At 67.1% G+C, this 54,089-nt stretch carries 61 protein-coding genes (2 of these 61 only partly in view); 32 read left to right on the top strand and 29 right to left on the bottom strand.

All coding sequences use genetic code 11. The features are described 5' to 3' along the window. The 5 genes from leuB to VGN82_RS23260 form a co-directional block, all read right to left on the bottom strand. On the bottom strand, positions 1-441 hold the beginning of the coding sequence (gene leuB / locus VGN82_RS23280) for a 3-isopropylmalate dehydrogenase (RefSeq protein ID WP_327529458.1). 669 nt of this gene lie to the left of the window's left edge; only the first 441 of its 1,110 coding nucleotides appear in the window; the start codon lies at positions 439-441; its stop codon lies off the left edge, out of view. Between the two features lie 484 nt (positions 442-925). After that, the gene (locus tag VGN82_RS23275; protein ID WP_327529936.1) at positions 926-1,489 is read right to left on the bottom strand and encodes an ABC transporter substrate-binding protein; all 564 of its coding nucleotides are present in this window, start codon (positions 1,487-1,489) and stop codon (positions 926-928) included. Positions 1,490-1,504: 15 nt separating this feature from the next. Then, positions 1,505-1,654: a hypothetical protein gene (locus VGN82_RS23270; protein WP_327529457.1), complete on the bottom strand. Its 150-nt coding sequence runs from the start codon at positions 1,652-1,654 to the stop codon at positions 1,505-1,507. A gap of 11 nt (positions 1,655-1,665) precedes the next feature. Beyond that, entirely contained in the window at positions 1,666-2,058 is a 393-nt protein-coding gene (locus VGN82_RS23265) for a RidA family protein (RefSeq protein WP_327529456.1), read from the bottom strand. 122 nt (positions 2,059-2,180) lie between these two features. Then, positions 2,181-3,365: a lytic murein transglycosylase gene (locus tag VGN82_RS23260; protein ID WP_327529455.1), complete on the bottom strand. Its 1,185-nt coding sequence runs from the start codon at positions 3,363-3,365 to the stop codon at positions 2,181-2,183. Positions 3,366-3,493: 128 nt separating this feature from the next. Here VGN82_RS23260 and VGN82_RS23255 point away from each other — a divergent pair, with 128 nt between their 5' ends. The 3 genes from VGN82_RS23255 to VGN82_RS23245 are packed head-to-tail and all read left to right on the top strand — an operon-like array spanning position 3,494 to position 4,962. Further along, positions 3,494-3,754: a SemiSWEET transporter gene (locus tag VGN82_RS23255; RefSeq protein WP_327529454.1), complete on the top strand. Its 261-nt coding sequence runs from the start codon at positions 3,494-3,496 to the stop codon at positions 3,752-3,754. A gap of 44 nt (positions 3,755-3,798) precedes the next feature. Beyond that, positions 3,799-4,155: a DMT family protein gene (locus VGN82_RS23250; protein WP_327529453.1), complete on the top strand. Its 357-nt coding sequence runs from the start codon at positions 3,799-3,801 to the stop codon at positions 4,153-4,155. A 36-nt stretch (positions 4,156-4,191) separates the two neighbouring features. Further along, positions 4,192-4,962, top strand: coding sequence for a class I SAM-dependent methyltransferase (locus VGN82_RS23245; protein ID WP_327529452.1), 771 nt, complete (start codon positions 4,192-4,194; stop codon positions 4,960-4,962). Between the two features lie 6 nt (positions 4,963-4,968). On the opposite strand, the gene VGN82_RS23240 is transcribed toward VGN82_RS23245, so the two are convergent. The 4 genes from VGN82_RS23240 to VGN82_RS23225 all read right to left on the bottom strand — a co-directional run bounded on the left by VGN82_RS23240 (position 4,969) and on the right by VGN82_RS23225 (position 8,885). Next, on the bottom strand, positions 4,969-6,090 hold the full coding sequence (locus VGN82_RS23240) for a PQQ-dependent sugar dehydrogenase (protein ID WP_327529451.1): 1,122 nt from the start codon (positions 6,088-6,090) through the stop codon (positions 4,969-4,971). 106 nt (positions 6,091-6,196) lie between these two features. Next, on the bottom strand, positions 6,197-7,165 hold the full coding sequence (locus VGN82_RS23235; protein WP_327529450.1) for a phosphatase PAP2 family protein: 969 nt from the start codon (positions 7,163-7,165) through the stop codon (positions 6,197-6,199). A gap of 152 nt (positions 7,166-7,317) precedes the next feature. Continuing rightward, positions 7,318-8,292, bottom strand: coding sequence for a Bug family tripartite tricarboxylate transporter substrate binding protein (locus VGN82_RS23230; protein ID WP_327529449.1), 975 nt, complete (start codon positions 8,290-8,292; stop codon positions 7,318-7,320). A 98-nt stretch (positions 8,293-8,390) separates the two neighbouring features. After that, positions 8,391-8,885 (bottom strand): YaiI/YqxD family protein, encoded by a 495-nt coding sequence (locus VGN82_RS23225; RefSeq protein ID WP_327529448.1) that lies wholly within the window; start codon positions 8,883-8,885, stop codon positions 8,391-8,393. A 130-nt stretch (positions 8,886-9,015) separates the two neighbouring features. Between VGN82_RS23225 and VGN82_RS23220 the strand changes: the two genes are divergently transcribed. The 6 genes from VGN82_RS23220 (at position 9,016) to VGN82_RS23195 (ending at position 12,227) form a co-directional block, all read left to right on the top strand. Next, complete coding sequence (locus tag VGN82_RS23220) at positions 9,016-9,216, top strand: hypothetical protein (RefSeq protein WP_327529447.1); 201 nt, start codon at positions 9,016-9,018, stop codon at positions 9,214-9,216. A 14-nt stretch (positions 9,217-9,230) separates the two neighbouring features. After that, positions 9,231-9,464, top strand: a complete 234-nt coding sequence (locus VGN82_RS23215) for a hypothetical protein (protein ID WP_327529446.1) — start codon at positions 9,231-9,233, stop codon at positions 9,462-9,464. A 1-nt stretch (position 9,465) separates the two neighbouring features. Next, positions 9,466-9,783, top strand: a complete 318-nt coding sequence (locus VGN82_RS23210) for a hypothetical protein (protein WP_327529445.1) — start codon at positions 9,466-9,468, stop codon at positions 9,781-9,783. A gap of 128 nt (positions 9,784-9,911) precedes the next feature. After that, positions 9,912-11,114, top strand: coding sequence for a pyridoxal phosphate-dependent aminotransferase (locus VGN82_RS23205; protein ID WP_327529444.1), 1,203 nt, complete (start codon positions 9,912-9,914; stop codon positions 11,112-11,114). Between the two features lie 52 nt (positions 11,115-11,166). Beyond that, on the top strand, positions 11,167-11,757 hold the full coding sequence (locus VGN82_RS23200) for a sugar O-acetyltransferase (RefSeq protein ID WP_327529443.1): 591 nt from the start codon (positions 11,167-11,169) through the stop codon (positions 11,755-11,757). Positions 11,758-11,816: 59 nt separating this feature from the next. Further along, positions 11,817-12,227: a rhodanese-like domain-containing protein gene (locus tag VGN82_RS23195; protein WP_327529442.1), complete on the top strand. Its 411-nt coding sequence runs from the start codon at positions 11,817-11,819 to the stop codon at positions 12,225-12,227. Here the strand turns inward: VGN82_RS23195 and trmD are convergent. From trmD to ffh, 6 genes are all read right to left on the bottom strand, one after another. Then, positions 12,218-12,907, bottom strand: coding sequence for a tRNA (guanosine(37)-N1)-methyltransferase TrmD (gene trmD, locus VGN82_RS23190; protein WP_327529441.1), 690 nt, complete (start codon positions 12,905-12,907; stop codon positions 12,218-12,220). The genes VGN82_RS23195 and trmD overlap by 10 nt on opposite strands. Further along, on the bottom strand, positions 12,904-13,581 hold the full coding sequence (locus tag VGN82_RS23185) for an HAD family hydrolase (RefSeq protein WP_327529440.1): 678 nt from the start codon (positions 13,579-13,581) through the stop codon (positions 12,904-12,906). Before VGN82_RS23185 ends, trmD begins: the two co-directional genes overlap by 4 nt. After that, complete coding sequence (gene rimM / locus VGN82_RS23180; RefSeq protein ID WP_327529439.1) at positions 13,571-14,098, bottom strand: ribosome maturation factor RimM; 528 nt, start codon at positions 14,096-14,098, stop codon at positions 13,571-13,573. Before rimM ends, VGN82_RS23185 begins: the two co-directional genes overlap by 11 nt. Before the next feature lie 99 nt (positions 14,099-14,197). Continuing rightward, positions 14,198-14,557, bottom strand: coding sequence for a 30S ribosomal protein S16 (gene rpsP / locus VGN82_RS23175; protein ID WP_327529438.1), 360 nt, complete (start codon positions 14,555-14,557; stop codon positions 14,198-14,200). 53 nt (positions 14,558-14,610) lie between these two features. After that, a complete protein-coding gene (locus tag VGN82_RS23170) occupies positions 14,611-14,874 on the bottom strand; it encodes a hypothetical protein (RefSeq protein WP_327529437.1) in 264 nt (87 codons plus the stop codon). Further along, positions 14,871-16,466, bottom strand: a complete 1,596-nt coding sequence (gene ffh, locus VGN82_RS23165; RefSeq protein WP_327529436.1) for a signal recognition particle protein — start codon at positions 16,464-16,466, stop codon at positions 14,871-14,873. Before ffh ends, VGN82_RS23170 begins: the two co-directional genes overlap by 4 nt. 306 nt (positions 16,467-16,772) lie before the next feature. Here ffh and VGN82_RS23160 point away from each other — a divergent pair, with 306 nt between their 5' ends. The 5 genes from VGN82_RS23160 (at position 16,773) to VGN82_RS23140 (ending at position 20,265) form a co-directional block, all read left to right on the top strand. Next, positions 16,773-17,201, top strand: a complete 429-nt coding sequence (locus VGN82_RS23160) for a hypothetical protein (protein ID WP_327529435.1) — start codon at positions 16,773-16,775, stop codon at positions 17,199-17,201. 69 nt (positions 17,202-17,270) lie between these two features. Then, the gene (locus VGN82_RS23155; protein ID WP_327529434.1) at positions 17,271-17,846 is read left to right on the top strand and encodes a CAP domain-containing protein; all 576 of its coding nucleotides are present in this window, start codon (positions 17,271-17,273) and stop codon (positions 17,844-17,846) included. A 69-nt stretch (positions 17,847-17,915) separates the two neighbouring features. Then, entirely contained in the window at positions 17,916-18,542 is a 627-nt protein-coding gene (locus VGN82_RS23150; protein WP_327529433.1) for a LysE family translocator, read from the top strand. 17 nt (positions 18,543-18,559) lie between these two features. Next, positions 18,560-19,159 (top strand): class I SAM-dependent methyltransferase, encoded by a 600-nt coding sequence (locus tag VGN82_RS23145; RefSeq protein WP_327529432.1) that lies wholly within the window; start codon positions 18,560-18,562, stop codon positions 19,157-19,159. 47 nt (positions 19,160-19,206) lie between these two features. Continuing rightward, on the top strand, positions 19,207-20,265 hold the full coding sequence (locus VGN82_RS23140) for an MBL fold metallo-hydrolase (RefSeq protein ID WP_327529935.1): 1,059 nt from the start codon (positions 19,207-19,209) through the stop codon (positions 20,263-20,265). 164 nt (positions 20,266-20,429) lie between these two features. Here VGN82_RS23140 and VGN82_RS23135 read toward each other — a convergent pair whose 3' ends face one another. Next, the gene (locus VGN82_RS23135; RefSeq protein WP_327529431.1) at positions 20,430-21,311 is read right to left on the bottom strand and encodes a GyrI-like domain-containing protein; all 882 of its coding nucleotides are present in this window, start codon (positions 21,309-21,311) and stop codon (positions 20,430-20,432) included. Positions 21,312-21,480: 169 nt separating this feature from the next. Between VGN82_RS23135 and dapF the strand changes: the two genes are divergently transcribed. Further along, positions 21,481-22,365 carry a diaminopimelate epimerase gene (gene dapF / locus VGN82_RS23130; RefSeq protein ID WP_327529430.1) on the top strand — a complete coding sequence of 295 codons (885 nt, stop codon included), beginning with the start codon at positions 21,481-21,483 and terminating at the stop codon, positions 22,363-22,365. After that, positions 22,365-23,654, top strand: a complete 1,290-nt coding sequence (gene mtaB / locus VGN82_RS23125) for a tRNA (N(6)-L-threonylcarbamoyladenosine(37)-C(2))-methylthiotransferase MtaB (RefSeq protein ID WP_327529429.1) — start codon at positions 22,365-22,367, stop codon at positions 23,652-23,654. The genes dapF and mtaB overlap by 1 nt, the downstream gene beginning before the upstream one ends. Before the next feature lie 4 nt (positions 23,655-23,658). On the opposite strand, the gene VGN82_RS23120 is transcribed toward mtaB, so the two are convergent. From VGN82_RS23120 to VGN82_RS23100, 5 genes are all read right to left on the bottom strand, one after another. Beyond that, positions 23,659-24,771, bottom strand: a complete 1,113-nt coding sequence (locus VGN82_RS23120) for a sulfite oxidase (RefSeq protein ID WP_327529428.1) — start codon at positions 24,769-24,771, stop codon at positions 23,659-23,661. A 126-nt stretch (positions 24,772-24,897) separates the two neighbouring features. Further along, positions 24,898-26,607, bottom strand: coding sequence for an AMP-binding protein (locus VGN82_RS23115; RefSeq protein ID WP_327529427.1), 1,710 nt, complete (start codon positions 26,605-26,607; stop codon positions 24,898-24,900). A gap of 223 nt (positions 26,608-26,830) precedes the next feature. Further along, positions 26,831-28,912 carry an elongation factor G gene (locus tag VGN82_RS23110; protein WP_327529426.1) on the bottom strand — a complete coding sequence of 694 codons (2,082 nt, stop codon included), beginning with the start codon at positions 28,910-28,912 and terminating at the stop codon, positions 26,831-26,833. Between the two features lie 279 nt (positions 28,913-29,191). Then, a complete protein-coding gene (locus VGN82_RS23105; RefSeq protein ID WP_327529425.1) occupies positions 29,192-29,821 on the bottom strand; it encodes a LysE family translocator in 630 nt (209 codons plus the stop codon). Between the two features lie 92 nt (positions 29,822-29,913). Next, the gene (locus VGN82_RS23100) at positions 29,914-32,838 is read right to left on the bottom strand and encodes an autotransporter outer membrane beta-barrel domain-containing protein (protein ID WP_327529424.1); all 2,925 of its coding nucleotides are present in this window, start codon (positions 32,836-32,838) and stop codon (positions 29,914-29,916) included. A 600-nt stretch (positions 32,839-33,438) separates the two neighbouring features. Between VGN82_RS23100 and VGN82_RS23095 the strand changes: the two genes are divergently transcribed. After that, positions 33,439-34,344, top strand: coding sequence for a cell wall hydrolase (locus VGN82_RS23095; protein WP_327529423.1), 906 nt, complete (start codon positions 33,439-33,441; stop codon positions 34,342-34,344). A gap of 109 nt (positions 34,345-34,453) precedes the next feature. Here VGN82_RS23095 and VGN82_RS23090 read toward each other — a convergent pair whose 3' ends face one another. Further along, positions 34,454-35,242: an SDR family NAD(P)-dependent oxidoreductase gene (locus VGN82_RS23090; protein WP_327529422.1), complete on the bottom strand. Its 789-nt coding sequence runs from the start codon at positions 35,240-35,242 to the stop codon at positions 34,454-34,456. A 206-nt stretch (positions 35,243-35,448) separates the two neighbouring features. On the opposite strand from VGN82_RS23090, the gene rplS reads away from it, so the two are divergent. The 9 genes from rplS (at position 35,449) to VGN82_RS23045 (ending at position 42,335) form a co-directional block, all read left to right on the top strand. Then, positions 35,449-35,844, top strand: coding sequence for a 50S ribosomal protein L19 (rplS, locus tag VGN82_RS23085; protein WP_327529421.1), 396 nt, complete (start codon positions 35,449-35,451; stop codon positions 35,842-35,844). Positions 35,845-36,029: 185 nt separating this feature from the next. Then, positions 36,030-36,479 (top strand): MarR family winged helix-turn-helix transcriptional regulator, encoded by a 450-nt coding sequence (locus VGN82_RS23080; RefSeq protein WP_327529420.1) that lies wholly within the window; start codon positions 36,030-36,032, stop codon positions 36,477-36,479. Then, positions 36,476-38,107, top strand: coding sequence for an efflux MFS transporter permease (locus VGN82_RS23075; RefSeq protein ID WP_327529419.1), 1,632 nt, complete (start codon positions 36,476-36,478; stop codon positions 38,105-38,107). The genes VGN82_RS23080 and VGN82_RS23075 overlap by 4 nt, the downstream gene beginning before the upstream one ends. Positions 38,108-38,122: 15 nt before the next feature. Next, positions 38,123-39,166, top strand: coding sequence for an HlyD family secretion protein (locus VGN82_RS23070; protein ID WP_327529418.1), 1,044 nt, complete (start codon positions 38,123-38,125; stop codon positions 39,164-39,166). A 112-nt stretch (positions 39,167-39,278) separates the two neighbouring features. Then, positions 39,279-39,449, top strand: coding sequence for a hypothetical protein (locus VGN82_RS23065; RefSeq protein ID WP_327529417.1), 171 nt, complete (start codon positions 39,279-39,281; stop codon positions 39,447-39,449). 109 nt (positions 39,450-39,558) lie between these two features. Next, complete coding sequence (leuC, locus tag VGN82_RS23060) at positions 39,559-40,977, top strand: 3-isopropylmalate dehydratase large subunit (RefSeq protein WP_327529416.1); 1,419 nt, start codon at positions 39,559-39,561, stop codon at positions 40,975-40,977. 24 nt (positions 40,978-41,001) lie between these two features. Beyond that, a complete protein-coding gene (locus tag VGN82_RS23055) occupies positions 41,002-41,247 on the top strand; it encodes a hypothetical protein (protein ID WP_327529415.1) in 246 nt (81 codons plus the stop codon). Between the two features lie 14 nt (positions 41,248-41,261). Then, complete coding sequence (locus VGN82_RS23050) at positions 41,262-41,702, top strand: metallopeptidase family protein (protein WP_327529414.1); 441 nt, start codon at positions 41,262-41,264, stop codon at positions 41,700-41,702. Further along, positions 41,703-42,335, top strand: a complete 633-nt coding sequence (locus VGN82_RS23045; protein ID WP_327529413.1) for a LysE family translocator — start codon at positions 41,703-41,705, stop codon at positions 42,333-42,335. Here VGN82_RS23045 and VGN82_RS23040 read toward each other — a convergent pair. After that, a complete protein-coding gene (locus VGN82_RS23040; protein ID WP_327529412.1) occupies positions 42,319-42,912 on the bottom strand; it encodes a hypothetical protein in 594 nt (197 codons plus the stop codon). The two genes, VGN82_RS23045 and VGN82_RS23040, sit on opposite strands and share 17 nt — an antisense overlap. Positions 42,913-43,034: 122 nt before the next feature. Between VGN82_RS23040 and VGN82_RS23035 the strand changes: the two genes are divergently transcribed. From VGN82_RS23035 to VGN82_RS23020, 4 genes are all read left to right on the top strand, one after another. Beyond that, the gene (locus VGN82_RS23035) at positions 43,035-43,379 is read left to right on the top strand and encodes a DUF6152 family protein (protein ID WP_327529411.1); all 345 of its coding nucleotides are present in this window, start codon (positions 43,035-43,037) and stop codon (positions 43,377-43,379) included. Between the two features lie 6 nt (positions 43,380-43,385). Beyond that, positions 43,386-43,862, top strand: coding sequence for a DUF6644 family protein (locus VGN82_RS23030; protein ID WP_327529410.1), 477 nt, complete (start codon positions 43,386-43,388; stop codon positions 43,860-43,862). Positions 43,863-43,960: 98 nt separating this feature from the next. Beyond that, complete coding sequence (gene leuD / locus VGN82_RS23025; RefSeq protein ID WP_327529409.1) at positions 43,961-44,563, top strand: 3-isopropylmalate dehydratase small subunit; 603 nt, start codon at positions 43,961-43,963, stop codon at positions 44,561-44,563. A gap of 30 nt (positions 44,564-44,593) precedes the next feature. Further along, a complete protein-coding gene (locus VGN82_RS23020; RefSeq protein ID WP_327529408.1) occupies positions 44,594-45,679 on the top strand; it encodes a tetratricopeptide repeat protein in 1,086 nt (361 codons plus the stop codon). Here the strand turns inward: VGN82_RS23020 and VGN82_RS23015 are convergent. The 3 genes from VGN82_RS23015 to VGN82_RS23005 all read right to left on the bottom strand — a co-directional run bounded on the left by VGN82_RS23015 (position 45,669) and on the right by VGN82_RS23005 (position 49,382). Beyond that, positions 45,669-46,916, bottom strand: coding sequence for a DUF1501 domain-containing protein (locus VGN82_RS23015; protein ID WP_327529407.1), 1,248 nt, complete (start codon positions 46,914-46,916; stop codon positions 45,669-45,671). The two genes, VGN82_RS23020 and VGN82_RS23015, sit on opposite strands and share 11 nt — an antisense overlap. A gap of 5 nt (positions 46,917-46,921) precedes the next feature. Beyond that, positions 46,922-48,388 (bottom strand): DUF1800 domain-containing protein, encoded by a 1,467-nt coding sequence (locus tag VGN82_RS23010; RefSeq protein WP_327529406.1) that lies wholly within the window; start codon positions 48,386-48,388, stop codon positions 46,922-46,924. Between the two features lie 199 nt (positions 48,389-48,587). Beyond that, entirely contained in the window at positions 48,588-49,382 is a 795-nt protein-coding gene (locus VGN82_RS23005) for a DUF4394 domain-containing protein (RefSeq protein WP_327529405.1), read from the bottom strand. A gap of 197 nt (positions 49,383-49,579) precedes the next feature. Between VGN82_RS23005 and VGN82_RS23000 the strand changes: the two genes are divergently transcribed. Next, positions 49,580-50,143, top strand: coding sequence for a sigma-70 family RNA polymerase sigma factor (locus tag VGN82_RS23000; RefSeq protein ID WP_327529404.1), 564 nt, complete (start codon positions 49,580-49,582; stop codon positions 50,141-50,143). Further along, positions 50,140-50,886, top strand: a complete 747-nt coding sequence (locus VGN82_RS22995; RefSeq protein WP_327529403.1) for an anti-sigma factor — start codon at positions 50,140-50,142, stop codon at positions 50,884-50,886. Before VGN82_RS23000 ends, VGN82_RS22995 begins: the two co-directional genes overlap by 4 nt. A 134-nt stretch (positions 50,887-51,020) precedes the next feature. On the opposite strand, the gene VGN82_RS22990 is transcribed toward VGN82_RS22995, so the two are convergent. From VGN82_RS22990 to VGN82_RS22980, 3 genes are all read right to left on the bottom strand, one after another. Beyond that, on the bottom strand, positions 51,021-52,112 hold the full coding sequence (locus VGN82_RS22990; RefSeq protein ID WP_327529402.1) for an ATP-dependent DNA helicase: 1,092 nt from the start codon (positions 52,110-52,112) through the stop codon (positions 51,021-51,023). Between the two features lie 96 nt (positions 52,113-52,208). Continuing rightward, entirely contained in the window at positions 52,209-53,885 is a 1,677-nt protein-coding gene (locus VGN82_RS22985; RefSeq protein WP_327529401.1) for a methyl-accepting chemotaxis protein, read from the bottom strand. A 149-nt stretch (positions 53,886-54,034) separates the two neighbouring features. Beyond that, positions 54,035-54,089, bottom strand: partial view of an RraA family protein gene (locus VGN82_RS22980; RefSeq protein WP_327529400.1) — the 3' end only. Its footprint extends 587 nt past the window's final position; 55 of the gene's 642 nt are visible here — the last part of the coding sequence; its start codon lies off the right edge, out of view; the stop codon is at positions 54,035-54,037.

Below are 54,089 nucleotides of genomic sequence, written 5' to 3'. Positions count from 1 at the left end.
CTTCGGCTCGCCAAAATAGACGCCACCGGTCAGCTCGCGCACGATCAGGATGTCGAGGCCCTCGACGACCTCCTGCTTCAGCGACGACGCCGAGGCCAGCGCCGGATAGCAGATCGCCGGACGCAGGTTCGCGAACAGGCCGAGTTCCTTGCGCAGGCGCAGCAGGCCGGCTTCCGGTCGGTGCTGATACGGAACATCGGCCCATTTCGGTCCGCCGACCGCGCCGAACAGCACAGCGTCGGCCTGCTGGGCGAGCTTCATGTCGCCTTCCGAGATCGCCTGCTTGTGGGCGTCATAGGCCGCGCCGCCGACGAGCCCCTTCTCGATTTCGAAGGAGGCCAGCCCCTGCTTGCCGAACCAGGAGACGATGGTCTCGACCTGGCTCATCACCTCGGGGCCGATGCCGTCGCCGGGAAGCATTAGGAGCTTGTGGGTCGCCATGGTCGTCGCCTCGCGAATTGTTCTTGGATCGATCCGGCCGTCACGGCCTTGCGCGGCTGATTACGGTCGGAAACGAGGCGAGGCAAGCACATCGCCGCAATCCAGCCCCGCTTGGGCGGCCTGCCAACGGTATTTGCGGGCTTCGTTGCCAAGGATCGCGACCTGTCAGAGCCGCGACGCACGATCGGAGGAACACGGGCTGACGCTACGCACGCCAGCCCGGCCAGGTCTTTCAGGCGGCCCTTTCAGCGCCTCAGGCCCTCTTTTCCATGTTCCAGAAGAACTGCACCGGCGAGAGCACCATGCCGGTCAGGCTCTTGCGGTAGGCCATCGGCTGTTGCACCAGCCGGGCCGGCACATAAGGTACGAACTCGAAGGCGCGACGTTCCAGGGACGCAGCAATCTCCTTCTGCTTGCCCGCGTCGGGCTCGCCGATCCACTGCTCGCGCAGGCTCTCGATCTGCGGATCGTCAGGCCAGCCAAACTAGGCCGTGCCGCCATTGGCGCGGATCAGGGGATGCAGCGCCGGGTAGAGCGTGTCGGCGCAGGACCACAGCGTAGGGAAACACGACCAGCCGCCCAGCTCCGCCAGGCCGCGATTGGCGCGTCGTCCGATGAAGCTCGCCCATTCGGTGGCGACGAGTTCGGCGTTCATGCCGAGCCTCTTGAACAGGTCCTCTGTGATGAGGCACTGCTGATACGCGATCGGCTGGTCGCCCGGCGCGAGCAGGATGATCTTCTCGCCCTTGTAGCCGGCCTCCTTGAGCATGGCCTTGGCCTTCTCGAGGTTGCCCTGCATCGCACCAGCGCCGCCGGTCCCCGTCGACATCGGCGCGCCCGGCGTGAAGAAGGTCTTGGCCTCCTTGTAGTAATCCTTGTTGCCGACCACGGCCTCCATGTAGTCGGTCTGGTTGATCGCCATCATCACCGCGCGCCGGATGGCGGGATTGTTGAAGGGCGGCTTCATCTGGTTGAAGCGCATCAGCAGGAACAGCCCGAGCGGCACGTTCTCGATCGCGATGACCTTGTTGCCCTTCAGCACAGGCAGCAGATCGGCGGGCGGCTACTCGTACCAGTCGACCTCGCCCTGCATCAGCGCACCGACCACCGCGGATGCCTCCGTGAGTGCAACCCATTCGATCCGGTCGATCTTGGCGACCTTGCGCGCGGCCGCGATCCTGCAATTGAGCAAGAGATATACCAGTTCGGTCAATCAGGGACGGGTCACGCCGTCCGGGTCAGCCGCGCCGTCACCTCGATCTCGACCTTCATTTCCGGCTTGAGCAGCCCGGAGACGACGTAGATCCCCGCAGCCGGGCGGATTTCGCCGAACACCTCGCCGCAGACCGTCAGCACCGGCTCGCAATAGCTCCGGTCGGTCACGAAATACTGCGCCCGCACGACGCCCGCCAGCGAGGAGCCTGCTTCCGCTAGCACGGCATCCAGAGTGCGGAAGATGTTGCGCGCCTGCATGGCAACATCCTCCGGCAGCGTCATGGTGACGTAGTCATAGCCGGTCGTGCCGGAGACGAAGACGAGATCGCCGTCGATCACCGCCCGCGAGTAGCCGAATGCCGTTTCGAATGGCGAGCCGGTTGAGATGAGGCGACGGTTCATGGAGATCCTCCGAGAAAAGGCGCAGTCCATTGCAGCGACTGCAGGGTACGAAGCCCCTGGTCGGAAGTGACGCCGTCCTTCGCCAGAAGCGGCAGAGGACGCCACCCGTTTTCTGGGGAGGTTCAGACCCGCCCGCTCTTGAGTGCCCGCAGCACCTTCTCGCCGGGCCTCCCGGTCTGCGGCATGCCGATCCGGGCCTCGACTTCCTTGATCGCAGCCCGCGTCAGCGATCCGACAGCACCGTCGGGCTCGCCGACATTGTAGCCCCGCGCGATCAACAGGCGCTGCAGCTCGCGGCGCTGCTCGCGGGAGAGCGGCAGGTCGTCCGTCGGCCAGTCGCCCTGGACACCGGGCCGCCCGCGCAGGCGGTCGGACAGGAGGGAGATGGCCAGCGCGTATGAATCAGCACCGTTGTAGCTGTAAGCCGCGTCGTAGTTCTTGAAGACCAGGAAGGCCGGACCGTTGCGCCCCGCCGGCATCAGCAACCCGGCATTGCCGGAGCCGGTCAGCGCCGAACCGTCGAACTTGACGATGCCGCGCCCTGCCCAGGACGAGACCGGCTGCTTGGGATTTCGCCCCGTCGGACCGGAATAGCCGTTCGGCACGCGGACCTCGTAGCCCCAGGTCGCGCCCGTCACCCAGCCGGCCTTGTCCATGAAGTTCGCCGTGGAATGCAGCGCATCGGGAATCGAGTCGACGAGATCGCGCCGCCCATCGCCATCGCCATCGACGGCGAGGCGAAGATAGGTCGAGGGGATGAACTGGGTATGGCCGAAGGCCCCGGCCCAGGAGCCGAACAGCCGTTCCGGCCGGACGTCGCCGCGCTGGATGATCTGCAGCGTCGCGATCAGCTCGCCCTTGAAGAAGGCGTTGCGGCGCGGCGCGAGGCAGGCCCCGGTCGACAGCGCCTGTACCAGCGGCATCTTGCCCCGCGCCTTGCCGAAATCGCTCTCGACACCCCAGACCGCCAGGATGGTGTGACGATCGACGCCGAAGCGCTGCTCGGCGGCCGCCAGCGTCGCGCCGTGTTGTCGAAGCATGGCACGGCCTTCCGCAACCTTCTCCTCGTCGACGAGCGTGCCGAGATAGTCCCAGATCGGAGTCTTGAACTCCGGCTGGTTGTTCATCGCCTCGATCACCTTCATGTCCGGCTCGACGCCGGCCATGGCGCGGTCAAAGGTTGCCGTCGACACGCCCTTGGCGGCGGCCTCCGAGCGCAGGCCCGACAGGCAGGACTGGAAATTGCCCTGCGCCGAAGCGGCCGAGGCAAGCAGGATGAGGGGAAAGGCCAATGTGGTTGCGCGCATGGTCTCCACCGAATCGCAGGAATGACGCGAAACTAGGGCGCCGCGGTTAAGGGAGGTTAACCATCGCGGATTTGCAGCGCTCAGCGCCGAATCCGACTAAGAGGATGAACCTCGCACTGGATTCGCCGATGTCGACAGCCTCGATCGAATTTCTCGGCTTCGCGGCCGCGGCACTGACCAGCCTGTCCTGGCTGCCGCAGGCCTGGCGCACCGTGCGCACCCGCGACACCCGCGCGATTTCGCTCTGGACCCAGTCGCTCTTCGCGCTCGGCACCGTGCTGTGGCTGACATATGGGCTTCAGATCGGTTCCTGGCCGGTCATCCTGGCGAATTCGCTGACGCTGGTCCTCGTCTCGATGATCGTGATGATGAAACTGCGCTTCGGCTGAGAACGGCCACCGCATTCCCTGCCATCGCTCGCGAAAGCCCCGGCATGCCCTCCATCACCGCCGCCCATGTCCTGCCGGTCCTGATGCTGATCGGCTCGAACGTCTTCATGACCTTCGCCTGGTACGGGCATCTCAGCTACAAGAGCAGCGCGATCCTGCTCGCGATCCTCGCGAGCTGGATGATCGCATTGCCGGAATACATGCTGGCCGTGCCTGGCAACCGCATCGGCGCGGCCGTCTATTCGACCGCCGAGCTGAAGACGATGCAGGAGGTCATCACCCTGACCGTCTTCGCGGGCTTCTCGGTGTTCTGGCTGAAGGAGGCCCTGACTTGGAACCACGCGATCGGCTTCGCCCTGATCGCGGCGGGCGCCTTCTTCATCTTCCAGGCGAAAGCCTGACAACCGCACGAGCAAGCGCAATTGGGGTCCGCACGGATGGACAGGCCAGCGAACATCCCCCCCTCCGGCCACCCGGCGGTCGAGACCTATCTTGCCGGCGGCTATGATGGCGTCGTCGGCATGTCCTCGCGCTTCGCCGCCGCGATCTGCGCAAGGCTGCTGCGGCTGCAGACGGAGGAAGGCGTGAAGGGCCCGATCGCCGAGATCGGCGCCTTCGAGGGCCGCTTCTTCATCACGCTCGCCCATGCGCTGGAGCCCGACGAGATCGCGCTGGCACTCGACATCTTCGAGTGGCCCGATCCGGGCGTCGAGCAGCGCTTCGAGGCCAACTGCGCCCGGCACGGAATCGGCCCCGAGCGGCGCCGGACGATCAAGGGCGATGCCGGCGCGATGGCCCCGAAGGACCTGCTCGCCCATGCGGCTGGCGCGCGGCTGCGCTTCATCCATATCGACGGAGAGCATTCGCGCACGGCGCTGTGGAAGGATCTGGCCCTCGCCACCGCCTGCCTCGCCGAAGGCGGGCTGATCGTCCTCGACGACATGCTCCACCCCGGCTATCCGACATTGATGGTCGCGGTGCAGGCCTATCTCGAGGCCAACCCCGAGATCGTTCCGCTCTGCGTCATTGACCGCGAGACCATCGTCGGCGCGACCAAGTTCGTGCTCTGCCAGCGCGCCTGGTTCGAGCGCTACCAGAGCCGGCTCCTGGAGATCTACAAGGACTGGATCTGGCCGCTCGGCGCCGATTTCGAGCCGCATTGGTGCCTGGTGCTGTCGCAGGACACGAGACTGGCCGAGATCATTTGACCGCCCCTACCGCGCCGGCCTGACCTGTAGCACCTTCCCGTCGGCCGCATCGCTCAGCAGGTAGAGGAATCCATCCGGCCCCTGCCGCACATCGCGGATGCGCTGGCCAAGATCGGCGAGGAGGCGCTCCTGCCCGGTGACGCTCTCCCCTTGCGTTGAGAGCCTGACCAGCATCTGGCCGGCGAGTGCGCCGACGAACAGCGAGTTCTTCCAGGCCGGCCAGACCGGCCCTGTGTAGAAGGCTGCGCCCGACGGTGCGATCGACGGGTCCCAATAGAACAGCGGCTGCTCCATGCCGGCCTTGGTCGTGCCCTCGCCGATCTTCGCGCCGGAATAGTCGATGCCGTAGGTGATGACCGGCCAGCCATAATTGCGCCCGGCCTTGGGTGTGTTGACCTCATCGCCGCCGCGCGCACCGTGCTCGGCGGTCCAGAGCTGGCCCGTCTCGGGATGGAGCGCAGCGCCCTGGACGTTGCGATGGCCGATCGACCAGATCTCGGGCTGCCAGCCTTGGATCTTCGGGTTATCGGCGGGCGCGCCGCCCTGCGGGCTGATCCGCATGACCTTGCCGATATGGTTGGCGGGGCTCTGCGCCTGCTCACGCTGGCTGTAGCGATCGCCCACCGTGACGAAGAGCGCACCGGAGCGGTCGAACACCAGCCGCGAACCGAAATGCATCGTGCTGTTGACCGTGGGCATCTGCTGGAAGATCACCTTCGTGCCTTCCAAAGCCGTGCCGCGCTCGTTCAGGCGGGCGCGAGCGACGCTGGTGCCGCTGCCACCGGCACGCGGCTCCGAGAAGGACAGGTAGATCGTCCGGTTCTGGGCGAAGCCGGGATCAATCACCACGTCGAGCAGCCCGCCCTGCCCACGCGCCGCGACATTGGGAACGCCCGCGATCGGCGCCGACAGCTTGCCATCCGCCCCGATCAGCCTGAGCCGCCCCGGTCGCTCCGTGACCAGCATGCGTCCGTCGGGCAGGAAGGCCAGTCCCCACGGGTTCTCGAGGCCGCTCGCCACCGTCTCGACGGCGAGATCGCCGGCGCTCGACGGAAAGCGCTGCTGGGCGACGGCCGGAGCCGCCGCAAGCGCGGCACAGAGCGACAGGATGGTGGTGGAAATCCGCATGGTCTGGCTGCTCCGGCAGATTAAGGGTGCACCGGAGATAGGCACGCATGCGAGCCGCACCAACCGAGGAAGCCGCGTCCCGCGGCCACGAAGGCGCCCAGCCGGGTCAGGTCTTGGCGAAAGCGGGCGCTTGGGCAGCAGGGCGCGGCTCGTAGCGTTCGGCCGTGCGCGGCGCCAGCACACGCCGGGCAAGGACATGAGCGAGCGCCGCGATCGCCAGCCCGGCGAGCACATCGATGAAGTAATGTCCGCCATCGATCGGCGTCGCCACGATCATCGCGGCGTTCAGCACGAAGAATGGCCAGCGCAGCAAGGGATGGCTCCAGGCAGCCAGGAGCATGATGAGCCCGAGCGCAGCGTGATAGGACGGGAAGGTGATGATCCCGTGCGTCTGTCTCGTGTCGAACACGAATGCTTCGCCCGAATGCAGCGCAAGCACATGGGGCAGGTGGACCAGCCCGGCGGCAGGACGAAGGTTAGGATAATCCGCCGGCGTGAGCTTGAGAAACTCGAAGATCGAGACCGCCGGCATCAGGCCCGACAGCACGACCGTCACGACCCCGGCCATGATCATCGCCAGGATCATGCTGCGCGCCGCCATGCCGCGCCCGCAGAAGCAGAGCAACAGCGTCAGGACGAGGCCCTGATGCATGTAGGTCTTGTAGGCGAAGGTAAGCGGCGGCGCGAGCCAGGCGTTGCGATCGAGCCAGCCCAGCATGGCCCGCCAGTCAAGCCCCAGCGCGAGGTCGAGCCGGTGGAAGGCTGCGTCCTGCATCGGGAAACCCAGCGTGACCACGAGATAGGAGGCCAGAGCCGTCGCGGGGGGGAACGCCAGGCTTTGGCCCATGCAGTCCAATGCGGCGGCGATTTTCGGATCGGAGCGCCGGCGGGCATAGTATCGGCCGGCTCCGGCGAGCGCGAGACCGACGGCGAACGGCGCGGTGAACGGCAGCGGTTCGATCGTCACATTCGTGAACGGCACCGCGAGCAGCACAACCGCAAGGAGGCCGAAGATCGTCCGCCACACGATCCGGGAGGCTCGCTCCGCCGCCCGCTCATCTGTCCCGCCCAGCATCGACCGCCGCTCTCCACTGCCACGGGCGCCACTGTCGCCGGCAGAGGTTTGCGTACGGTCAACGCGATTGGTTAAAGATCGCAGTATTTCGAAGGACGCCCGGCAGGTGGGCGTCCTTCTGCATCAAATCAGGATGCTTGCAGGCAGTGCCGTCACTCCGGCTTCACGCCCGCAGCCTTGATGATGTTTTCCCACACCGCGATTTCCTGGAGATGGTAAGGCCGGAACGCCACGGGATCGCGGAGCTTCATGGTGAAGCCGAGCTTCAGGATCGCATCGCGAACGGCCGGCTTGGCGAGTGAAGCCAGGATCGCCTTCGACAGCGTATCGAGCACCGGTGTGGGGGTCCCTGCCGGCGCGAAGAAGGCAGCCCAGGAATCGGCGTCGGCGTTGCTCACGCCCTGCTCGCGCAGCGTCGGGACATCCTTGGCATTCGGGTTGCGCTCGGGGCTTGCGATCGCAAGCGCGCGCAGGGTGCCGGCGTTGATCTGCTCAAGCACGCTCGGCAGCGTCGAGTTGGCGATGTCGATGCGCCCGCCAATGATCTCCTGCACCAGCGGCGCGGCGCCGCGGAACGGCACATGCGTCATCTTGATGCCGGTGCGCTGCATGAACAGCTCCATCGCGAGATGCGAGCCGGACCCGACGCCGGTCGAGCCGTAGTTGAGCTTGTCGGGATCGGCCTTGGCGAGCGCGATCAGCTCCTTGATGTCCTTGGCCGGCAGGTCGTTGCGCACCACGAAGGCGTGCTCGAAGGCGCCGACACCGGCGAGCGGCGCGAAATCCTTGACCGCGTCGTAGCCCGGCTCCTTCAGCAGGAACATGTTGTTCCCGTGCGTCTGGTTGTTGCCGAAGACGATCGTATGGCCATCGGCCGGGCCATGCGCGACGGCGCGCGTGCCGACGGCACCCGAGGCCCCGGCCCGGTTGTCGACCACGACGTTCTGGCCGATCGAACCCGACAGGTCCTGGGCGACGAAGCGTGCGATCGCGTCGGTCGGCCCGCCCGCCGGATAGGGCACGACGATGGTGATCGGCTTGCTCGGGAAGCTCTGCGCGCGCACGAGCGAAGGAGCGAAAACGGCGCCAGCCATCAGGCCGAGCGTGGAGCGGCGGGTCAACGACATGAGATTCCTCCCGGACGGCCCGATCTGTGACGGGCTTGCCGGGACCATTAAGGAGAAAGGCGTTCTCCGTAAAGCTCTTGGCGCAGCATGCCGATGCTTCAGCCGACGGTGAAACCCGCGCGCTTCAGGCGCTGGATCGCGAGATCGAGCGCCTGCAGGAAGGCCGAGCGGTCCTTCGGCGAAAAGGGCTTCGGCCCACCGCTCGCCGCGCCCATCGCGCGCAGGTCCTCCATCATGTCGCGTGTCGCCAGCGCCATGCCGATCGAGGCTTCCGTGAAGGGCTTCCCGGTTGGGCCGATGACTTCGGCGCCGGCCTTGATGCAGCGGTCTGCCAGCGGGATGTCTGAGGTCACGACGATCGCCCCGCGCGCGACCCGCTCGGCGATCCAGTCATCAGCCGCGTCGAACCCGCCAGAAACCACCACGCGCTCGATCCATGGCTCGCGCGGCAGCGCCATGTAGCTGTTGGCGACGACGAAGACGCGCAGGCGATGACGCTCGGCCACCTTGAAGACCTCGGCCTTCACCGGACAGGCGTCGGCATCGACATAGATCGTGATCGGCGGGCTCTTGTCGGTAGGTGCAGGTTCCATCGGTGCAGCCATGGCAGCGCCGAAGCAGCGGCGCAACACGCCTATACCGCCTTTATATCTTCGCATTGCGCCCGGAATGGCATTCCTACGCGGTCCAAACCTACATCACCTTCATCGATGGAGGTTCCCCATGACCATGCTTGTCGGCCCCGCCCAAAGCCGCGAATTGCGGCGCGCCCGGGCCGTCTACCGCACGATGCGGACGACGCGCAGCAGCACAACGAACGATGCCGACTCCCTGCTCGCGGAGCTGGCGATGCTCGCTGGCTTCCTGGCCATCGTAGCGGGCGTGCTTGCGTTGCGCGTCTGGCTGCACGTGCCAGGCCTCTGAGAGCACGGCTCGATATGGGCCAGCATCGCGCGCTTCGGACACGACTCGACTGCAAGAGCCATCTCTTCCTCGTCGGCCGCTCGCAAACTGGATTCTGGGTCGCTCGCGACCTCGAGGGGCTGTCGGAGGGCATCTTCCGCGACAAGAAGGCAGCCATCCGCTTCGCCCTCTTCGAGGGTGGCCATGCCAATGCCGTGATGCTGTCGCCTGACGGCGTCGAGCCGAGCTTTGGCCAAGGCCCACACTGACATGTCCCGCGACGACATGGCCGACCGTCAGGCACGGCGGCTGCACAGGGACCTCTCCGCCATTCTGTTCTCGGCGGCGGGGGCCCTGATCGACCAGTACCATTCGGTCGGAATCGGCGATCCCGCCGACATCGCGCGCCGGCTGAACCGACGGGGCTTCCCCTGTTTCGGCCGCGGCCGCTGGACCGCCGGCGCCGTCAAGGCCGTGCTGCGTCGCCAGACCCGCGAGGCCATGGCCGGCGAGGACGACGCGGACGCCTGCCCGGTGCCGGTCGTCTCGTCACGCACCTTCGCGTCTGAGCAGCGTCGGGCAAGCTGACTGCCGCTCCAATTCGCATTGCTTCTGGCAATGATCAATCACTCTGGCTTGCGATGGGCCGCCATGAGTCCTAAACCACGCGCGCGCCAGCCAGGCGCGAGCCCAGTCCGCTCCCGGAGAACAGTCCCATGGCCTTTCTTGCCGACGCCCTGAATCGCGTGAAGCCGTCTGCGACCATCACCATCACGCAGAAGGCGCGCGATCTGAAAGCGCAGGGTAAGGACGTGATCTCGCTCTCCGTCGGCGAGCCCGATTTCGACACGCCCGACAACATCAAGGAAGCGGCGATCGCCGCCATCCGTCGTGGCGAGACGAAGTACACGCCGGTCTCCGGCATCCCGCAGCTGCGCGAGGCGATCACGCGCAAGTTCAAGCGCGAGAACGGCCTCGACTACAAGCCGAGCCAGGTCATCGTCTCGACCGGCGGCAAGCACGTCATCTACAACGCCCTGCTCGCCACGCTGAATCCGGGCGACGAGGTTATCTGCGTCTCGCCCTACTGGGTCTCCTACCCCGAGATGGTGGCGCTTTGCGGCGGCACCGCGACCTTCGCCGAGACGAAGATCGAGAACGAGTTCAAGCTCCAGCCGGAGGAACTCGAGCGCGCCATCACGCCGAAGACCAAGTGGGTGATCCTGAACTCGCCCTCGAACCCGTCCGGCGCCGCCTATAGCCGCGCCGAGATGAAGAAGCTCACCGACGTCCTGATGCGCCACCCCCATGTCTGGGTGCTGACCGACGACATGTACGAGCATCTCGTCTATGGCGATTTCGAGTTCGTGACCCCGGCCCAGGTCGAGCCCGGCCTCTATGACCGGACGCTGACCATGAACGGCGTCTCGAAGTCCTACGCCATGACCGGCTGGCGCATCGGCTACGCGGCCGGCCCGCAGCACCTGATGAACGCCATGGACCTCGTCCAGGGCCAGCAGACCTCGGGTACCTCGGCGATCTCGCAATGGGCCGCAGTCGAGGCTCTTGACGGCACGCAGGACCACTTGCCCGTCTTCAAGAAGGCCTTCGAACGCCGTCGCGACCTCGTCGTCTCCATGCTGAACCAGACCCGCGGCCTTGTCTGCCCGAAGCCTGAGGGCGCCTTCTACGTCTATCCCGACTGCTCCGCCCTGATCGGCAAGACGATGCCGAACGGCAAGAAGATCGAGACCGACGAAGACCTCGTCATGGGCATCCTCGAGGCGGAGGCCGTCGCCGCCGTGCACGGCTCCTCCTTCGGCCTCGGCCCGAACTTCCGCATCTCCTATGCCACCTCGGACGAGAAGCTGGAGGAGGCCTGCCGCCGCATCCAGCGCTTCTGCGCCGAGCTGCGTTGATCGCTTGGGCAGCCGGCCGCTCATGCCGCCGGCTGCCATGCATGATGACGGCATGACCTTGCAAGAGCAGCGCGCCCTGATGCTGTCAGGGCGGATGTATAACGACCTGACCCCTGAGCTGGTCGCCGCCCGCGCCCGCGCTGTCGGCCTGACCGACGCCTATAATCGCAGCTTCGGCCAGACGCAGCAGGAGCGCGAGGCGCTGCTGCGCGGCTTCCTCGCCGCCGTCGGTACCGGCGCGCATTTCGAACCGAGCTTCCGCTGCGAGTTCGGCTTCAACATCCGCATCGGCCAGCGCTTCTATGCGAATTTCGACTGCGTCATGCTGGATGGCGGCGAGATCACCATCGGCGACGATGTGCTGTTCGGCCCCCGCGTCGGGCTCTACACCTCGAACCACGCCATCGACAGGCTCGAACGCGCCGCAGGCGGCTGCTACGCCAAGCCGATCACGATCGGCAACGCCGTCTGGGTCGGCGGCCATGTCCAGATCAACCAGGGCGTGACGATCGGCGACGGCGCGATCATTGGCTCCGGCAGTGTCGTGACCCGCGACGTCCCGGCCGGCGTGATCGCGGCCGGCGTACCCTGCCGCGTCCTGCGCGAGATCACCGACGCCGACAAGACGGGATTCCGGCCCTGACGGGGGCGCCGCGATGCCACACCACATCGCTCCCGCGGGCGCGGGTGCGTCGCTTACCCATGAGAGCGCTCATCAAGCCGTTCGTGCTGCTGATCGGGCTGACCGGCTTCGCCCATGGCCAGACCGCCGAGGGCTCGCTGAGCGCGCGTGAAGCTCACGTGGCAGCCAATGCCGGCAGGATCGTCCTGATCGATGTGCGCACGCCCGAGGAATGGCGCGACACCGGCCTGCCACAAGGCGCGGTCGCGCTCGATGCCGAGACACCGGGCTTCGAGGTCAGGCTGGCGGGGCTGCGGCTCGACCATCGCGGCAAGCGCATCGCCCTGATCGACCGCGGGGGTGCGCTGAGCTCTTCGCTGCGCGCCAAGCTCGCCGGCCGCGGCTGGCGCGATGTCGTGTCAGTGCGCGGGGGCATGCTCGGCCCGGGCGGCTGGCTTGCCGAGAAGCTGCCGGTGGCGGCTTATCCCTGAGTCTTCAGCAGGTCCGGCCGGCGCTCGCGCGTGATGCGTTCGGCCTCGGCCCGCCGCCATTTCGCGATCCGGGCATGATCGCCGGACAGCAGTGCCTCGGGCAGCCCCCTGCCTTCCCATTCGCGCGGTCGGGTGTAATGCGGATATTCGAGCAGGCCGTTCTCGAAGCTCTCATCCTGTCCGGACAGTTCCTTGCCCATCACGCCGGGAATCAGGCGCACACAGGCATCGAGCACGACCATCGCTGCCATCTCGCCGCCGGAGAGGATGTAGTCGCCGATCGAGATCTCGGTCAGCCCGCGCCCCTCGATCACACGCTCATCGACCCCCTCGAAGCGGCCGCAGACGATCACGACGCCCTCGCCCGCCACCCATTCGCGCACCTGGCGTTGCGCCAGTGGCCGTCCACGCGGCGACATCAGCAGGCGCGGGCGCGCGTCGTCTGCAGGAACCGCGGCATCGATGGCCGCCGCGAGCACATCGCAGCGCAGCACCATGCCCGCCCCGCCCCCGGCCGGGTTGTCGTCGACATTGCGGTGCCGGCCGATGCCATGGTCGCGAATCTGATGCGTCTCCAGCGACCATAATCCCTTGCGAAGCCCCTCGCCCGCCAGCGAAGCGCCGAGCGGGCCTGGAAACATCTCGGGATAGAGCGTGAGGACGGAAGCGCGGAAACTCATGCCGCAGCAAAGCGCAGCGCCGGCAGCTCGTCCAGCGCGGCGAAATCCTTCGCGCTGGCGATGACGTTGCCATAGGCAGCGAACGCATCGGCGCTCAGCATGGTCAGGATCGCGACCGCGCGCATGCCCGCGCGCCGTGCTGCCTCGACGCCAAGCGGCGCATCCTCAAACACCAGGCAGGTTTCCGGCGCGACCTTCATCCGCTCGGCAGCGCCGAGGAACAGGTCGGGATGCGGCTTGCCGCGAAAGCCCTGGCTCGGCGCGATGATCGTGGCGAAGCGCGCCCTGATGCCCAGCGTATCCAGCACCACATCGATGTTGGCCGGCGGCGCGGCGGAGGCCACCGCCATCGGGATGCCGGCGGCATCGGCCCGGTCCATCAATGCGAGCAGACCTTCCAGCGGTGCAACATGCGGGCGATAGCTTTCGCGATAGAGCGCTTCCTTGGCCTCGCCTAGGCGAGCGACCTCGTCGGCATCCACATCGGGAAAATGGGGACCGACGATCTCGCCAACCGCCATGCCGGCCGTATTGGTGAAGAAGCTCGCCCTGTCAAAGGGCAATCCATGCCCGACATGCCAGCTTTCCCAAGCATCGTCGTGGAAGCGCATATTGTCGACGATGGTACCATCCATGTCGAAGATCAGGGCTCCAGCAGGCGCACTACTCGTCATCTTCGGCCTCGAACAGACCTTCGGGCGGAACCGCCTCGATGCGCCGGCCGGAGATGTCGATGCGCGGCGCGAAGGCCTTGGTGAAGGGCATCAACACCGAGCGGCCGTCGGGCAGGGCAATGTCGAGCAGATCGCCGGCGCCGTAGTTCTCGACCGCCGTGACGGTGCCGAGCGTCGCGCCATCGGGACCGATGACGGCGCAGCCGATCAGGTCGGCCTGGAGGAACTCGTCCTCGTCATCGGGCTCGGGGATCTGGTCGCGTGCCACGAACAACTGCACGCCGTTCAGGCTTTCCGCAGCCTCGCGGCTGGTGACGCCCTTCAGCCGGGCGACCACCACCTCCTTGGCGGGGCGGACATCGGCGATTTCGAAGCGGCGCCCCTTGTCGTCCGACAAGGGGCCGTAGTCCGCGATCGCCAGAGGATCGCCGGTGAAGGTCTTGATCCGGACCTCACCCTTGATCCCATGCGCGGCGCCGATGACGCCGAGCAGCACGAGCGTATCGTCAACGGCCATGCACCGTCATGCTCGGGCTCGACCCGAGCATCCCCTGCCGGAGGTTTTCGGGCCGAAGCAAAGCTTCGCCCGAGAATGACGCGCAAGCCGTGATCCGCATCACGCCTCGGCTTCGGCCGGGGCGGCGCTCTTGGCGGCCTTCTTCTCGGCGCGCTCCTTGGCCTTCTCGCCGGGAACGCCCTTGTTCGGGTTGTTGCGGGCCGGGCGCTTGGTCAGGCCGGCAGCATCGAGGAAGCGCAGCACGCGGTCGGTCGGCTGCGCGCCCTTCGCGAGCCAGTCCTTGGCCTTTTCGAGATCGAGCACGACGCGCTCGGCCGAATCCTTGGCCTTCATCGGGTCATAGGAGCCAATCTTCTCGATGAAGCGGCCATCGCGCGGCGAGCGGGCGTCGGCGACGACGATGCGGTAGTACGGGCGCTTCTTGGCGCCGCCACGGGTCAGGCGGATCTTGAGGGACATTCTCTTCTTCCTTGGTTTTGGTCTTCAGTTTCAGGTCTTGAGTAGTCGTGAAATCAGGGCTTGTTGTCTTCGACCAGCTGGTCGATGGCGGCCCAGGGATCGTCCTTCATGCCGGTCGAGGAGAAGATCTCCAGGTCGATCGAGCCGTCCTCGAGGACGTCGATCTCCCAGTATTCTCCCGGCGCATGCACGAGGAAGGAGAAGGCGTCGTCGCGATAGGACGACGTCTCATAGGACAGGTTGGCCTCGTCGAGACGCGCCTTGACCTGCTTGAACACGTCGAACATGCCGACGCGCATTTCGGTGGGCTTGGTCACTTCTTCTTGCCTCCGAAGGGATTGGAGCCCCCAAGCCCCGGCAATCCCCTGCCCGGCATCCCGCCGAGCCCCGGCAACTTCGGCATCATGCCGGCAGGCGGCGTGACGCCCTTGGGCAAACCGGGGAAGCCCCCCGGCGGCAGGCCCGGCATGCCACCGCCCGCGCCGAGCTGCTTCTGCAGTTCGGCGAGCTGCGCCGGATCCATCTTCGACGGGTCGGGCATACCGGCCGGAAGCCCGCCCATGCCTCCGCCGATGCCGAACATCGAGCCGAGCTTGCCGAGCATGCCGCCCTTCTGCTTCTGCATCTGCTTCATCATGTCGGCCATGCCGCGATGCATCTTGAGCAGCTTGTTGATCGCTTCCGGCGAAGTGCCGGAGCCGGCGGCGATACGCTTCTTGCGGCTGTTCTTGAGAATGTCGGGGTTCTTGCGCTCGGCCGGCGTCATCGAGTCGATGATCGCGATCGACTGCTTGAACAACTTGTCGCCCACCCCTGAGGCAAGCTGGCCCTGCATCTGCTTCATGCCGGGCAGCATGCCCATCACGCCGCCGAGGCCGCCCATCTTGCCCATCTGCTCGAACTGCATGCGCATGTCGGAGAGGTCGAAATTGCCCTTGGCGAGGCGCTGGGCCAGGGCCTGGGCCTTGTCGGCATCGACCGTCTGCGCCGCCTTCTCGACGAGGCCGACAATGTCGCCCATGCCGAGGATGAGGTTGGCGACGCGCGAGGGGTGGAAATCCTCCAGCGCGTCGGTCTTTTCGCCGGTACCGACGAGCTTGATCGGCTTGCCGGTGACGGCGCGCATCGAGAGCGCCGCACCGCCGCGGCCGTCGCCGTCCATGCGTGTCAGCACGATGCCAGTCAGGCCGACGCGGCCGTCGAAGGCGCGCGCCGTGTTGACCGCATCCTGACCTGTCAGCGCGTCGGCGACGAGCAGCACTTCGTGGGGATTCGTCGCGGCCTTGACCTCGACGACTTCGGCCATCAGCGCCTCGTCGAGCGTGACACGGCCGGCGGTGTCGAGCATCACGACGTCGTAGCCGCCGAGCCTACCGGCTTCCATCGCGCGCCGGGCGATCTGCACCGCGGACTGGCCGGCGACGATCGGCAGCGTCGCCACGCCGACCTGGGTGCCGAGCACCGCGAGCTGCTCCATCGCGGCCGGGCGTCGCGTGTCGAGCGACGCCATCAGCACTTTCTTCTTGTTGCGATCGGTCAGGCGCTTGGCGATCTTCGCCGTCGAGGTCGTCTTGCCCGAGCCCTGCAGACCGACCATCAGGATCGGCACCGGCGGCACAGCATCGAAGCTGATGCCCTCGCCCTCGCCGCCGAGCATCTCGATCAGCGCATCGTTGACGATCTTGATGACCTGCTGGCCGGGCGTGACCGACTTCAACACCTCGGCGCCGACGGCCCGCTCGCGGACCTTGTCGGTGAAGGAGCGCACGACCTCGAGCGCAACGTCGGCCTCGAGCAGCGCCTTGCGCACCTCGCGCAGCGCGGCGTTGACGTCGTCCTCGGTCAGCGAGCCCCTGCGGGTGAGGCCCGAGAGGATGCCTGACAGCTTGTCGCTCAGAGTACCGAACATACGGACCAGCCTGCTTGCCTCAGGAAGCCGCCAAAGCCTCGACCCTACCGCCAAACGGTTTCGCGCCCGAGGGCGCAGACGCGCTGTCGGGCGTTGACCTCCGGGCTCATGAAGCGTGAAGCGGCCCGGTCGGCGGATGCGGTCTCGACGATGTCGGCGAAACGGATGGCGCGTTAAAGCCGAAGAATGTGGCGAAAGTCAAGGTTCGGGCCGACAAGCCGCTGCAACCGGTCGTTCATCCGCCAGGGTTTGAGCGCTCCGGATGCTCCGCTATACACGACGCCCTTGCCCGGCCGGAGATCGATGATGACCACGAGAGCTCTCAAGACCTGCTTGTTCGGAGTTATCGCTGCCGTCCTGGGAACCTCGCAGGCAATGGCGCAGGCCTGCCCGGGCAACTTCAAGGCCGATGGAGTGCCGATGGTCACGGGGATCACCTATCGCAGCTGGGACCTCATCAAGGGCAAGGCGCCGACAGCCGTCCTGAAGAACCTCGCCGCTGCAGTTGCTGCCGAGGGTTTCGCCGGCATCCGCGTCGACAACGCGACAAGTTCGGTCGTCGCGATCCAGGAAACCAGCGGCTCGGGCCGTCCCCAGCATCTGCGCGTGACGGCGCGTCAGAGTGGACCGGCCACGCGAGTCGATGCGGCCTTCGTGGTGCAGGCCGGACAGGTTGCCCCGGAGGGTTACGTCCGCGATGCGCTCTGCCGCGTCATCGCCGGCGGACGCGGCTGACACCGCAGAGTTGCATTGCCTGCCCATCCGGATCACCCGGCACATCGCCCCCTCACCTGAGAGTTGACAATGTACCTGCTCCCCTCTCGCTTCGCCTTGCTCGCGATCGCCCTGCTCGCTGCCGGCTGCGCCGGCGAGCCGCAGCGCACGACCCCGCTGAGCCAGGGCGCGTCCGACCGCCTCGCCACCGTCAAGCTCGATCCGGCCGAAGCCACCCGCATCTTCAACGCCTATCGCGCGAGCCAGGGTCTCGGCCCGGTCAGGCTCGACCCCGCTCTGACCGCCATGGCTCAGCGCCAAGCCGATGCGATGGCCGCGTCGAACTCGCTCTCCCATGACGCCGCCGGCAATTTCACAGCGCGCGTTCACGCCGCCGGCCTCAATGGCGCGCGCATCGCCGAGAACGTCGGTGGCGGCTACTATTCGACGGCCGAGGCCTTCGCCGGCTGGCGCGCCTCCGGCGGGCATGACGCCAATCTGCGGATGCCCGAGGCGACACGCTTCGGCATCGCGCTCGCCAAGAACCCGCAATCGCAATACCGCGCCTGGTGGGCGCTCGTCGTTTCCAGCGACCGGGAGCGCCGCGTCGAGATGCCGACCGGGCCCGTGGCCTATTTCGGCTCGAACCCGCAGCCGCTCCGCTAGAGGCGAAGCCCCCTTTACATTCGCGTCGCCTTGGGGATGGCTCGCCGCAGCCATATCCCGGAGCCTGCCATGACCTTCGAAACCTGGGCTGCCTTCACCGCCGCCACCGCTGTCCTGCTGGTGATTCCCGGACCGACGATCCTTCTCGTAGTGTCCTACGCGCTCGGCCAGGGCTGGCGCACGGCGCTGCCGACGGCGGCCGGCGTGGCGCTCGGCGACTTCACCGCGATGACGCTCTCCATGCTCGGCGTCGGCGCCTTGCTGGCGACCTCGGCGACCGTGTTCACGGCGCTGAAATGGGTCGGAGCGGCCTATCTGGTCTGGCTCGGCATCAAGCTGTTCCGTGCCGGCGGCACGCTCGATGCCAAGCCGCGCGAGGACGCCGTCTCGTCGCTGAAGATGCTCGGCCATGCCTGGCTGGTGACGGCGCTGAACCCCAAGAGCATCACCTTCTTCGTCGCCTTCCTGCCGCAGTTCCTCGATCCGAAGGCGGATTTCTGGACGCAGATGCTGATCTTCGAGGCGACCTTTGTGACGCTCGCAGCACTCAACGCCTTCGGCTACGCGCTGGTCGCCTCGCGCGCCCGCGCCGTCGTGAGGAGCCCGCGCGCGATCCGTGCCATCAACCGGACCGGCGGGGCCCTGCTGATCGGGGCCGGCATCGCGACCGTCGCGATGCGAACCAGCACGCGCTGACGACCGGACAAAGGTTCATGACCGCGCGCGACGCTGCGACCCTCGATTTCTACGCCGCCGAGGCGCAAGCCTATGCCGACCGCTCGCGCGAGGCCGAGCATGAGCGGATTGAGGCATTCGCAGCAGCCCTGCCCTCCGGCGCCCGCGTGCTCGAACTCGGCTGCGGCGGTGGCCATGACAGCGTGGAACTGCTGGCGCGCGGGCTGGACCTCGTACCGACCGACGGTTCGCCAGAACTTGCCGCACAGGCGAGCGAACGACTCGGCAGGCCGGTCGAGGTGCTGCTGTTCGAGGATCTCGACTCTCAGGAAGCCTTCGATGGCATCTGGGCCCATGCCTGCCTGCTGCACGTGCCGCGCAGCGCCCTGCCCGATGTCCTCGACCGCATTCACGTTGCAATGAAGCCCGGAGGGCTATTCTACGCCAGCTACAAGGCCGGCACCGAGGAAGGACGCGACCGTTTCGGCCGATACTACAACTATCCCTCGCCGGATTGGTTGAAAGGCGCCTATGGCGCAGATCGCTGGCAGAGGCTCGATCTCGTCGAAGACCTCGGCGGCGGCTATGACGGCGAGCCGACACGCTGGCTGCATGTGACCGCGGTCAAGCGAGCGTGAGGACGCCGGGGCTTGACGCTGTCCCACGCAGCCCCACCTTGTCCGCCATGAACCGTCGCAAGCTTCTCTCCCTCATCGGCATCCCCGCCATCCTCGGGACAACCGGAGCCGCCTGGGCCTCGATCTCCCGCTCCCGCAACCCCTATTATCAGGGGCCCGTGACGGAGAACTTCAACGGCGTCGTCTTCACCGACGGCAGGCCGGTGACCAAGGGGCTCGCCGACGTGCTGAAATGGCAGACCTCGAAGCGCGATCGCGAGGCCTTTCCGGCGCACTACGCGGCCCCGCCGCAGGACAAGCCGCCGGCCACCGTCGAAGGCGCCCGTATCGTCCATCTCGGCCACGCCTCCTTCCTCTATCAGGTCGCAGGCCTCAACCTGCTGATCGATCCGGTCTATTCGCAGCGCGCGAGCCCGCTGTCGTTCCTCGGTCCGCGTCGCGTCAACGAGCCGGGCGTCGCGTTTGACGACCTGCCCCGTATCGATGCCGTGCTGGTCACGCATAATCATTACGACCATCTCGACATAGAGACCTTGGCCCGCCTGCATGAGCGCGACCGCCCGCGCATGATCATGCCGCTCGGCAACGACACGATCATCAGGGCCCGCATCCCCGATGCCGCCGCCGAGGCACATGACTGGTCGGTCCGCCTCGCGCTGTCGGATTCCGTCGCGGTCACGCTTGTACCAAGCTATCACTGGTCGGCGCGCGGCGCCTTCGACCGGCGCATGGCGTTGTGGTGCTCCTTCGTCATCGAGGCGGCCGGCACGAAGATTTTCCACATTGGCGACACCGGTTATCATGATGGCTCGCTCTACGAGCGCCTTGGCGCCGAGTATGGGCCGTTCCGCCTCGCGGTTCTGCCGATCGGCGCCTATGAGCCGCGCTGGTTCATGTCGGACAACCACATGAATCCGGACGAAGCGGTGAAGGTCATGCTGGCGCTCAAGGCGGAAGAAGCTCTCGGCCACCACTGGGGGACCTTCCAGCTCACCGATGAGGGCATCGAACGCCCGCCGGCCGCGCTCGCCACCGCGTTGGCGCAGGCCGGGTTGGCCGAGGAGCGCTTCAGGCCGATGCGGCCGGGCCTCAGCTGGACTGCTTAGCGTCGTTTGACGCTTCCTCAGCCCTCATCCTTAGGATCCATTCCGTCAGGAATGGCGTCTCGCAGGATGCTGCAGGAGGCTCTGCAGCCATCTGGAGCATCCTGCGAGACGCTGCTGCGCAGCTCCTCACGATGAGGGCTGGAGTTATTGACCGCGGCTGGCTGCTAGCGCGGCTGGACGTAGACGTTGATCTCGAGATTGGGGTCGGCCGGATCCGTGAGCTCGCCGACATACTCCTCGAGGAACGCATCCTTCACGGTGATGCTCTTGGCCTCGAGATAGGCGGTGATCGTCTCATAGGTCGAGTCGATATCGTCATAAGGCGCGATGTGGACAAAGCGCAGCGACGGCCCCTCGGGTGACATCCCCGCACGAACGCCGTTGCCCAAGGCAGGCACGCCGGCCGGCCCCTGCCCGACCGGCAGCATCGCCTGATAGCGGAAGCCGTTGTCGTCGGTTTCCAGGAACAGCGTCAGCGGCCGCCCCGCGATCGGAAGCTGCGCCTTCGCCGCCTCTTGGCGCAGGATGCGGAAGCTCTCCGCCAACCGCTTGAAGCCCTCGTCCCAACCGGCCGTGCCCGACAGCGTCAGGACCGGCTTGGCGACGAGCAGGACCGGATCGACATCGCTCGGATCGCCGCGCTTGCCGGCCAATGTGGCGTTGGGGTCGGGGACTCCTGTCTGCTGCTGTGTCGGCGGCTGCACGGGCTGCACTGGCCCTGGTGCCGGCAAGGTCGGCGGCGGCTGCACGGGCTGCGGCTCGAGCGGCAGCTGCGGCGTCGGCGCGGGCTGCACGGGCTCCGGCGTCACCGGTCGTTGCGGTGCCGGCGCGGGCTGGACCGGTTGCGGCCCTGGAACGGGTTCCGGCACGGCCGCAGGCGGATTGGGCACCGGCTGCGCCTGGGCCGGCACGGCAGCGCCAGGTGGCGGCGCCAGCGGCGCCGATTCGACGGCTGTCGGTGGCGCGACGCGTGTCTGGGCGAAAGCCGCCATAGGCACGCACAGCAGAGCGCTCAGCGCCACAACAGCAATCCGGGAATGCCGCATCGTCATGGTCCTGCTCACTGCAAACGATCTTGAAAGTGATTCGCGCCCTTGCAGCGCAACATAGAATGTCCACTTACCCCAAGGAACAGCCTGGCAAGAAACGACCTGGAGGGTGGCTTTTTAACGTCACCTCCGTCATAGAGCCGCGTTTCATGGGATGTGTGACAGAATGAACGCCCTTGCCCATCGCCGGTTCCTCAAGATGAACGGTCTCGGCAACCAGATCACGGTGCTGGACCTGCGTGGAACGAAGCTGCGCGTCGGCGAGAGCGATGCCCGGGCGATCGCAGCCGAGCCTCGCGCCCGCTTCGACCAGCTCATGGTCCTGCATGACGCGCTGACGCCAGGCACCGACGCCTTCATCCGGATCTACAACACCGACGGCTCCGAAGCCGGTGCCTGCGGCAATGGCACCCGCTGCGTCGCCTGGGCGATGCTGGCCGACACTACCATGGGCGATCCCGCGAAGACGGCTCTGACTTTGCAGACCAAGGCGGGGCTGCTGCCGGCGCGGCGCGAGAGCGAGCTCGTCTTCACGGTCGACATGGGCGCCCCCAGGCTGGGATGGGAGGAGATCCCGCTGGCAGAGCCGTTCCACGACACCGCCCATTTCGAGCTCCAGATCGGCCCGATCGACGATCCGATCCTGCACACGCCCTGCGCCGTCAACATGGGCAATCCGCACGCGGTCTTCTTCGTCGACGATCCCTATCGCTTCAACCTGGAGCAGATCGGGCCCCTGCTCGAGAATCACCCGATCTTCCCCGACCGCGCCAATATCGAACTCGCCGCCGTGAAGGCGCCCGACCATATCGTCCTGCGTGTCTGGGAGCGTGGCGCCGGCATCACCCAGGCCTGTGGATCGGGGGCCTGCGCGGCCCTCGTCGCGGCCGTGCGCCGCGAGCTTTCGGCCCGCAAGGCCGTCGTCAGCCTGCCCGGCGGCGATCTCACCATCGAATGGCGCGAGAGCGACGGCCATGTCCTGATGACCGGTCCAGTCGAGTTCGAATGGGAGGGCACGCTCGCCCCCGAACTCTTCGAGGCCGCCGCCTGATGACCCTTGAGGTCGTCACCTTCGGCTGCCGCCTCAACATCGTCGAGGGCGAGTCGATCCGGCGCCAGGCTGAGACCGCCGGAATCGCCGACCTCGCCATCGTCAACTCCTGCGCCGTGACAGCCGAGGCGACGCGGCAGGCACGGCAGGCGATCCGCCGGCTCCGGCGCGAACGGCCCGATCGGCCTGTCGTCGTCACCGGCTGCGCCGCGCAGATCGAGCCGGAGCGCTTCGCGCAGATGCCGGAGACCGCCCGCGTCATCGGCAATGCCGAGAAGACGCAGGCTGCGACCTGGATCGGACTCGCACGCTCGAACAGCCTGATGGCGGCAGCGGACGACGCTCCCGCCGACAAGATTGCGGTCGGCGACATCATGGCCCAGACCATGCTGGGCGCGGTCGAAAGCGGCCGCTCGGCCCGGCAGACGCGCGGTTTCGTGCAGGTGCAGAACGGTTGCGACCACCGCTGCACGTTCTGCGTCATCCCCTTCGGCCGCGGCAATTCGCGCTCGCTCGCGCCCGACGCTGTGGTCGCGCAATGCCGCCGGCTGGTCGAGTCCGGTGCGCGCGAGATCGTCCTCACCGGCGTTGACCTGACGAGCTATGGCCGCGACCTTGAGTACTCTGGGAATCGGACGGCACCGACGCTCGGCCGGCTCGTTCGCGCGATCCTGCGCGCGCTACCCGAACTGCCGCGCCTGCGCCTCTCCTCGATCGACGCCGTCGAAGTCGATGACGACCTGCGTGCTTCAATCGCGACCGAACCTCGATTGATGCCGCATCTGCATCTCTCACTGCAGGCTGGCGACGATTTGATCCTGAAGCGCATGAAGCGCCGCCATGGCCGCGACGACGCGATCCGCTTCTGCGCCGAGATGCGTGAGCTCCGCCCCGACATCGCCTTCGGCGCCGATCTGATCGCCGGCTTCCCGACCGAGGACGAGGCGATGTTCTCCCGCTCGCTCGACCTGATCGCCGAATGCGGGCTCAGCTTCGTTCACGCCTTCCCCTATTCGGCGCGCCCGGGCACGCCGGCCGCGCGCATGCCGCAGCTGCAGGGCGAGGTCGTCTCCGAGAGGGCGGCCCGCCTGCGCGCCGCCGCCGCGAAAGCCCACGCCGCGCATCTCGATGCCCGCCTCGGCCGGCCGCTCAGCGTCCTGACCGAACGCGGCAATACCGGCCGCGCCGAGGATTTCACGCTGGTCCGCTTCGCTCGCGACGTAGCCGCCGGGGAAATCCTGCCCGTCTCGGCAGGCCTGGCGGACGCACGCGCCTTGCTGGCGGCGTAGACGCTCAGCCGTCCCGCGCAGCGCCGCTGACGCGCTGAACCTGGTTGTTGCAGTAGCCGCGCGGATTCCACGCGATCTCCAACGGCTGGGTGTGGCCCTCGACGTCGCGCGCCCGCGCCAGCACGGCGAGCGGCCCGGCACGCTCGATTGCGAATTCGGCGCTGAAGCGCCGCCAGGCGAAGGGCCCCTCGCCCTCCTCCAGTGCCGCCTCGACCCAGTTGGCTCCGCCGTCCCGGGAAACGCGGACGCCGGCGAGCGGGATCGCACCGCTCCAGGCGAAGCCAGAGACATCCAGCATGCCGCCGACGGGGACGGTGAAGCCATGCACGGGCGAGGTTACCAGCGACTTCACCGGCATGTCGGTGATGACAGCGAACTGGCTTTCATCGAGCGGCTCGCCCGGCCGCATCGGCCGTGTCGGCATGCGGTAGTCCGTCCCGCGCATCTTCTCGCCGTCATGCTCGCTGGAGCGCAGCGCGATGCGGTCGAGCCATTTCTGCCAGGCCGAGCCGGGGAAGCCCGGCGCCACGATCCGCAGCGGTCCGCCATGCAGGCGCGGCAGCGGCTCGCCGTTCATGGCGAAGGCGATCAGCGTTTCCGGGCTCAGCGCCTTGGCGATCGGCAGGCCACGGGACAGGGCCGGCCGCGACGGATCCTTGATCAGCCGGTCGGGCGCGTAGTGCCCGGTATAGACCGCCGTGGGCCGGACGCCGGCATGCTCGAGCACATCCTTCAGCCGCACCCCGGTCCAGCGCGCACAGCCAACCGCGCCAAGTCGCCAGGGCAGCCCGTCGGTCGCCGGCGAGAATTGCGAGCGGCCATTGCCTGCGCATTCAAGCACGGCGGTGACGGTGACCGTCTCGAAGTTCTCGCGCAAGCCTGCAACCGTCCAGACGGCTGGCCGTTCGACCTCGCCGTCGATCGTCAGCGTCCAGTCGCGGCCGGCCTCGATTGCCGGCACGTCGCCATTGTTGCGGATGAAGAAGGCGTCGATCGGCGTGACCGGATCACGCAGCAACTCAAGCGCCGGCTCGGCATTCAGCGCGGCGTCGTCGTGAACATAGAGGCCTGGCTTGAGGCGGCGCAGCAACGGCAGGTCGAGCAGGGGATGAGGCAAACAGCCGCTCTCCGGTTGGCATCGTCGGGCACGCCGGAGAGGCCGGAGCGCGGTGTCGTCGTGCCCAGCTTAGACCAGCCCGCCCACGAAGGCGATGCCGAGGCGGCGCCCCGTCCGCTGCCCCCGCTACGCCTTGGTCGCGACCTCCTCGCGCAAAGCCCGCCTGAGGACCTTGCCGACATTGGTCTTCGGCAGGCTCTCCCGGAAGAAGATCTGCTTGGGCACCTTGTAGCCGGTCAGGCTTTCCTTGCAGAACAGGCGCAGTTCATCGGCCGTCAGCGTATCGTCCTTGCGCACCACGAAAGCCGTGACGGCCTCGCCGGAATGCTCGTCAGGCAGGCCGATCACCGCCGATTCCAATACGCCCGGGTGCATCGCGATGACGTCCTCGACCTCGTTCGGATAGACGTTGAACCCGGAGACCAGCACCATGTCCTTCATGCGGTCGACGATGCGGATCTGCCCGTCCGGCTGCATCACGCCGATGTCGCCGCTGCGGAAGAAGCCATCCGGCGACATCACCTTGGCCGTCTCGTCAGGGCGCTTCCAGTAGCCCGCCATCACCTGCGGGCCGCGGATGCAGATCTCTCCGGCCTCGCCGATCGGCAGGTCGTTGCCCTCGGTGTCCCGGATGGCGATGTCCGTCGACGGCAGCGGGAAGCCGACCGTGCCGGTGAACTCGGAAATGTCGGGCCGGTTGATCGAGGCGACCGGCGAGGTCTCCGACAGGCCATAGCCCTCGATGATCGGCCGGCCGGTGACCTGCTTCCAGTGCTTGGCAACGGCGGCCTGCGTCGCCATCCCGCCTGAAACGGCAAAGCGCAGCTCGTCGAAATTCACCTGCGCGAACTCAGGGTGGTTCGCGAGCGCGTTGTAGAGCGTATTGACGCCCGAGATCAGCGTGAACCGGCTCACCTTCAGCGTCTTCACGAAACCGGCGATGTCGCGCGGATTGGCGATCAGCAAGCCCTTCGCGCCGATCCGCAGCATGAACAGGCAGCAGCAGGTCAGGGCGAAGATGTGGTAGAGCGGCAGCGCCGTCACCATGACGTGCTGATAATCGCGACGTCCCAGCGGCGGCTCCAGCGCCCAGCCAAGCCAGAGGCCGCATTGCTCGACATTGGAGGCGACGTTGCGATGCGTCAGCGTCGCGCCCTTGGCGACGCCGGTCGTGCCGCCGGTATATTGCAGGAAGGCGACATCATCCGGCGTCACCGTCACCGGGGACATCTCCTCGGCTCCCGCCAGGATCGTCCTCAGCGGCACGAAATCCGGCAGGTTGAAGGGCTTGACCACCTTCTTGATGCGGCGTGCGACGAAATTGACGATATGTCCCTTGAAGCCCATCAGGTCGCCCGGTGTCGCGACGACGATGGCATCGAGCTTCAGCTGTGGCTTCGCCTCCTCGACGACATGGGCGAAGTTCTCGATCACGACCAGCACGCGGGCGCCGGAATCATTGATCTGGTGGGCGAGTTCGCGCGCCGTGTAGAGCGGGTTGACGTTGACGACGGTGTACCCGCCGATCAGGGCGCCGAAGATCGCCGCCGGATAGGCGAGGATGTTGGGCATCATCAGCGCCACGCGATCCCCCTTGCGGAAGCCCCTGGACTGCAGCCAGCCTGCGAACGCCCGCGCCGCCGCTCCCGTCTCCGCAAAGCTGATCGTCTTGCCGAAGCTCTCGAAGGCCGGGCGCCCGCCATAGTTCTCGCAAGCACCGGCGATCAGATCCGCCAGCGTCCCGGCATCGCCGATCTGCGGCGGCACCGCGGCCGGATAATGCGCCAGCCAGGGCCGCGGATCGTGCTTCGCCTGCTGGGCGCCGCTCGCGTTCATCATCATCCTCCCCTGTCGCCCCGCATTCACCCGTCGAACAGGCGTGCCGGTCCTTTTTGGTGGTCCTACACTGCGGAACAGCTTCGGCGGGCGCAAGCGCCCGCCGAATTCTTATCTGCTTAAAGGTTTACATGTAAACTGATTTGACGCCCGGGCAAGCGCCGCCGGCGTCCCGGGCGAGGCGGATTGGCCGATCAGGGCTCCACCTGATCGGATCTGCCGTTCAGCCGCGCGCCTGCGCCAAGGCATGTGCCGAAACGATGGCCTCGGCCGGCTTGCCCGCGAGCTCAGCGAGGTGATCGAAGCGCGCGCTGAAGGAGCCGACGCCGGACGTCGCCGAGCGCAGCTCGACGATCAGCCCTGCCATCTCCGCCTCCGGCATCAGCGCATTGATCTGATCCCAGCCGCGCCAGCCCGGCCGCGCGTCATAGCCCAGGATCTGTCCCCGCCGGGCCGAGACGATGGCCGAGGCGCGCGACATCGCCTCGGAGGGGATGACGACCTCCACGGCGAGGATCGGCTCCAGCAGCACGGACTTGGCCTGGGGCACCGCCTCCGCCATCGCGATCCGCGCCGCCTGACGGAACGCCATGTCAGAGGAATCGACGGTGTGATAGGAGCCGTCGGTCAGCGTCACCTCGAGATCGACGAGCGGGAAGCCGAGCGGTCCGGTGCGACAGTAGTCCCGCACGCCGGCCTCGACCGAGGCGATGTATTGCCGCGGCACCGCGCCGCCGACGATGCGATCGACAAAGCGGATGCCCTCTCCCCGGGCCAATGCCGCAACCTCAAGGACGACGTCGCCATACTGACCATGGCCACCGCTCTGCTTGCGGTGGCGCCCCCGGGCGCTGCCACGCCCGCGGATCGTCTCGCGGTAGCCGATCTGCGGCGGACGGCTCTCCACTCCCACGCCGTAACGGCTTGCCAGCCGTTCCAGCGTGACGCGCAGATGCATCTCGCCCTGCCCTGCCAGGCGCAGTTCACCGAGCTCCGGCAATTGCTCGATCGCCAGTGCCGTATCCTCATCGGCAAGCCGCGCCAGGGACGATGTCAGCTTGACGTCGTCCTTGCGATCCTTGGCCGCGACCGCCAGCCCATGCACGGCCTCGGGCGGCGCGATCGTGCTGACCAGCGGGGCTCGCAGCTTGCCGAGCGCGATCGCATCGCCGGTCGCGACGCCATCGAGCCGTGCGAAGGCCGCGACATCGCCTTCCTCGACGGCGGGGCGGCGCAGCTGCTCCTGCCCCTTGAGCTCGACGACCCCGGCGATGCGCGTCTCGACGCCACTCGATGAGGTCACGACATCGCCTTCCGCCAGCCGGCCACGCAACACGCGGGCGAGCGAGAGCTTGCCGCCATGGTTGGAATGCCAGGTCTTCATCACCTGGGCGAGCGGCACGCCATCGGCGACGACGCCGATCCGCCCGCGGGTCTCGGCCAGATCGGGCGCCTCATGGCGAAGGGCCTTGAGCAGCCTCGTCACGCCATTGCCGCGCTCGGCCGAACCGATCAGCACCGGCACGACGTGACGATCCTGCAACTCGCGGGCGAGGTCGTCGAAGACGCGGTCCTGCGGCGGCTCCATGTCCGCGAGCAGTTCCTCCATCAGCGCATCGTCGTAATCGGCCAGCTTCTCCAGCATCGAGAAGCGCGCTTCCTTCTCCCGTCCTGCCTCCTCCGCCGCGAGGGGCACGACCTCGCTCGCCGCATGCTCCCGGTAGATGAAGGCCCGCTCGAGAGCGAGATCGATGAAGCCGATCGCGATCCCGTTCAGCCAGATCGGGATCTGGCGGAGCAGCAGCGGCGTCCGGGATGCCCGTTGCAGGATGGGGATCGTTTCGCGCACGCGCCGCGTCGCCGTGTCGATCTTGTTCAGGAAGAGGAAGCGCGGGATATCGGCCTCCTCCAGTTCGCGCAGCACGAGTTCGAGCGCCGGCGCCTTTCGGTCGTCCGCCTCGCAGACGACGATCGCGGCGTCGATCACCGGCAGGACATGGCGCATCTCGTGAAGGAATTCGACGGAGCCGGGGCAGTCGATGAAATGATAGCGCTCGCCCAGGAATTCGACGCTGGCGACGTTGGGATCCGTGCTCATCTGATGCGCGCGCGCTTCGGGCGAACTATCCCCGATGCTGTTGCCCGTCTTCACCGTTCCAGCGCGCGACAGTGCGCCGCAGCGTTCCAGAATGCTCTCGAGCAGGGTCGTCTTGCCGCTCTGGAAGGGGCCCACGATGGCGATGCATCGCGGCCCCGCTCGTCTCACGCCGTTCGCGGATTCTCCGGTTCGGGATGGGATTGGCATGCTGTCCTCCTTCGGGTCTGTCCGCGAAGGGCAGCAAGGCGAGAGCCTCGAAGTCCCGCTGCGGCATGAAGCCGGCGGGGACGGATGGACGTACCCACGCCGGTCGGGCGGCGGTCGCACCGGCCCGACGAGACCGGGCGGCCGTCGAAGAGGGATTGTGGGGGCAGGTTCGCGCCGTTGGAGGCGGGGCGCAAGACAAAGTTCTTGTGCGATGCAGCGGCGCCGAAGACTGCGGCCGGCTAGCGGAAACGGGTCTGGAGGAAAAGCGACCGTCGGCGCCTATGCCTTCTGAGCGGCGAGCCTGACCCCCAGGCTGATGAAAAGCAGGCCCATCGCCCGTTGAAGCCACAGCGCAACCCGCGCGCTGCGGCGTAGCCTGCTCGTCAGCTGTGCCGCTCCGGCGACGAGCCCGAGATTGATGACGATTGCGACCACGTTGCTGGTCACGCCCAGCAGGACGAGCTGCATCGTGACGTGCCCGGCCTGCGCATCGATGAACTGCGGCAGGAGCGCGACATAGAAGATCGCGACTTTTGGATTGAGCACATCGCTCCAGAACCCCTGCCAGAACACCGCGCGCAGGCTCCGCCCGCTCATTTCGCTGCCCGTGAGGTCCACCAGCGCGTCACGGCTCAGCATGGCGCGGATGCCGAGGTAGCAGAGATAGGCCGCCCCCGCCCACTTCACGATGGTGAAAGCGGTGGTCGAGGCCAGTAGCAAGGCGGACAGGCCGACGATCGCCGCGGCGAGATGCACATAGGCACCGGCATTGATCCCGAGCGCCGCCATGCTCCCTGCCCTGCGCCCTTGCGCGACGGTGCGGGTGAGCATGTAGGCCATGTCCGGCCCCGGCACGAGGACCAGGACGATGGAGGAGGCGACGAACAGGAGGTAAGCGTGCAGGCTCATGCGCGAATAGTGCAACTTCGTCAGATTGCAGCAGGTCCGCTACCGGTCGCTAAACGCCCGGGGCGCCACCATGCGCCGCATCCCCTGCCCGCTCAGAAGCTCACCTTGAGTTGGGCCGAGCCGCCCAGGCGGTTGCTGTTGCCGGAGAGTTCGCCATCGATGTTCAGCCCGAGCGAGATGCGCTCGCTGAGCTTCGCCTTGAGGCCGGCAGAGAGGAGTGCACTGTTGCGGTCGGCCTCGGCACCGGTCGCGGCGAAGCTTGCCCCGGGCAGCCCGATCAGGCTCGCGGTGAGGTCCGCATCGCGCTGGAAGTAGTGCGCCCAGGCCGCACGGACATATCCCGTGACCGGGACCGAACCCAGCACCGCATCGGCATCGAACTGCGCGCCTAGCTCGCTGCGGGCGGTGACGTCGTTGCGCTTGTTGAGCGCCAACGCCCCGGCGTTGCCACCGATCCAGTTCGCCTCGATCACGGCCGGACTGCGCGCATGCGTCGCCTGGAGCGCCGCGAGCGGCGAGACGGCGAGGCCGTTCCAGCTGAGCAGCGCCGTGCTCGCCTGCAGCCGCCCGCTCCAAGCGGTCGTCGCGTAGGACGAGGATAGGCTGGAGCCCACGGCAGGGATGCCGCGGCTGACATCGTTCTCGAGCCTGGCATAGCTCAGCGCGCCGCCGAGCTTCACCGGCCCGAGCTGGGTCGCACCGTACAGGCCGGCCTGGAAGACGTCGGCGTCGATCTTGCCGAGCACGCCCGGCAGCGAGGCGCGCGCCGTGCCACCAGAGACCGCGATGCCGGCCACCGTCCCCGGCATCAGGCGGACATCGACGCCGGTTGCCAGATGGGCATCGTCGATGCTTCGGCTGGCCGAGCCCATGCGGGCGGCGCCGTCGGTGCGGCCATAGGAGCCATAGGCAGAGCCCCAGACCGAGTAGAACGGCGCGTCCAGCCGCGACGGCTCGACGGGCTGGTCCGCGCCCTTGCGCACGAGGCCGGAAAAGGCAGCGCTAGCCGGCCCGGCCGAACCTGCGCCGAGCCGGCCGGCGGCGGTCGGATCGAGCATGGTGCGCAGGAACTGGTCGGAGACGACATTCGCCATCGCAGGCGCCGCCGTATGGACCTCGCCCGAGAGGGTATTGACCGCCGCCGGAATCGCAGCCGCCGGCAGGTTGTAGATGGCGAACAGCGACGATGGGTTGCCACCGTTCGCCACCGCCGCATCGATGGCCGAAGCCACGGAAAAGGCGTTGACCGATGACACGACACCCGGCGCAGGCGCCACGATCGGCACCAGCGGCTTCGGCGTCAGCGACAGCTGCACATCGGTGGCCGTGTAGTTCACGGCCGTGCCGACGGCGGCGCCGAAAGCGCCGGTCGCGTCGACCTGACTGAAGCTGCCGCTGCGCCCGCCCGTGGCCGACAGCAGGGTGTAGGGCGAGTAGAACTGGTAGGCCCCACCCAGGGAGACGACCCGCAGCGTTCCGGCGAGCGCGGCTGTGCCGTTCACGTTGACCCGGTCTGCGACCGCACCCTGCAGCTCGGCGAGATAGACCGCGGTCGGCCCCAGCGTCAGGTTGCCGTTGATCGTCATCGTCCCCGGCGAGTTGCCCGGCGACAGCGTCCCGTTCACAGTCATCGACGGCAGCGTGCCGGTACCGCTGACGGTTCCGCCGGCCGCGACAGTCAACCCCGACGAGGATGCGATCGTGCTGTTGACGACGAGCGTGCCGCCCCGGACCTCGGTCGCACCGGTATAGGTGTTGGCGCCCTGCAGGATCGTGGTGCCGTTCTCGGTAATGACCGTGCCCTTGCCGACGATGGCGGCATCGACGGCATAGCCCGAAGCGGTGTGGTTGAAGACCAGCTTGCCGGTACCCGAGCCGAACCGGATCGTTCCGACCTGCATGAAGCCTGGTGCTTGCGGCGCGGCGCCCTGTGCGGCGCCGATATTCACCGTTCCCGTCGAGCCGGCACCGTTGGCGATACTGATCTGCCCGGTGCTTGCGGTCATGCGCACCGTGCCGCCATTGGCGAAGGTCGCCTCGGCCGAGCCGAGATTGCCCACCATCAGATATGTCGTGCCCAGCCACAGAGAATTCTCGCCGGAGACCGTTAGGTCGCCGCGCGAACCGGCATACCAGCCCATGATGCCCTGGTTGGTCTGGTGCACGGCGCCGCCCGAGATGACGGCGCTGCCCTGCCCGTAGTTGCCGAGGACGGTGTAGCCGCTGGTATCGAGGCGCGAGCCAGCGCCGTCGAGCGTGAGAGTGCCTTTGCCCGCCGCCTGGTGCCCGACCAGCGTGTTGAACGCTACGGCGACCCGGGCGCCATCGGAAATGCCGAAATTGGCGGTACCTTGAGAGCCCACGACGAGAGCCGCGCGAATATTCCAGGCGCTGCCGTTCCCGCTGACGGTCGCTGTTCCACGCGACCCCGCATTCTGGGCGAGCGTGACGCCGCTGTCATCCGCACGGGCACCTGCGAGGATCGATATCGTGCCGTCGCCGCTCACGCCGATGCCATGGCCGTTGCGCGCGTAGTACGACGTATTGGCACCGGACAGCGTCATGGTGCTCACACTGCCGGCGAAGTTGGCCGAAGTGACTGTCTCCGAAAAGTTCGCAGTGGCTCCATCCGTCAGGAGCAGGGTACCGGTACCGTTGAAGCCGAGACTCAGGAAACTGCCGGTCAACTTCGTCGTCGGCCCGGCCACCTGCAGGACGCCGGTTTGGCCCGCGGCCTGACCGATGACGATGGAATAGGCGCTCAGCGAAGCGCCTGCCGACAAGGCGAGCGACGCGGTCGATCCGGCAGCCCCGAGCTGCAAGTTATTGACGTTCGCCGCGATGCCGCTGAGCGTCGGGAAGACCGTGCCGCCGGCGGCGACGATCGTGGTGCCAACCCCGGCGGGCACCACACCTGTCGACCAGTTGGCGGTGTTGTTCCAGTCGGGAGTAGTGCCGATCCAGCTCTGTGCCGCGGCCGGGGCTGCGGCCATGACAGCGAGGCTGACGGTCGACAACAACGCCCACGTTGCCTGGTGGAGGGAACGCGAGGTCGTAGGCATAAGCAATCCATCGGAGCGCAAGGGAAGGCCGCATTAGCGCTGGATTGCGCCACGTTCTGTCAAGACCGTTTCCGCCGGATTCAAAAATAGTCAACTAATTTGGAGCTGAACCCGGCACCACCGATCACGGATGCTGGTTCACACAAGGCTCAATGCCACGTGACAGCTGGGACCGAACCTAGTTCGGGATGGCCGAGATTCGTTTCTCACTACCGATCGTGGCGTGCGGCACCGGAATGTACTCTGGTGCCCTCTGGGTCATCCGGCCGGAAGGTATCGGTGTGGCCGGCAAGGCTTGGCGGCAGGATCGCTCCGAACAGAACCTCGCACGGATGCTTGCGGCATCGCCGCGCGGCTGAGCGCAGGGCGATCGGCGCGGATTTCGGGACTATTGACCGCCTCGGCGCTGCCCGTCTCGACCGGCCCCGGCGTCATCAGCATCGCCCCCCTTCCTTTCGAAATTAACTTTCTGATAAGGTTTTCGAGATTCCTTTCCGGTGACGACGGTTCGCCGCACCCGCGGCAAGCCATATCCCGCAATCAGGAGGTGACCGCATGAAGCGGGCAACGATCGCCGCCAAGGCTCTCCCGTTCCCCGGCATGGGCCGCAACAAGCGCAAGGCGATCCCGCTTCTGATCTCCCTCGCTGCACCGGCACTGGGTGCGTGCAGCATGTCGCCCGTCGAGACCGCTGCGACGACCGCTCCCACGACGAAGGAGGCCCACAAGGCCCGCAAACGCGCTGTCGATCTGGCCAAGGCCGACCCGCGGGAGAAGGAATGCCTCGTTCGCGCGATGTATTTCGAATCGAATCGGTCGAGCGAGGCCGGCCTGCTGAGCGTCGGCACGGTCGTGATGAACCGGGTGGAAGCGCCCCGCTATCCCGAGACGATCTGCGGCGTCGTCGGGGCGCCCCGCCAGTTCGCCGCGGGCGTGCTCACGCGTCAGATGGCTGCTCGCGACCTGCCGAAGATCGAGGCCATCGCCGAGGATATCCTGAATGGCCGGCGCCACGATGCCGTCGGATCGGCCAAGCATTTTCACATGGCCGGCATGCGCTTTTCCTATCCCAACATGCATTACGTGACGGTGGCAGGCGGCAACGCCTTCTACGTGAAGGGCGAGCGCCCCGAACGCCGTCGCATCGAGGAGCCGAGCTATCAGCTGGCTGCGGTCTCCGCGCCCGCGCCTATCGCTACCGCCTCTTCGACGATGCCGACCTCCTTCGCCGCCGCGCCGCTGGCCTTCGCCTCGGAAGCGCCCGCACCGGCAGTCACGGCCTCCGCGAGTGCGGCCGTCCGGCTCGTCAGCAACGCGCCGTTGCCGCCCAACCGGCCGCTCGACCTCGACCTGCCAAAGAAGACCCAGCGCGCATTCGTCTCGCCGCCCGCGAGCGACGTCCGCCTCGCTGCGCTGATGCCGGCCTCCGGCCGTCTTCGCGGGTCCCTGCAGCAGGACTGACCTGTACCAGGAGCACTGCCGCCGATGCATGGAGCACCGGCGGCGAAGCTGATGCGAGGCCTGGGCCTGCTCGGCTTGCGTGGCGACTAAGGCCCAGAGCGACGGCTTCTTACAGATTCCGCCTTTCGCCCCGCAGCGTCGCCAGTCCGATGCCCACCGCATCGAAGCCTCCATCGACGGCCAGCGTCTGGCCGGTGATGTAGCTCGCCTGTTCGCTGCACAGGAAGAAGATCGAGGCCGCCAGTTCCTCCTCCAGCCCGTAGCGGGCGAGCGGGATCGCGTCGCGATAATCGGCGCGGATCTCGGGGCTGTGCACCGCCTGCGCCATGGCCGTCTCCACCGGCCCCGGCGCCACTGCGTTGACCCGGATGCCGAGCCCCGCGAATTCCGCCGCCTGCTGCTTGGTGAGATGCGCCAGCGCCGCCTTCGAGGTGCCGTAGGCGACACGCAGCGTCGAGGCGCGCAGACCCGAGATCGAGGTGATGTTCACGATGGCGCCGCCACCTGTATCGGCCATCAGCGGCGCAGCGAGCTGGCTCGTCAGGAACGGGCCGGTCAGATTCACCGCCAGCACGCGGTTCCATTCGGTGAGGCTGGTCTCCAGCACCGGCTTGAACACGGCGGTGCCGGCATTGTTGACGAGCGCGTCGAGCCGCCCGAAGCGGGCGATGAGCGTCGCAAATGCGGTTTCGACCTGGCCCGGCTCGGACACGTCGCAGGCTAGCGCCAGCGTATCCTCGGGCAGCGCGAGTGCCGCAACGGCGGTCTCCAGCGCCGGCCAGTCGATGTCGAGCAGCGCGACCTGCCAGCCCTCCGCGAGGAAGCGCTTCGCGGTGGCGAGCCCGATGCCGCGCGCGGCGCCGGTGACGAGGGCGACCCTGTTGCTTTCCTGAGGCATTTTTTCCGACCCGATGGCTGTCATTCTCGTTGGGCCCAGCCTATGCACGGACGCGTCGCCCCGGCCAAGCGTAAGGGCGCGCAGCCTTTAGCCGCGACAGCCGCTCGACAAACGCCGCCTTCTCCTGTATGGCCCGCGCACTCAACTGAAAACAGCGTGCCGAACGCCCGCGCAACCAAGCGCGACAACGGCAATTGGAGAGACCCGTGAACATCATCGAACAGCTCGATAAAGAGCAGATCGCCAAGCTCAGCGAAGGCCGCGAGATCCCGCACTTCCAGCCCGGCGACACCGTCCAGGTCAACGTGAAGGTCAAGGAAGGCGAGCGCAGCCGCGTTCAGGCCTATGAAGGCGTCTGCATCGCCCGCAACGGCGGCGGCCTCAACCAGAGCTTCACCGTCCGCAAGATTTCCTACGGCGAGGGCGTCGAGCGCGTCTTCCCGCTGTTCTCGCCGAACCTCGATTCGATCAAGGTCGTCCGCAAGGGCAAGGTGCGCCGCGCCAAGCTCTATTACCTGCGCGATCGTCGCGGCAAGTCGGCTCGTATCGCCGAGCGTGTCGAGGCCAAGGCCCCCAAGGGCGACAAGGCTGCCGGCAAGTAAGACTGGCGCCAGCGCTGGAACATTCGAACGCGGTCCTTCGGGGCCGCGTTTTTGTTTGGCCAGGACACAACATCAATCCAACTCATGCACTGAAAGCATGGCGGATCACGCACCCCTCGGGTTGTCGACAGGGCAGCGACATTCTATATGCATGCAAATCATTAGCATGCTATCGAAATGCACCCATGGCACTCCCGGATCTCCAGGCCGACTTCACGTTCGAACTCGCGGCGGTCAACCGCAAGCTCCGGACGCTCGTCGACGAGCGCGCCCGGGAGATGGGCCTGACGCTGTCCCGGGCCCGGCTGCTGATGCAGCTCGGGCGTGCGGATGGGCCGACCCAATCCGACCTGGCCGGCCTCCTCGACATCGAACAACCGACGCTGGTGCGGCTGCTGGATGGGCTCGAGCGGAAGGGCATGATCGAACGCCGCGCCGTCGAGGGTGACCGGCGCGCCAGGCGCGTCTTCCTGACCGAGACGGCCCGCGCCCAGGCCGAAGACATCCTCAAATTCCTGGCCGAGCTCCGGGCCGACATCCTCCAGGGCATCGCGCCGGCGGAGCTCGAAACAGCCCTCGACGTCCTGCGCCGGACCTCGCGCAATATCGTCGCGGGGCGGAGCGCTGCCCCATGAGCACGCCCACGCCCTCCCCCGCACCGGCCCCCGACTCTGCGGCTGCGCCGGCCTGGTTCACGATGCCGCTGCCCCGGGCGTTCGCCTATATGCTCGCATCGACGACGCTGGCGATGACCCAGCAGATCGGGCAGAACCTCGTCACGGCCAACGTCTACCAGATCCAGGGCGAGCTCGGCGCCACGATCGCCGAAACCAACTGGCTGATCGCGGCCTACATGGCGCCTAACGTCTCCCTCTCGATCGCCCTGATCAAGATCCGGATGCAATACGGGCTGCGCCATTTCGCGGAGCTCAGCCTCGCCGGCTTCGTGCTTGCCGCACTCCTCAACTTCTTCGTCTACGACCTGCAATCGGCCGTGGCGGTGCGCTTCATGAGCGGCATGGCGGCCGCGCCGATGTCCTCGCTCGCCTTCTTTTACATGATCGAGCCGATGGTACCGAAGCGGAAGCTCTCCGTCGGGATCTCGCTGGCGCTGACCAACACCGCGCTCGGCCCGCCGGTGACACGGCTGATCTCGCCCTGGCTGCTCGAGCATGGTGGTTTCCATGGCCTGACCCTGTTCGAGATGGGACTTGCCATGCTGGCCTTCGGCTTCGTCTATGCCCTGCCGTTGGCAACGCCGCCGCGCGTGAAATGCATCGGCCTGCTCGATGTGGTCAGCTACCTGCTGATCGCCATCGGCTTCGGCGCGATCGCGATCACGCTGAGCCTCGGCCGCATCTACTGGTGGTTCGAGGCCCCCTGGCTCGGCTGGCTCGCCGCGCTGGCCGTCACCTGCCTGGCGCTGGCCGCGATCATCGAACTGCATCGCGAGAGCCCGCTGATCGACATCCGCTGGCTCACGAGCCCGACGACGCTGCATTTCGCCGGCGTCCTGCTCCTGCTGCGCGTCGTCCTGTCCGAGCAGTCGGTCGGGGCCTCCAACTTCTTCCAGGCGCTGGGTCTCCAGAACGAACAGACCCTGCCGCTCTACACCGTGATCCTCGGCGCGATCGTCGCCGGCGGCCTGACCTGCGCGGCGCTGCTGCGCCCCGGCCGCGAGAACGCCTTCTATGCCGCAGCGCTGGCCTGCGTCGCGCTCGGCGCCTGGCTCGACAGCGGCGCCACCAGCCTGACCAGGCCGCACGACATCTGGCTCAGCCAATCACTCGTGGCCTTCGGCTCCGCGCTGGTCCTCCCGGCGGCGATGGGCCAGGGCCTCGGCGCCGCGATCGCACGCGGACCGCTCTACATCCTGAGCTTCATCACCGTCTTCCTGTTCACGCAGAGCATCGGCGGCCTGCTCGGTTCGGCGATCTTCGGTACCTTCATCACGCTGCGCACGAACTTCCATTTCCATGTGCTGGCGGAGCACTTCGCCCTGTCCGATCCGCTCGTCTCGGCGCGCGTCGGCCAGCTCGGCGGCGGCTACGGGCATGTCCTCACCGATTCCGCTCTCACGCGCGCCGAGGGGGTGACCCTGCTCGCCCAGCAGGCGACGCGGGAAGCGACCGTGCTCGCCTACAATGACGCCTTCCTGCTGATCGCGCTCATCGCCGGCCTCGCCCTCAGCGGGCTTCTCGCCCATCTTGCCATCCTGCATCTGAAATCGCGCGCGACCGCGCCGGCCCCTGCGGCCGCCTGACCATCGTTGTCGACCATGACCCGCCTCTTCCGCTCCGTTTCGACCTATGTCGCGCTGGCCATCGGCCTCGTCGGCCTCGCCTTCATCCTCTACGCTTGGCGCCTGCCGCCCTTCACGAGCAGCGTGGAGACGACCGACAACGCCTATGTCCGCGGCCAGGTCACCGTGATCTCGCCGCAGCTCGCCGGCTATGTCGCCGAAGTCGCCGTCCAGGACTTCGCACAGGTGAAGCAGGGCCAGTTGCTGGTCCGGATCGACGACCGCATCTTCACGCAGAAGCGCGATCAGGCCCGGGCCACGCTCGCAGCCCAGCGCGCCGCGCTCGCCAACTCCGAACAGGCGCGCCGAGCCGCCGAAGCACGCCTCCGCCAGAGCGAGGCGAATGTCGAAAGCGTCCAGGCCACGCTGCGGACCGCCGAGGCGAACTGGGGCCGGATCGAGCCGCTGCGCGAACGCGGCGTCGTCACCCAGAGCAGCACGGACCAGTCCCTGATGACGCTCGACCAGGCCCGGGCCTCGCTGGCTGCCAGCCAGGCCGCGGTCGACGTCGCCAAACAGGATGTGCAGACCGCGATCGTCAACCGGCAATCGCTCGAGGCAGCCGTCGAGGGTGCCGAGGCGGCGGTCCAGCTCGCTGAGATCGACCTGCAGAACACCCGTATCGTCGCACCGCAGGACGGGCGCCTCGGCGAAGTCGGCGCGCGGCTCGGCCAGTACGTCGCGGCTGGAACGCAGCTCCTCGCACTGGTGCCGGAGCAGGTCTGGGTCGTCGCCAATTTCAAGGAGACCCAGCTCGCCGGCCTGCGGATCGGCCAGCCCGTCAGCTTCACGGTCGATGCCCTGCATCACGCCGCGATGACCGGCCATATCGAGCGCTTCTCTCCAGCAGCGGGCTCCGAATTCAGTGTCATCCGCGCCGAGAACGCGACGGGCAACTTCGTCAAGATCGCCCAACGGCTCCCCGTCCGCATCGCGATCGATGCGCGCCAGCCTTTGGCAGAGCGGCTCGCCCCCGGCATGTCCGTGGTCGTCAGCGTCGACACCGCGTCTCCGGGCTGATCGCCGCGCCGAAGCCACGTCAGCAACCGACGCGCAAGCCTGTGGCCTCACAGGGTCCCGCAAGTCTCCGGTCTCGATTGTCCGGCTTGATTGGAACTGCTACATAGTGGCCATGTCGCACGCCGTGCATCAGCTCCAGCGCTTCAACACCGTCCAGGGCGAGGGCCATCTGCCCGCCCTGCCGACGACGCAGGACTTCGTCGCGCTCGACGACCATTCCCGCCTCCCTTGGCGCTTCTTCGGGCGTTTCACCGCCTCGCTCGTCGGCCTTAGCCGCGCCTGAGACCCGCGCCCTGCGCGGGCGACAGGCCGACCGAAGACATGTCCCGGCGACGAGCCGCAAGCTCCGCTGATTTCCCCGTTCCGACTACGAGACCTGAAGGCTTCAAGCCATGACCGCGACGTCCGCTCCCCGCACGCTCTACGACAAGATCTTCGACGACCACATCGTCGACCGGCAGGACGATGGCACCTGCCTGCTCTATATCGACCGCCACCTCGTCCATGAGGTCACCAGCCCTCAGGCCTTCGAGGGCCTGCGCATGACCGGCCGCAAGGTCCGCTCGCCTGAGAAGACGCTCGCCGTCGTCGACCACAACATCCCGACGACCGACCGCTCCAAGGGCATCGCCGAAGAAGAGAGCCGCATCCAGGTCGAGGCGCTCGCCAAGAATGCCAAGGATTTCGGCGTCCAGTATTTCGACGAGCTCGATATCCGCCAGGGCATCGTCCACATCGTCGGCCCCGAGCAGGGCTTCACCCTGCCCGGCACCACCATCGTCTGCGGCGACAGCCACACCTCGACGCATGGCGCCTTCGGGGCGCTGGCGCATGGCATCGGCACCTCGGAAGTCGAGCATGTGCTCGCCACCCAGACGCTGATCCAGAAGAAGGCCAAGAATATGCTCGTCCAGGTGGATGGCACAGTCGCCAAGGGCGTCACCGCCAAGGACATCACGCTGGCGATCATCGGCGAGATCGGCACCGCCGGCGGCACCGGTTCGGTCATCGAGTATGCCGGCGAGGCCATCCGCGCGCTCTCGATGGAAGGCCGCATGACGGTCTGCAACATGTCGATCGAGGGCGGCGCCCGCGCCGGCATGGTCGCGCCTGACGAGAAGGCCTTCGCCTATCTCAAGGGCCGGCCGAAGGCGCCGCAGGGCGCGGCCTGGGACGAGGCCCTGCGCTATTGGGAAACGCTCTACACCGACGAGGGGGCGCATTTCGACCGCATCGTCAAGCTCGACGCCAACAACCTGCCGCCGATCGTATCCTGGGGCACGAGCCCCGAGGACGTCATCTCTGTCGCGGGCGCTGTGCCCGATCCGTCGCTGATCGAGGACGAGGTCAAGCGCGCCTCGAAGAAGCGCGCGCTGGAGTATATGGGCCTGACCGCCGGAACCAAGATGACCGAGATCCCGCTCGACGTGATCTGGATCGGCTCCTGCACCAATGGCCGCATCGAGGATCTGCGCGCCGTCGCCAAGATCGTCGAAGGCAAGAAGATCGCGGGCTCGCTGGACTACGCCATGATCGTCCCGGGCTCCGGCCTGGTGAAGCAGCAGGCCGAGGCCGAGGGGCTGGACAAGATCTTCCTCGCCGCCGGCTTCGAATGGCGCGAGCCAGGCTGCTCGATGTGCCTCGGCATGAACCCCGACCAGCTCAAGCCCGGCCAGCGCGCGGCTTCGACCTCGAATCGCAATTTCGAGGGCCGCCAAGGCTATCGTGGCCGAACGCATCTGGTCTCGCCGCAAATGGCGGCAGCCGCCGCGCTCGCAGGTCGCTTCGTCGATGTGAGGACGCTGGGCTGAGGGTCGTCGCGGGGAGAGAGCGCCATGTCGAACGATCCCCGCGAAGCCGCCCGCGCCGCCGAGGCCAAGGCGGCGCTCGACCGCGTCAAGCGCGACAGCGAAAGCCTGCTCGGCTCCTCCATGGGCCGGGCTGCCGATCACTTCACCGGCAGCGACGCGCCCGAGGGCGACAAGATCGAGCTCTGGGGCCGCCGCATCGGTCGCTCCCTATCGCTGGTCGGCGTGATCGTTCTGGCCTGGTGGCTCGGCCATCAGCTCAAGGTCTGGTGATGGGCAGCGTTCCCGTGATCAAACCCGCCGCGGCAGCCGCTTCCGACATCGCCTGGGATGGAGCGAAGGCCCCTTCGCTCGCGGATTTCGAGATCCTCGCACAAGCGGCCTTCGACGGCCTCCCCGAGGAGTTCCGCGCGCTCTGCGCCGACGTGATCTTCAACGTCACGGAATTTCCCGAGGACGATGTCTGCAAGGAACTGCAGGCCGAAAGCCCCTTCGACATCCTCGGCCTGTTCACGGGCATCGGCCTGCCGCAGCAGGGCTTTGCCCCGCAGACCGGCCAGATGCCGAACACGATCCATCTCTATCGCCGACCGATCCTCGATTACTGGTCAGAGAACGACGAGACACTGGGTGGCATCGTCACCCATGTGCTGGTTCACGAGATCGGCCACCATTTCGGCTTCTCCGACGAGGATATGGAAGCCATCGAAGCTGCGGCGGAACGCTAGATGCTCGACGAACTCGCGCGCCACCTCCCCGCCCTGACACTGGTCTACTCGGCCTTCATCCTGGCCGTCGCCAGCCCAGGCCCGAGCAATCTCGCGGTCATGGCGACCTCGATGGAGCGCGGCCGCCGCGCCGGCATGACGCTGGCGCTCGGTGTTACCGCCGGCTCCCTGACATGGGGCATCCTCGCCGCCATCGGCGTCTCGGCCCTGATTGCGGGCCATCCCGGCGCGCTCCACGCCATCAAGATCGTCGGCGGGCTCTATCTGCTCTTCCTGGCCTGGCGTTCGGCCCGTTCGGCCATGCGGGTCGACATGCCCGCACCGAAGGCCGCCGTTTCCGGACGCCGCACCTTCCTGCGCGGCTATCTCATGCACATCACCAACCCGAAGGCGATCCTGAGCTGGACGGCGATCATCGCACTCGGCCTGCGCCCCGACGCGCCGACACCGCTCGTCCACGCCATCATCATCGGTTGCGGGCTGATCTCGCTGGCGATCAACCAGGGCTATGCGATCCTCTTCTCCAGCGCGCCGATGATCGCCGGCTACCGCCGCATCCGGCGCCGGGCGGAAGCCGTCCTCGCCGCCTTCTTTGCCTTCGCGAGCTTCAAGCTCCTCACTGCGCAGCTTTGACGGAGGGCGCTGCCCGCCCGATCAACAGCGTCTCGAGCCCGGTCGCGTCGGGCACGCCAATCCAGCTCTCCTTCAGCTCGACGCTATCGCCGTCAGAGTCGCGCACCGATCCGAAGCCGATCTCGAGATCACCGTTGCCGCCACCGAGATCGCGCCGCACCAGCGAAACGATGTGCGACGGGTCATGGCTGCGGATTTCGGGCTTCCGCCCCGCGATCAGCGTCACCAGCCGGGCGTTCGTCAGAGCATGCAGGCAGCGCCGGGCCCGCCGCGCGACCCAGAATGGATAGCCGAGCATACCGAAGCCGACGAGCAGGAACGGCAATCCGAACAGCGTGAAGAACCACGCCAGTCCCGAGGGCGTGCCCCGGAAGCCCTCGAAGAGCATGCCGGCGACGCTGACATACTCCCAGATGAGCGACAGCACGGTCCAGGGCAGTGCGAAGAGCCAGATCGGCAGGACGCGGAGGAAGCTGCGCCGCACATCGGGCTGCCCGCCCCATAGCAGCGTCTCGCCCGCCAGTTCGCGCGCGGCGAGATCACTCAGGGCTTCATGACGGGAGACGGATCCGATCATCGCGGGGATATTGGCCGACAGCGCTGACAAATCCGTGAACGCGATCCTGTGATCGCCATAACATTGACGCCGCCTCGAACGGCTCTAACCTCCGGCCCGGAACACGAACGCGGAGACCGACCATGCGCCGCCTCTCCTTCGCCGCCCTGGCCATAGCCCTGCCCGCCGCCGCCCTCGCCCATCACGGCTGGGGCTCCTACGACGCCCAGAACCCGGTGACGCTGACCGGGCCGATCAAGACGCTCGAATTCGTCAACCCGCATGTCCATGCCGACATCACCGCCGACGGCAAGGAGTGGGAACTCACCCTCGCCCCGCCCTCACGGATGCAGGCGCGCGGCGCCGCTCAGGACCTGATCAAGGTCGGCACCACCGTCACCGCCTATGGCTATCCGAGCCGCGTCAAGCAAGGCGAGATGCGGGCGGAATGGATCGAGGTCGCCGGCAAGCGCTTCGAGCTGAGGTGAGCCAGCGTGGAGCATGCCGGCATCGCCATCCTGCACACGCTCGAGCGCTCGGCCTTCGGCCAGGCCATTCGTGACGCCGTGCTGATCTATCCGATCGCCAATGTCGTGCACGTGCTGGCGGTGCTGGTCTTCTTCTCCAGCGTCGCGGTCATGGATCTGCGCATCCTCGGTGCCTTGCGAGAGGACGCCACGGAGGCGGTGATCCGCCGCTTCCGCCCCGTCGCGATCGGCGCCTTCTGCGTGCTTCTCGCCAGCGGCATCGTCCTGTTCACGCCGGAGGCGAGCGCGATCATCCGCAACCCCTCCTTCCAGATCAAGCTCGCGCTGATCGCGATCGGGCTGTTGAACGTGATCTGGATGGAGCGGGCGCTGAAACGCGGCTATCCGGGCATGACGGCGCGCGCGGCACGGGTGCCGGCCGCATTATCGCTGGTCATCTGGCTCGGCGTCGCCGCGGCCGGGCGCTACATCGCCTATATCTGACGCCAAGCCTTGACGCGAATGCAATGCCGTCAGGGGCTTGCGCCACCTTTCCGGCGCCCTGCAGTTCGGCTAAAGGACTGTCGATCAGGAGTTTTCCCATGCAGCCCTTCACCACGCTGACCTCGACCCCCGCGCCCTTGAAGGTGATCAATGTCGACACCGACATGATTATCCCCAAGCAGTATCTCAAGACGATCAAGCGGACCGGCCTCGGCACCGCACTGTTCTCCGAGATGCGCTACAAGGACGACGGATCGGAAAACCCTGATTTCGTGCTGAACCAGCCGTCTTACCGCAAGTCCGAGATCCTGGTCGCCGGCGACAATTTCGGCTGCGGCTCCTCGCGCGAGCATGCCCCGTGGGCCCTGCTCGACTTCGGCATCCGCTGCGTGATCTCCACAAGCTTCGCCGACATCTTCTACAATAACTGCTTCAAGAACGGCATTCTGCCGATCGTGGTCTCGCCCGAAGACCTCGAGAAGTTGTTCGACGACGCCGATCGCGGCTCGAACGCGACGCTGACGGTCGATCTCGAAAAGCAGGAGATCAAGGGCCCCGACGGCGGCACGGTGAAGTTCGACATCGACCCGTTCCGCAAGCACTGCCTGATGAACGGCCTCGACGATATCGGCCTGACCATGGAAAAGGCCCCGAAGATCGAGGCTTTCGAAGAGAAGCTGAAGCAGCGCGCCTGGGCCTGAGGTACCAACCGCGCCTCGCGGCCCTCCCGTGTGACCGACACCCTCTTTCGCTCGGGGAACCTGCTGGTCAAGGCCGCGCTGCGGCCGGGCGAAGCCTGCGTCGTCACCTTCGATCCCTACACGGACGAACCCAAACTCGACCGCTTGGCCTTCGGCGAAGCGGTCTGTGCCGCGGCCGGCATCGCCGCGATCCACGTCGTCAACCGGCGTAACGCCTGGTACCAGGAGCCGGAATGGCGCGACATGGTTGCGGCGGTCGCCGCAGCCACCAAGTCCTACCATCGCGTGCTGGCCTATGGTTCAAGCATGGGCGGCTACGCAGCCCTGCGCTTCGGGTCGATGATCGGCGCGACGGGCGCGCTGGCGATCTCCCCGCAATACAGCCTGCATCCGCGAAAGGCAGATTTCGACACACGATGGGCGGCGACAGTGCATGACATCTACTGGCAGCCCGAGCTGGCGGGGCCGCTGCCAGCGGATCTCCCTGCGGTCGTTGTCTACGATCCCGCTCATCGCCTTGACCGCTGCCATGTCGACCTGATCGCGCGCGAAATGCCAGTTCGCCGGATCGCACTGCCCTTCTCCGGCCATCCATCAGGCACTTATCTCGGCGAGTGCGGCCTGCTTCTTCCGCTGGTCCTGCGCACGCTGGCAGGCGAGACTGATTTCACAGACGTGACGCAGTCCGCGCGCGATCACCGTCGGAATTCGACATCATATTTCGTTGCGCTCGCTCGCGCGGCAGGTCCCCGCAACCCGGAACGCGCCGTTGCCTTCGCCCGCCGGGCCCTCGAGCTGAATCCGACGGCCTATGCCACCTGGGTTACGTTGGCGGAACAGCTTCGCTTCGCCGGCCGAATCGAGGAAGCTCTCGCGGCGTTGGAACGAGCGGTGGTGCTGACGCAGGAGCATCCCGAGATGCTGAGGGTCTTGTCGAACGTCCTCCACGACGAAGGTCGCTTCGACGAGGCAGCGGCTGCGCTTGCACGCTCCCTTGCGGCCGCCGGCTCTGCCGATCTGCGTGGCCTCATGCGTCTGGCCAGATTCAAGGTACTCGGGCAGGTCGCCCGCATGCGCAGCGGCGCGGCGCAGTTGGGGGCAGCCTTCAGACGATGAGCCCAGCGACCGGGGATAAGCCACCAGTGCCCGGGAAGACCCTCTCCGCCAGCACCGGTCCCGACAGCCCGAACAGCTCGGAGACGACGCCCTTCGCCACGGCACGGATGTCGGTCGTCGGCTTCAGGTCGCGCTTCTCGTAAAGCTGTTCCGGCTTCAGGCCCGGCCAGTCTGCGATGATCCGCCCACCCCTGACGGCTCCGCCGACGAGGAAGGCAACCGTGCCCGTGCCATGATCGGTGCCGACCGTGCCGTTGACCTTCGCGGTCCGGCCGAATTCGGTCACCACCATCACAACCGTGTCCTTCCAGACCGGGGCGAGGCCTGTTTCGAAGCTCGCCAGCGCGCCGTCGAGGCCGCCGAGCAGCTGCGCCAGCCGGCCTTTGGCCCCGCCCTCGTTCGCATGTGTGTCCCAGCCCTCGAAGGCAAGCGCCGCGATGCGCGGCCCGTCATCGGCGCCGACCAGAGCCGCCGCGCCCTCGGCGATGCGCTTCATGCCCTCGGCGCTGTCCGGCCCGACGCCGCCCTTGATCTCACTACCGATGCCGCGCCGCTGAGCGATGCCCTCGGTCAGGTTCGCCTGGGCAAGCGCCCGCGCCAGCGCCGGGTCGCGCTGGCCGTAGAGATCGCCGAGGCGTTGGATCAGATCGGAGCCGGCCCGCGCCATGCGCGGCGGCGCCCAGCCAAGGATCGGCGCCTCGCCACGCACGACGAGCGGCGGCACCACGCCAACGCCGAGCACGCCGCGCTGGGAAATTCCCTCCCCCGCCGGCAGGCTGGCGATCAGCCGGTTGAGCCAGCCGCTCTCCGTCTTGCCGGGCCCCTGCTGGCCGCTCTCCAGCACGTCCTGCCCGTCGAAATGCGAGCGTTCGCGATAGCCGGTGGCTGTCGCATGGACGATCGAAGCCTGGCCCGAGGCATAGAGTCTCGCCAGATTCGGCATCGCCGGGTGCAGGTAGAAGAAGCCGTCGAGCGGCAGCGCCGCATCAGGCCCGTCGCGCGTCAAGGCGATGTCGTCGCGCAAGGCGGCGTATTCGGGGTCGCCGATCGGCGGCACGGCCGAAAGCCCGTCCAGTGCGCCGCGCAGCACCACCAGCAGGAAACGCGGGTCGCGGCTGCCCGCCGCCGCATAAGCGAATTTCGGCACGAAGGACCAGGCGAAGAGCGCTCCAGCCGCGCCGAGCACGGCACGGCGCGACGGCGTCATCCGTTCGCAATCATCGTCGTCATCGAGCATCGGGCCTACCTCCGCTGGAATTCGGGCGACATCAGCATCAGCGCCAGTGCCTGTGGCTTGCTCTCGGCCCGAGCCACCGCCTGCCGCGTCTCGGGAGAGAGCAGCGGCCCGAGGATGTCCTCGGCCAGCACCCGCGGATCGGGCACATTGCCCGCCGCCTGCCGGCCCCAGCCGGCGGCGACGTCGATCCGCGTCTTGATGCCCTCGGGCGAGGCCCAAGCATCGTTCGTATCAGGATAGCCGTTCGGACCCGAGGGCTGCCAGAAGGGTTGCCCCATCGTGCTGAGCGGCCCGATGATCTGACCGAAATCCGGCTTGCGGCCCAGTGCGCGGAAGGCAGCGAGCAGGAACTCCTGCGGCGAGCGGATCTTGGTCGCCTCCGCCGCCCAGGCCGCATTCGACTCGATCAGGGCGCGCGACACCGCAGCAAGGTCGCCCTCGCTCCGGCGAAACACCGCTGCGAGGTCGCGCACCAGCGCGGACGGCGGTTCGTCCGAGACGAAATGCCGGACGAGCTTGATTGCAATGAAATCGGCCGTGGCGGGATGGCGCGCAAGGTCGCTGAAGGCAGCTAGCCCCTTCTCCTTGCCCGGCTGGCCATAGGGTTTGCCGAGCAGCGGCGGCTCACCGGGTTCGTGCAGCCCGGCATTGAAGGCAAACGAGCCCGGGAATCCCAGCACCGCTTCCCGGCCGACCACCGTCCAGCCGGTAATGATGCGGGCGAGGTTCGTGACGTCAACCTGCGCATAGCCGCCGGAAACGCCGAGCGTATGCAGTTCGAGGATCTCGCGCGCCAGATTCTCGTTCAAACCGCGCCCGCGTCGCTTTCCGGCCGGCGAGCCCGGGCCGATCGAAAGCCGGTTGTCGAGGAAGTCGAGCATCGCCGGGTGGCTCTCGGCCGCGACCAGCATATCCTCGAAACGACCAAAGACATGCGGCCGGATTGCCTCGCGCTCATAGGCCCCGGCCATGATCCGCGTCATGTTGCTCTTGGTCGCGCCGATGCAGAAATGGTTCGACCAGAACTGCACCAGCCGCTCGCCGAAGCCGGTCTCGGCCTCGAGCGCGAGGCGCACGCGCGCCAGCACCTCCTCACGATAGGTCCTGTAGGGCAAGGCGGGCTCATTGGCCGGCTTCGGCGGCGCCATCTGGTTCTGGCTCGCGGATGGGGCAGGCGCCGGCTGGGCTGCGGCAACCTGCGTTCCGGCGCCCTGGGTCGGCGCGTTCTGGGCCGCCCGCCTCGCTTCGCGCTCCAGCCGCTCGCGATCCTCGAAGGCATAGAGCGCGGCGCCAATCTCGGCCGCTCCGGAAAATGGCAGGCCGGTCGGTTGCGGCAGCGCATGCCGCTCGATCTCGGCCAACATGCGGTCACGCGCGCCAGCCCTGATCGCCGGGCCCTGCCCCAGCCCGAAGCCGAGGCCGAAGCGCTGCAATCCCACGCTGTCCTTCCGCGTATCGGATGGGCTCGCCATGCCGTCGCCTCCGCTCATATTCGTCGGGCCAGCGCAGAGTGGCCGCAGAACTGTGGCAAAAACCAGAAGCGAAACGCGAGAATGCAAGGCTTCCCGGATCAACCGAACCAGAAGAACCCGAATTGGCTTCGGAAACGAAGAAAAACCGCCGCCTCTCGCGAGGCGGCGGCTCTCGATTGGCCGGTCAGTATCAGGCTGATCACATCGCCGGCAGCGCTGCGACGTCACGCACCGACGCGCTGAGCCCTGTCACCTTTCCAACCATCGAGGCCTTGCCGGTGGCGAGGTCGACCTTGTGCAGGGCGCCGTCCGCGAGGAGCCAGCCGGTATTCGTTCCGTCCGCGGCGGTCGCGATGTCGAAGGCGATCGCCTTCGACATCACGCCGAGCTTGCCGACCGCGCCGAGAACGCCGTCATTCGGCGGCGCCTGCTTGAGCAGGCCGCCGATCTTGCCGTCGATGTCGTAGAGCGCGGTCTCCTTCGTGCCTTTCACTGAATTGGTGTAGGCGCCGGCAACGATCATCGGGGTCTCGCCCTTGTGCATGTCGGTCTCGGCGAATTTCAGCTTACCGTCGACAGTCGTTTTGCCGTCATCGACATTGACGCGAAGATTGGTGCCGTCCGAGCCGATCACGCGCAGGCGGTCGGCCGCCGGGTTGAAATCGACCGTCGCCATGGCGCTGACCGAAAGCACAGTGTCCATCTTGGACTTCATCGTAGCCTTGCCGGCCGAATCGACCGTGTAGATCGTGCCGTCTGTGGTCAGCGCATAGAGCATGCCGTCGGCCGGGCGGACATCGATGCCGGCGATCTTGCCGGAGATGCCGGTGACCTTCATCGACTTGCCGGCCTTATGCGTCGCGATGTCGATCATGGTGAGGGTGTCGTCACCGGTCAGCGCGGCCAGCGTGGCGGCCTGTGCCGACAGAGAGGCCGCAAATGACGCACCGAGGATGGTCGAAGCGATCAGCGCAAGCCGTGTGGTCCTGGTCATGTCGTCTATCCTCCGGATTCGTTGTAGGGGTGCCGCTCGGGCGCTCGGTGGCCGCAGCACTCAGGTCGGATAAGCTCGGCCGGGAGCGCCGGATGCGGGCGAAAAAATAAAGAAATACTGCGCATCTGAACGGGAACCCGGCGCGTAAATCGGGGTTGGCTTTCGGCCGCTGCGGACGGAGCCAAAAGGAGACGAGGATGGCGGGGGACGGGGTGTCGACGCAGAAGGCTGGAGAGATCGAGGCGGCGCTGCTGGCCTGCGCCTCGGGCGATAAATCTGCGCTCCGGCGCATCTACGACGCCGAGTCCCCGCGTATGATCGGTGTGGCGCAGCGTCTGCTGAAGCGTCGCGCGTTGGCCGAGGAGGCGGTGCAGGATGCCTTTGTCCTGATCTGGCGGCATGCCGCGCGGTTCGATCCGCAGCGCGGCGCCGGCCTGACCTGGATCTATGCGATCCTGCGCAACCGCTCGCTCTCAATCCTGCGCGACGAGAAGCGGACGGAAACCAGCGATGCTCCCATCGCCGCGGAGGCGGCAAGCGAAGAGGACGATCCCGAGACCGTCATGTCGAAGCTGTCCGACGCCGAGGCGCTGCATGCCTGCCTGGAAGCGCTGCCACCGCAGCGACGAGGTCTGGTGCTGCTCGCCTTCGTGCAGGGGCTGACCCATGGCGAGATCGCCGGACGGCTGAAACTGCCCATCGGCAGCGTCAAATCCTGGATCCGGCGCTCCCTGATCTCGCTGAAGGAGTGCCTCGGATGAGCCCTTCTTCGGATCCGAATGCAACGCCTCAAGAGCGCGACGCGCTCGCAGGCGAATATGTCCTTGGCCTCGTCGAGGGCGCCGACCGCACGCTGCTGGAGCAGCGTATCGAACGCGAGCCGGCACTCGCGGCGTCCGTCGAAAGCTGGCGCGGCCACCTTGCCGCGATTGACGCCACGGCCCCGCAGATCCCGCCCTCGCCCGGCCTCTGGGCCCGGATCGAAGCCGAGATCGCGGCAATCCTGCCCGCCGCGGAACGCGGGCGCGCCAAGGCGACGAAGGCCGGCAACACCCTGACGAACTGGTGGAACAGCCTCTTCGTCTGGCGCGGTGCCGCCTTCGCCGGTGCACTGGCGGCGCTCCTGCTAGCCTTCGGGCTGAACGGCGCGCTCGAGCGTGCAAACCGCCAGCCTCTCATGGTCGCGGTGCTGCTGACCGACACCAATGTAGCGGCTGCGGTCGTCAATACCTTCGCCGATGGCCGTGTCGAGATGGTGCCGCTGCAGAACATCGCCGTACCGGAAGGCAAGGCGCTGGAAATCTGGACGCTCTGGGACCGCGCTGTCGGCCCGCGCTCGGTCGGCTTGATCGATCGCGCTCGCACGACACCGCTCAGGCTCGACCGGATGCCGCTGGGCAAGGACCAGCTCTTCGAGATCACGATCGAAAACGCGACCGGCTCTCCGACAGGCAGACCGACGGGGCCGATCGTGGCGAAGGGCACGACCTCGCAAGCGTTGTAGGCGATCGATCCCCGCTGGTCGGTCTCGGATTAACGCCTCCATCCTGGACGAGCGGCGCAATTGCGCTTCGCTCCGTCCGGGATGACGGGCGGTTGACGAAGACCGCCTGGCATCACGCGGCGGAATGAACCACCTTACACCACGACCGTGATCGTCTCCGCCGCCCGGGTCAGCCCCGTGTAAAGCCACCTCGCCCGGTGCTCGCGGAAGGCGAAGCTCTCGTCGAACAGGACGATGTCGTCCCATTGCGAGCCCTGCGCCTTATGCACGGTCAGCGCATAGCCGAAGGTGAATTCGTCGGTATGCTTGCGCAGCTCCCAGGGAATCTCGTCCTCGGTGCCGTCGAAGAAGTTCGGCAGCACCGAGACCTTCACAGGCTTGCCGTTGGGGTCGTCCTCCGGCGTCACCCGCATGGTGACGAGGCCCTTCTTCGAGGTCTTCAGCTCCTGCACGACCCATGAGCCGCCATTAAGCAGCCCCTTGCTCTTGTCGTTGCGCAGACAGACGAGCTTCTCGCCAGCAACCGGCACAGTCTCGGTCCGGCCCATGATCTGCCGCATCCGGGCATTATAGTTGCGCCGGGTCTTGTTCATGCCGACCAGCACCTGGTCCGCGCTCATCACCAACTCGGGGTCGACCTCGCTGCGGCGGATGACCCGGCTGGGACCGTAGTCACCGACATCGAGCCGGCCGCCCTCGCGCACGATCATCGACATCCTGACGATCGGGTTGTCCGCCGCCTGCCGATGCACTTCGGTCAGCATGATGTCCGGCTCGGTCTCGGTGAAGAAGCCACCGCCCTTGACCGGCGGCAGCTGCGCGGGATCGCCGAGAACCAGCACCGGCGTGCCAAAGGAGAGCAGGTCCCGGCCGAGCTCCTCGTCCACCATCGAGCATTCGTCGATGATGATCAGCTTGGCCTTGGCGGCATTGCTCTCGCGGTTGAGCACGAAGGTCGGGCTCTCCTCGTCGACACCGCGCGAACGGTAGATCAGCGAATGGATCGTCTGCGCGCCGACGCAGCCCTTGTTGCGCAGCACGAGCGCCGCCTTGCCGGTGAAGGCCGCAAAGGCGACATCGCCGTCGACGGCCTCGGCGATGTGGCGCGCCAGCGTCGTCTTGCCGGTGCCGGCATAGCCGAACATGCGGAAGAGCTGCGGCTCGCCGGCCTGCAGCCAGCGCGCGACCGCGCTGAGCGCGGCATCCTGTTGCGGCGACCAGGTCATGTGTGGATCGGGACGAGCGGGATCATGCCGCAGATGGGGACGAGTCGCGCGCCGATGGCAAGAGCAGAACCGAAGAAGAACGAAGGCGCGGTGCCGTCACGCCGCCCGCAAGCGTCTGGCGAAGTCGAAGGCTTCCCGTTGCAGCGTCCCGATACGCTCCTCGAGCGCCCGCGCGCTGGCCGCGCCCATATCCGCCTGCGCAACCGTCTGGGCATTGGCGATGGCGATCTCGGACATCGCTCCAGCAGCGGTTTCCGTGACGGCCGATATCCGCGAAACCGTCTCGCCGAGCGAGCCGAGCAGCTCGGTGTGAGACCCGACCATGGTGGAAATCTCGGTGCTGGTCTGTTCGACGGCGCCCACGCTGGTCGCAATCGCCGAGACGGCCTCGGCGGCATGCGACAGCGCCTCGTTGACCTGCGAGATCCGGGCGACGATCCGAGCCGTCGCCTCGCCGGTCTGTCCGGCCAGTTCCTTGACCTCGCTTGCAACGACGGCAAAGCCGCGACCGTGAACGCCCGCACGCGCCGCCTCGATCGTCGCGTTCAGGGCCAGCAGATTGGTCTGGCGCGCGATCGCCTCGATGATCCCGACGACGTCCCGAATCTGCGAGGCGTTGTCGGTCAGGCGGTGGACCAGCGCCGTGGTGCCCGCTGCGTCCCGCGTAGCACCCGTCGCCATGACGGAAACCCTGCGGACCTCGGCGTTGATCTGGTCGATCACCGCCTCAAGCCGGAGCGCAGCCTCGCTGCTGCGCTGCGCGTCCTCGCCGGCTCCGGCGACCGAGGAAGCGGCCGTCTCGGCGCTTCTTGAAACCTGATGGACCCGTACGGCTGAATCCTGCAGGGCTGCGCGCAGGACCTCGCTCGAACCGGCGATCTCGGCGAGGAGCGATCCCAGGCGCTGCTCGAACTCGTCGGCAATACGCCGCAGTTCCAGCGTCCGCTCCTGCCGGCGCTGTTGCGCCAGATCGGCCTCGGCATCCCGTGTCACCAGCGTCGCTCTGACTTCGCTCAGCGTCCGCACCGTCCGCGCCAACTGACCGATCTCGTCGGTCCGGCCCTGATGGGGCACCTCGATCAGCTCATTCGACGACGTCGCCCGCGCAATCGCGGCCATCAGATCGCGCAGCGGACGGGTCAGGTGCAGCCTCAGCAGGATGAAGGCCAATACGCCGCCGGACAGGGGCAGCAGCAGGGCGATGGCGATCGTCCGCTCGCGCAGGCTGGCGGCAAGCTCGGCGCCGCGCGTCTTCGCGGCCTCCGCCATGCGGGCGAGCTGATCGCGGATGGCCGTCGTCGTCACGATGATCTGGCTGACGTTCCGGCGCGCCTCATCGGCCCCGGCCTCGAGCAAAGCCGCCTTCGGCGAGACACGCCGGCCGATATCGACGATATCGCGCTGGAAGTCGATGAAGGTCCGGATCGCAGGATCGAGCGCCGGGTTGGCCTGCAGCATCTCGCGCGGCAGCGAGGACATCAGGTTGGCGCGGGCCGAGTCGACCAGATCCACCGCGCCGTCCAGTTGATCGAGCGCGAGCCCGACATCGCGTGCGCTCGCATTGTTGTCGAAGCGGCTGAGCAGCGAGGCATAGGCCACCCGGCTCGTGAGCAGGGCCGCCCGGTTGGCCAGGTCGAGAGCCTCGATGGCCTCCTCGTCGATACGCTGGACGTCACCGAGACCGCGCACCGCGCTGACGAGCCCCGCCCCCGCCGCCAGGCTCAGCAGGGCGAAGAGCAGAATGATCTTCCCCGTCAGTCCCAGTCTACGCATCGTCGAGGCCGCCTTGGTCGTAGTTGGCAGCTGTTTCGCAGACGCGAACGAACGGCAGGTTAACGGGCCAACAAAAACCAAGACAGTTCAATATATTAGCCGGTTACCTATCCTTGCATGCCAAGCGGCGATCCCTTCGGCCATGCGGGCTAGAGAACACCGTGACGCTCGAACACCGAGCGCAAGCTCGCCCCCGCCAGCAAT

Source organism: Allobosea sp., from assembly GCF_035999205.1.
In the GTDB taxonomy this organism is placed as follows: domain Bacteria; phylum Pseudomonadota; class Alphaproteobacteria; order Rhizobiales; family Beijerinckiaceae; genus Allobosea.
The sequence above is the reverse complement of the archived record's forward strand: the minus strand, read 5'-3'. Positions and strand labels throughout refer to the sequence as shown.

What these genes read in the sequence shown, in the direction of transcription:
- VGN82_RS23055 (WP_327529415.1), top strand. Translation starts at nt 41,002, where the DNA reads ATGTCGAACGATCCCCGCGAAGCCGCCCGCGCCGCCGAGGCCAAGGCG.
- leuC (WP_327529416.1), top strand. Translation starts at nt 39,559, where the DNA reads ATGACCGCGACGTCCGCTCCCCGCACGCTCTACGACAAGATCTTCGAC.
- VGN82_RS23240 (WP_327529451.1), bottom strand. Translation starts at nt 6,090, where the DNA reads ATGCGGATTTCCACCACCATCCTGTCGCTCTGTGCCGCGCTTGCGGCG.
- VGN82_RS23250 (WP_327529453.1), top strand. Translation starts at nt 3,799, where the DNA reads ATGCCCTCCATCACCGCCGCCCATGTCCTGCCGGTCCTGATGCTGATC.
- VGN82_RS23225 (WP_327529448.1), bottom strand. Translation starts at nt 8,885, where the DNA reads ATGGAACCTGCACCTACCGACAAGAGCCCGCCGATCACGATCTATGTC.
- VGN82_RS23045 (WP_327529413.1), top strand. Translation starts at nt 41,703, where the DNA reads ATGCTCGACGAACTCGCGCGCCACCTCCCCGCCCTGACACTGGTCTAC.
- rimM (WP_327529439.1), bottom strand. Translation starts at nt 14,098, where the DNA reads ATGGCCGTTGACGATACGCTCGTGCTGCTCGGCGTCATCGGCGCCGCG.
- mtaB (WP_327529429.1), top strand. Translation starts at nt 22,365, where the DNA reads ATGACCCTTGAGGTCGTCACCTTCGGCTGCCGCCTCAACATCGTCGAG.
- VGN82_RS23040 (WP_327529412.1), bottom strand. Translation starts at nt 42,912, where the DNA reads ATGATCGGATCCGTCTCCCGTCATGAAGCCCTGAGTGATCTCGCCGCG.
- leuD (WP_327529409.1), top strand. Translation starts at nt 43,961, where the DNA reads ATGCAGCCCTTCACCACGCTGACCTCGACCCCCGCGCCCTTGAAGGTG.
- VGN82_RS23065 (WP_327529417.1), top strand. Translation starts at nt 39,279, where the DNA reads ATGTCGCACGCCGTGCATCAGCTCCAGCGCTTCAACACCGTCCAGGGC.
- VGN82_RS23150 (WP_327529433.1), top strand. Translation starts at nt 17,916, where the DNA reads ATGACCTTCGAAACCTGGGCTGCCTTCACCGCCGCCACCGCTGTCCTG.
- VGN82_RS23115 (WP_327529427.1), bottom strand. Translation starts at nt 26,607, where the DNA reads ATGAACGCGAGCGGCGCCCAGCAGGCGAAGCACGATCCGCGGCCCTGG.
- VGN82_RS23000 (WP_327529404.1), top strand. Translation starts at nt 49,580, where the DNA reads ATGGCGGGGGACGGGGTGTCGACGCAGAAGGCTGGAGAGATCGAGGCG.
- VGN82_RS23070 (WP_327529418.1), top strand. Translation starts at nt 38,123, where the DNA reads ATGACCCGCCTCTTCCGCTCCGTTTCGACCTATGTCGCGCTGGCCATC.
- VGN82_RS23265 (WP_327529456.1), bottom strand. Translation starts at nt 2,058, where the DNA reads ATGAACCGTCGCCTCATCTCAACCGGCTCGCCATTCGAAACGGCATTC.
- VGN82_RS23135 (WP_327529431.1), bottom strand. Translation starts at nt 21,311, where the DNA reads ATGCGGCATTCCCGGATTGCTGTTGTGGCGCTGAGCGCTCTGCTGTGC.
- dapF (WP_327529430.1), top strand. Translation starts at nt 21,481, where the DNA reads ATGAACGCCCTTGCCCATCGCCGGTTCCTCAAGATGAACGGTCTCGGC.
- VGN82_RS23245 (WP_327529452.1), top strand. Translation starts at nt 4,192, where the DNA reads ATGGACAGGCCAGCGAACATCCCCCCCTCCGGCCACCCGGCGGTCGAG.
- VGN82_RS23200 (WP_327529443.1), top strand. Translation starts at nt 11,167, where the DNA reads ATGACCTTGCAAGAGCAGCGCGCCCTGATGCTGTCAGGGCGGATGTAT.
- VGN82_RS22995 (WP_327529403.1), top strand. Translation starts at nt 50,140, where the DNA reads ATGAGCCCTTCTTCGGATCCGAATGCAACGCCTCAAGAGCGCGACGCG.
- VGN82_RS23035 (WP_327529411.1), top strand. Translation starts at nt 43,035, where the DNA reads ATGCGCCGCCTCTCCTTCGCCGCCCTGGCCATAGCCCTGCCCGCCGCC.
- VGN82_RS23080 (WP_327529420.1), top strand. Translation starts at nt 36,030, where the DNA reads ATGGCACTCCCGGATCTCCAGGCCGACTTCACGTTCGAACTCGCGGCG.
- VGN82_RS22985 (WP_327529401.1), bottom strand. Translation starts at nt 53,885, where the DNA reads ATGCGTAGACTGGGACTGACGGGGAAGATCATTCTGCTCTTCGCCCTG.
- VGN82_RS23215 (WP_327529446.1), top strand. Translation starts at nt 9,231, where the DNA reads ATGGGCCAGCATCGCGCGCTTCGGACACGACTCGACTGCAAGAGCCAT.
- VGN82_RS23160 (WP_327529435.1), top strand. Translation starts at nt 16,773, where the DNA reads ATGACCACGAGAGCTCTCAAGACCTGCTTGTTCGGAGTTATCGCTGCC.
- VGN82_RS23235 (WP_327529450.1), bottom strand. Translation starts at nt 7,165, where the DNA reads ATGCTGGGCGGGACAGATGAGCGGGCGGCGGAGCGAGCCTCCCGGATC.
- VGN82_RS23185 (WP_327529440.1), bottom strand. Translation starts at nt 13,581, where the DNA reads ATGACGAGTAGTGCGCCTGCTGGAGCCCTGATCTTCGACATGGATGGT.
- VGN82_RS23015 (WP_327529407.1), bottom strand. Translation starts at nt 46,916, where the DNA reads ATGCTCGATGACGACGATGATTGCGAACGGATGACGCCGTCGCGCCGT.
- VGN82_RS23105 (WP_327529425.1), bottom strand. Translation starts at nt 29,821, where the DNA reads ATGAGCCTGCACGCTTACCTCCTGTTCGTCGCCTCCTCCATCGTCCTG.
- VGN82_RS22990 (WP_327529402.1), bottom strand. Translation starts at nt 52,112, where the DNA reads ATGACCTGGTCGCCGCAACAGGATGCCGCGCTCAGCGCGGTCGCGCGC.
- VGN82_RS23260 (WP_327529455.1), bottom strand. Translation starts at nt 3,365, where the DNA reads ATGCGCGCAACCACATTGGCCTTTCCCCTCATCCTGCTTGCCTCGGCC.
- trmD (WP_327529441.1), bottom strand. Translation starts at nt 12,907, where the DNA reads ATGAGTTTCCGCGCTTCCGTCCTCACGCTCTATCCCGAGATGTTTCCA.
- VGN82_RS23205 (WP_327529444.1), top strand. Translation starts at nt 9,912, where the DNA reads ATGGCCTTTCTTGCCGACGCCCTGAATCGCGTGAAGCCGTCTGCGACC.
- VGN82_RS23255 (WP_327529454.1), top strand. Translation starts at nt 3,494, where the DNA reads ATGTCGACAGCCTCGATCGAATTTCTCGGCTTCGCGGCCGCGGCACTG.
- VGN82_RS23195 (WP_327529442.1), top strand. Translation starts at nt 11,817, where the DNA reads ATGAGAGCGCTCATCAAGCCGTTCGTGCTGCTGATCGGGCTGACCGGC.
- VGN82_RS23090 (WP_327529422.1), bottom strand. Translation starts at nt 35,242, where the DNA reads ATGCCTCAGGAAAGCAACAGGGTCGCCCTCGTCACCGGCGCCGCGCGC.
- VGN82_RS23110 (WP_327529426.1), bottom strand. Translation starts at nt 28,912, where the DNA reads ATGCCAATCCCATCCCGAACCGGAGAATCCGCGAACGGCGTGAGACGA.
- ffh (WP_327529436.1), bottom strand. Translation starts at nt 16,466, where the DNA reads ATGTTCGGTACTCTGAGCGACAAGCTGTCAGGCATCCTCTCGGGCCTC.
- VGN82_RS23230 (WP_327529449.1), bottom strand. Translation starts at nt 8,292, where the DNA reads ATGTCGTTGACCCGCCGCTCCACGCTCGGCCTGATGGCTGGCGCCGTT.
- VGN82_RS23155 (WP_327529434.1), top strand. Translation starts at nt 17,271, where the DNA reads ATGTACCTGCTCCCCTCTCGCTTCGCCTTGCTCGCGATCGCCCTGCTC.
- VGN82_RS23075 (WP_327529419.1), top strand. Translation starts at nt 36,476, where the DNA reads ATGAGCACGCCCACGCCCTCCCCCGCACCGGCCCCCGACTCTGCGGCT.
- VGN82_RS23005 (WP_327529405.1), bottom strand. Translation starts at nt 49,382, where the DNA reads ATGACCAGGACCACACGGCTTGCGCTGATCGCTTCGACCATCCTCGGT.
- VGN82_RS23145 (WP_327529432.1), top strand. Translation starts at nt 18,560, where the DNA reads ATGACCGCGCGCGACGCTGCGACCCTCGATTTCTACGCCGCCGAGGCG.
- VGN82_RS23140 (WP_327529935.1), top strand. Translation starts at nt 19,207, where the DNA reads ATGAACCGTCGCAAGCTTCTCTCCCTCATCGGCATCCCCGCCATCCTC.
- rpsP (WP_327529438.1), bottom strand. Translation starts at nt 14,557, where the DNA reads ATGTCCCTCAAGATCCGCCTGACCCGTGGCGGCGCCAAGAAGCGCCCG.
- VGN82_RS23210 (WP_327529445.1), top strand. Translation starts at nt 9,466, where the DNA reads ATGTCCCGCGACGACATGGCCGACCGTCAGGCACGGCGGCTGCACAGG.
- VGN82_RS23095 (WP_327529423.1), top strand. Translation starts at nt 33,439, where the DNA reads ATGAAGCGGGCAACGATCGCCGCCAAGGCTCTCCCGTTCCCCGGCATG.
- VGN82_RS23220 (WP_327529447.1), top strand. Translation starts at nt 9,016, where the DNA reads ATGACCATGCTTGTCGGCCCCGCCCAAAGCCGCGAATTGCGGCGCGCC.
- VGN82_RS23010 (WP_327529406.1), bottom strand. Translation starts at nt 48,388, where the DNA reads ATGGCGAGCCCATCCGATACGCGGAAGGACAGCGTGGGATTGCAGCGC.